Consider the following 54,839-nt stretch of genomic DNA (forward strand, 5'->3'; position numbering starts at 1 on the left):
CGGAGCAGGCTTTCTACATGGTCGGTGGTATCGAAGAAGCTATCGAAAAGGCTAAGACTCTGCAGTAATGCAGTTTCAGCATAGGAGCCAGCAATGGTAATGACTGTTCATTGTGATGTCGTCAGCGCCGAAGAGTCGATCTTCTCCGGCCTCGTCGAAATCGCGGTGTTCCCCGGCGAAGCCGGGGAGCTTGGCATCCTGCCGAAGCACACCCCGCTTCTGACCCGTATCAAGCCTGGTACCATTCGTTTGAAGGTGCCGGCTCAGGACGAGTTCGAACTGGTGTATGTCTCCGGTGGCATGCTGGAAGTCCAGCCTGATATGGTTACCGTTTTGGCGGATACCGCCATCCGGGCCCATGATCTGGACGAAGCCAAGGCCATGGAAGCCAAGAAGCGTGCCGAAGAGGCTTTGGCAAACCGCCAAGCCGAAATGGATTACGCTGCCGCTGAAGCAGAACTGGCGCAGGCAATTGCCCAGTTGCAGACAATTCAGCGTTTGCGCAAGCATACTCACTGAGTGTCGTGATACGAAAAAAAGGCAACCTTGGGGTTGCCTTTTTTTCGTTATCTGTTTGTATGCCCCTTTGGGAAAACCCTTGCCGACTCAGAGTCGCTCTATCCGTTTTTCCAGGCGTGCCAAGTCATCCCTGAGGGTGCTGACTTTTTCAGTGAATTCACGGACTTCTTCTGCATCGAGAAGATGTCCGGCTTCGTTTACTGCATAGTCGCGGGTATTCGCCCAAGTGCGCTTGGCCGCCTCGCGTAACTGCAATTGAATTGATGTCAAGGCGCGTCCAATACGTCGGGCGGGAACATCGCCAATAAGTTTCGCAATTTCCCCTTCGATGTCCAATTCGAGATTCCGGAAAACAAAACTCAGATCTTCAGCAAAGTCGACATTGCCTTCGATGCGGGTCGAAGAAAAAATGGTTTCCGGTTGGCTAATGAGGCGCAAGGGGGCATCGCTGCCAAGAGTAATGCTGACCGCTGGAGGGGGCTCGTTTCCCACTCCCGCTGCCAGCATTCCTCCCTCGCCGATCTGGACACGAAATTGCACGTTGCCAATGGCAATCAAGCACTGCTTTCCGGCATGTTTGGCCAAGCGTTCGCCAGCCCAACTTTGTTTGGCGATTAAACGGTTGAGCAATGGGAGCAGCAAGTGGAGAAGCATAAGTAGACAGTCTGGCAGGGTGCTGATTAAAACTTGTATCCACGGTGCAAAGCAACAACTCCAAGTGCGAGATTGAAGTACTCAACCTGCTCTAGACCGGCGTTTTCCATCATTGTTTTTAGCTCTTCTTGGCTGGGGTGGACGCGAATCGATTCGGAGAGGTAGCGATAGCTATCCGAATCCCCGGTAACCAGCTGGCCTACCCGGGGAATCACCTGAAAAGAGTAGAAGTCATAAGCCGGGGCCAAAGGCGCCCAGACTTTGGAAAACTCCAGAACCAGCAAACGGCCACCAGGTCGCAACACTCTTCGCATTTCAGCCAAGGCCGCATCCTTGTGGGTCATGTTTCGCAAACCGAAAGCAACGGTAACACAGTCAAACCAGTCGTCAGGAAACGGTAGCTTTTCAGCATCACATTGCGCTACTGGCAAGACATGGCCTTTATCGAGCAAGCGGTCACGCCCACGAGTGAGCATTGCGTTATTGATGTCGGTGAGCCAAACCTGACCGCTTTTACCCACGCGCTTGGAAAATGCCAGCGACAAGTCACCGGTTCCACCGGCAACGTCAAGTACGCGTGAGCCTTCACGCACGCCGCTACGTTGAATCGTGAAGGCTTTCCAGTAACGATGCAGCCCCCCCGACATCAGATCATTCATCAGGTCGTAGCGATTGGCAACCGAGTCGAAGACATCGGCAACCCGTCTTGCCTTTTCATGTTCCGGAACTGTTTCGTAGCCGAAATGGGTGGATTCGTTTTTCATGGCTTAATGGTGTTGACCGCAACCGCTGCTGGTTGGTGGCTGCGTGGTAGTGTCGATATCGCGCGACAAGCCCGCCTTGTCGAGCTGTGTCAAATACTCTTCCCACAATTCGGAATGGTGAACCGCGAGATTGTGTAGTAGGTCCCAAGAATAAAGACCGCTGTCGTGCCCATCGGAGTAAACAAGGCGAAGTGCGTAGGTGCCTACTGGCTCAATTCGCTCGATCAGGACTTGCCGTTTGCCCGTTTGCAGGATTTCCTGCCCGGGTCCGTGACCGCGAGCTTCCGCAGAAGGCGTAAAAACGCGCAAAAACTCAAAATCGAGGCGGTAGGAAAGGCCGCCAGGGTATTCCAACTCAAGTTGGCGCGACTTTTGGTGCAAAGTAATCGCACAAGGGATTGGCGTGTTGGCGTCGATGCCGGCCATGACTATCTCCTGAACAGGGGCGCTAGTTTAGCGTACTCGCGCAGATTGAACAGTGAGATTAGGCAAGGCAATCAGTCAAATGTTCAGATCTGCTGGCTCAGTCCCGACCTCTACGGGGGGAAATCAATAGTGTGCGGACATTCAGCAACGTCTCCATCACGACCTGCCTTGCGTCGATCACGCTGGTTGCATTCTTGACGTGGAATAGATCCGTTTGTCCATCGGTATAACGAACTGCTGCTGCATATACCCTTGGGCTGACGGGCTGTTTGGGGTTATCTCCACCCTCGTTCGGTCCATGTGGGCCTGATCCTGACTGGCGACGGACTCTTGGCATGATATTCCTCTTGAACACGATAGCTTCTATCGTAATCAATTAACGATGACGAAGGAATATATAGAAAGTAATAAAATCAATGATTTTCTCAAGTAGATGCAAGAGGGTATGCAGTTACTTTGAGTTTGTTTCGGTCGGCTGTTTCAATTTAAGCATTGAGCCTGCTTGCGGAACCTTCTGGTTAGGAATAGTGTTCATGCTGAAGAAGTTGCCGCAATAAAATCAAAATGGCGGTAAGCGACATCGATTGGTTAAAGGGGGCGGTATGTCTAAACTGATTCGCGGACTGGCGTCCGCAACCATCTTGTTCAGCGCGGGTTACGCGGGGGCTCAAGGCGACTTTTCAACATGGAGCGATCCTGCTGCAAAGGCGCAGGTTGAGGCCGGGCCAAAAACTCCTGCAATTAAAACTGTCACCAACTTTTCCCAAGCCTTGCGATGCATGGACGAACTGTTCATGGCCTACGGCAAGAACGGCATTGTCGTGACCTCCACCGGTATTCCTGACGAAACCGGCAAAGTCAGGACTGGTACGAAGGAAATGCTGATTACGGCTTTGGCGAAGATGACGGTCAAGAGCAATGCCTTCGAATTCATTGACTTTCATAGTGTGGGTGACGATCTTGGTCAGCTGTTCGCGCGCAAGGGCGATGCCGCGATGAAAGTACCGGATTATTACATCCGCGGCTCGATTACCCAGATGGATGACAATACGATACGGAAGAATCAGGGTTTTGGTTTTGCTGCGGCATTTTTTGATTTTGGTGCATCAAAGGATGTTTCCTATGATGTCATCTCGATGGATATGAGCGTCGGTGATGCCGCATCCCGGAAAATTCTTGCGCAGACAAGCACTGCGAACACAATGGTGATTGTTAAGAGTGGCAAGTCTGCCGAGGCGGGCGGCAAGCTCGGAAAAATCGGGTTTTCCTTCAACCTCGATTTCAGTCGGTCGGAAGGCTTGGGTGCAACGACGCGTGCGTTGTTGGAGTTGGGATTAATTGAGACCCTCGGTAAGTTCACCCAGGTTCCTTATTGGCGCTGTCTTGATGCTGACGTGACCAACCCGGTTATCCGTGAGCAGGCATTGGAGACATACGAAACGTTGAAGGAAAGTGAGCGAATCATGTTTGTCCAGCGCAAGCTTGGGGGAACGATGAATCGCTACAGAGGGCCACTTGACGGGAAAATGAATGAAACCCTCAAGGAGGCCATCCTTGAATACCAGGCTCAGGCTGGCCTCACGGCAGATGGTCGAGTTAACTTTGAGTTGTACGCGAGTTTGCTTGACGATGTGCAGAATGCCCTTGCGGCGGCGCCAACAACACCTCCGGCCCGTCAGGCTGGTATGCCCGCGGTTGTACCGTCTGCCCCTTCGCCGGCACCACAAGTGAGTGCGCCTGTCAGCAGTGTTCCATTCAAGGTTAATTTGGAGAGCGACCGGGGAACTCGTCCTAGTTACAAGCTGGGAGAGTTTCTTAATATGTCGGTGTCGTTAACCGGCGATGGGGCTGTGTATTGTTATTACGAGGATGTCAGCCGCCAGGTAGCGCGAATTTTTCCGAACCAGTTTTTCGGTAGTCCAGTGCTTCGCTCGGGAAGTCTCATCCGTTTGCCGTCCGGAGGATTCAAGATCCGCTTCGACCAGCCAGGGCGTGAACGTGTAGCTTGTTTGGGCGCCGACCGTGAAGTCGTGGTTCCGCAAGCATTTAAAGGGACTCGAGACTTGAGTCCTTTGCCGGTCCGCTCTCTGGACGAAGTGGTCAATGCCTATCGGCAAAGCAATCCGGCTTTGGTGGCGAGTTATCTGGACATTAACGTGACTCGCTGACAAGCCGCCCTTGGGGGAGGGAGAAATGGCGAAAAATGTGTTTTGCCGGGGTTTTCTGGTAATTGCGACTTGCTTGCTGGTGTCTGTGGCCGATGCCAGTGACCGTCTTGGCGAGCCTTTTTTCCTGGCCGAATTGATTGTCGGCCAGGAAAAGCCCGCTCCAGCAAAGCCATCCGGGGCACGTTCCCAGCGGGAGCAGGCTGGCGCATATGCCAGGGACTCTGCAGGTGTGCCCATCGTTATTGATGATGAGGAGGCCGGTTTCTTGTCTCCGCGAGGGGGGGCACCTGCTGAAGAACGGGCTTACGAGGGGCGCTCCAAGGCGAGAAACTATCAGCAAGGAGGGGGGAGCCTCCCAATTGTGGCCTCTCCCGCAGATTCGGTATCTGCAACCAGCGACATGCGTGGGCGGGCGAAGGCTTACACTGGGACAGGCAATGTTCGCGATATCGATCTCAGCAATGTAGGCCGCGATGGTATCCCAATCGTTCCCTGCCAAGAGGTGGATAACGTTTCCGGTCGTATCGGTGACGATAGCGCATCGGGAGCAATTGTTTATCTGGTGCGCCAAGGCAAGCAGATCAAGGTTCGTTGCAAATAATGTTCGCCTGATGTCAACCCTGGGTTTTCCCTTGGCGTTAGTACTACTATAGTGAAGTCGAAACTGACGCGCTCTGATTGACGAGGCTTCTTTGCAATGAAAACTAGAAACTACATATTCGGTTTCGCAACCGTAGTGATATGTTTATTGGCCCATGCGCAAGGCTCCGTCGATGTTACTGCTGGAGGGGTGCGGGTACAGGTTGGCACAGGTAGTGTTGCAAGCAGTGCAGCAGGTGATTTGGGTGCAGATGTTGAAATGGACGGAGTCGCCGTAATTAACGGGAGCGTCTATATTGACGGCCAGAAAATTCCGCGTGGTAAGACGTCTTACGTTTCGAAAAAAACAGGCAAGGCTTATCGCATCCAATGGGGGAGTGACGGCAATGTGGCTGTTGAACAAAAATAGCAACCGGCACTGTAGTTTTGCATTGAGTGTGTTGCTTGTCGGTTTCCTCGAAACGGCGTATGGAGAGATCGTGATTGATTACTCTTCTGTGTCGCCGCCGGCCGGAGGTCCTGTCAGGAGAATGCCAGGCATAGTGGTTTATCCTGGATATCCGCAAACAGAAACCGGGTATCAGATTCAAAGGAGCCACGCATGGCGTTTGAATCGGCAAGGCGATCCACGGAGCGGTTCGCTGCTGGTGTATCCGCCGATGGCTGGTGCAGTTGGGATGCCCGGATCGCAGCGACAGCAGGATGTAAGAACCAACTTGTCGCGGGCGCATGCTTACCGTCTTGATTACTACAAGCGTTAAAAGAACAGGGGAAGAAAATGGGGGCTAGGTCGAACATGCCGGGGGGGCGCCATAGCTGGCTGGCAGTTTGTTTGCTGTTGTTATGGAACTCTGCTTGGTCGCTGGATTTCTTTTCCGGTGATTTTCAGCAAATACTCCGTTCGCGTACCGAAAACCTGACCGTTTGGCAATATGCGGACAATCCCAATATTTACGTATTCGATTTTCCGGGATTGACCTATCAGGGGCGGAGCTTCAACCGTGTTACCCAGTTCACTGAGCAACAATTCAACGAACCTTATCCCAAAGTGTTGAATGATGCTGAGTTGAGTCGGCATGTAGAGGCTGCCCGTCGGACCCAGGCCGATTTTGCATTCGGCCATGACGTCCTGGTTTCGGAGTTGGTGCAGTTTTTCAACTACGCCTTGCGTGACAAGGTGGAACTGAACGCGGACGAGTTGGCGATTCGCGATTTTCTGGTCGAGCAGGGAATGATCCGGATGTGGCGTGGCTTCTATCAAGGGCTGCGACCGAATGTCGTGATTCTGTCGGTGCCTCAGGTGCAAAGTCGCAAAGCCAATGAGCCGATGATTTCGGAGGATGCCCGCTTCGCAATTCTCCTGCATGAGATGGCGCATGGCGAATACTATTCGAATAGTCATTACGCCAAATATTGTCAGAGGTTCTGGTATGAGACCCTCAGTGAGGAACAGCGTGAGCATTTCAAGCGATTCCTGGCAGGTTTTAACTATGCGGTCCAGAACGAGGAACTTGTCATCAACGAGATGCAGGCCTATCTGATGTTTACGCCGGATCCAAAATCGTTCAGTGCGCGTAAGTTGGGGGTTAGCGATGCGGAACTGCAAGCAATCCGCGATGCATTCCGCAAGGGGCGCCCGCCGACCCGTTTGCCACTCACTTTGTCCGGGAGCGCACAGTGAAAATAAATCTCTTGATACTTTTTTCCTTGTGCTTGGGTGCTATGCCATCGTATGCGCAAACCAGCCAGCGGACTCGGGTTCAGGGTAATACTGAAATTACGGCCTCGACCAATAATATGACAGCGGTTGCAACTGGTGAAAATACAGTGGCCAAAAATCGGGTTGGCGTGATTCAGGGCGATGTCAAAAGCAATACGCGCATTAGTGTTTCGGCAGCAAATGTAACGACTATTGCCGGTGGACGTAATAAAAAGGCATGTACCAATATTGGAGGGATTGTCAGCAATGAGTGCAAATAAGCGTATTTTGGGGCTGTGGTTTGCGTTGGTGCTTGTGCCTTTCGGCGCACATGCTGTTCAAGGATTGGGCGCCTCTGGCCAGACCAAAGTTAATAACGCCATGGCGAAGCGTTGGTCCGAGCAACAAAAAGGCCAGAACACTCCAACTCAGGAAAAACGCGTCGTCAATGTGGGTAGCCGTCGCAACAATGATTGCAATGTGAATGTCGGTACCGCACAAGCTGGGCAAGGCGGCCGTCAGCCGAAGGACATCGTCGTGACGACGAAAGAAGTGATCAACGTTTGTAGGTAAGAAAAGCCATGTTTAGCCAGAAAAAATGGAAAGTTGCCCAGTCTTGTATCGCCATTGCGCTGCTGTTTGGAGCAGTGGCTGCGAATGCCTCAACCGAAGAAGAAAAACTCAAGGAACTTGAGAGGGCAATGAATGCTCCGTCCGAGCCAGGGATGGCCAAGCCAAAGCCACGGACCCGTGCAATTGTCTTTGATAATCAGCCGGGGGGGATGGAGGCTGCTGCTCCGTCGGCAACTGCTGCAGCGGCTCCGGTGGCCCGAGATTGCTACGGTTTGCCACCTGATGTGCGCTCGACTGGTGTTGATTTTCCGATTCAGTTCAATGTTGGCAGTGCGGTCATTTCTCCAGCCTCCGAGAGCACGCTTAATCTGATTGCCAAATCGCTGGCGCTGAATGAGCGCTGCATTATCGTTGAAGGGCATACCGATGCCAGTGGTAACTATGATCGGAATTTGCAGCTTTCCCGTGAACGGGCCGAGTCGGTGATCAATTTCCTGACTTCACGAAGTGGCATCGATCGCAAGCGCTTGGTCCCGGTTGGCAAGGGCTCTAGTGATCCGCTCAAAAACCTGGATTCTCGCGATTCGAAGAATCGGCGTGTTGTTTTCAAGGTGGTGACCGGTTGATTTCGGCCGCGATCCACTTCTACCAGTAGTACCCATTCAACTGTTACAGGAGACTTATTCCATGCGTCTGATTTCTATGATGATCGCTGCTGCCGTTGTTGCTTCCCCGGTTTTTGCCCAACAGGCTCAGCGTTCTTCCAATCCGCAGGGTGTCCAGATTCAAGGTAACACCAACATCGCTGCCGAAAACAAGAACGTTGCTGCAGTTGCGGTTGGCGAAGGTAACGAAGCCAAGAACACCACCGGTGCGATCAAGGGTGGTACCCAGATTCAGGGTAATACCAACATCAAGGCTTCGCAAAAGAACGCAGTGGCTGTTGCTGTCGGCAAGAACAATTCTGCAGCAAACGAAGCTGGCGTGATTGGCGGCAAGTAATCGGCTTGCCCCTGCTGTTGAATTAAATTTCGAATCAAAACAAGGAGATATACAATGCGCATGCAAATCGCTATCGCTGCTCTGGCTACCGCCGTGATTTCTACCGCCGCATTCGGCCAGGCTTCCCAAGCCAGCCCGAAGGGTGCCATGTCCTCGCCGAACGCACAGGGCGTTCAGATTCAGGGCAATACCAACATTACTGCTGAGAACAAGAACGTTGCTGCTGTTGCAGTTGGCGAAGGTAACACCGCCAAGAACACCACCGGTGCAATCAAGGGCGGCACCCAGATCCAGGGCAACACCAACATCAAGGCTTCGCAAAAGAACGCTACCGCAGTTGCCGTTGGTAAGAACAATACCGCCGCCAACGAGGCTGGCGTGATCGGCGGCAAGTAATTCGCTGTCCGTAGCTTGGCGGCTAACGCCAAAGCAGGTAAAAATCAGGGCTGCCGGGTTTTCCCGGCAGCCCTTTTTTTCTGATGAGCCCGAACCATGAGCGAACCCTTGTATCTTGCCAAATCGGCCAGCGGTTATCCCGCCTTGTTGCCACGCATGGCCAATCGTCACGGCCTGGTTACCGGTGCCACCGGTACCGGCAAAACGGTGACCCTGCAAGCTTTGGCTGAGCGCTTGTCGTATGCCGGAATCCCGGTTTTCATGGCCGACGTGAAAGGTGATCTTTCCGGGATTGGTGCGGCTGGTGAACTGACTCCTCGCCTGCAGCAGCGAATCTGCGAACTTGGTCTTGAGGGCTTTCAGCCATTTGCCAATCCGGTCGCCTGCTGGGATGTATTTGGCGCACAAGGGGTGCCGGTACGGGCCACCATCTCGGATTTGGGACCTTTGCTGCTGGCCCGTCTGCTCGGATTGAATGAAACTCAGACCGGTGTCCTGCAATTGGTCTTCCGCATCGCCGATGATGAGGGCTTGCTGCTACTCGATCTCAAGGATTTGCGGGCGATCGTGCAGCATGTCGGCGACCATGCTAAGGATTACAAAACTGAATACGGGAATGTGTCGACGGCCTCTATCGGAGCCATTCAGCGCGGTCTATTGACGTTGGAGGAGCAAGGGGGGGATTGCTTCTTTGGCGAGCCGATGCTTGATATTCATGACCTGATGCAATGCGATGCCAACGGACGCGGTGTCGTCAACATTCTGGCTGCAGAAAAACTGATCCATACGCCGGCGCTGTATTCGACGTTCCTGCTCTGGTTGCTTGCCGAATTGTTTGAACAATTGCCGGAAGCCGGTGATCTCGACAAGCCCAAGCTGGTTTTCTTTTTCGATGAAGCCCATCTGTTGTTTGCAGATGCGCCGCAGGCGCTGATCGACAAAGTCGAGCAGGTGGTGCGGTTGATCCGTTCGAAGGGGGTTGGGGTCTTTTTCGTGACGCAAAATCCGCTGGATGTGCCGGAGAAGATTCTTGGGCAACTGGGTAACCGGGTGCAACATGCCTTGCGTGCGTTCACCCCGCGTGATCAGAAAGCAGTCCAGTCTGCGGCTCAAACGATGCGTGCCAATCCTGCATTTGATGCAGCCAAGGCGATAACTGAGCTGGGGGTGGGCGAAGCGCTGATTTCCTGTCTCGATGAACAGGGGCGCCCCAATGTGGTGGAGCGTGGCCTGATTTTTCCGCCGGCATCGCGATTGGGGCCGCTGACTACGGATGAGCGGCTGGGATTGATTCACGGCTCGCCGTTGCAAGAGCGATACGGGCAGGCGATTGATCGCGAGTCGGCTTACGAGATTCTCAAGGGGCAGCCGGCTACGGTGCCGGCCGGTGTCTCGCCGCGTCCTGGTGCGATTCCGGCGCCGGCAGCTCCGGCAGGGCGCTCAGCCGGCTATCGAACCACGTCCGCAACTGCTCCGGCCCAACATCCGGTCGAAGCTCCGGCTGGAGCGGAGAGCGGCGGTGGTTTGCTGGGGGGGCTGGGCGAGTTGCTTGGCGGCAGTACCGGGCCGCGCGGCGGTCGTCGTGAAGGGGTGCTGGAAGCAGCTGCCAAAAGCGCCGTACGTGGTATTGCCGGAACGGTTGGGCGGGAATTGGGGAAACAGATTCTGCGCGGAGTGCTGGGTTCTATCCTCGGCGGGCGCCGTTAACGCCGCCTTGAGCGTAATACGGGGGATGGCGCCAAGCCTGCTTTGGCGTCGGCTTCTCTGGCAAGGCAAAAACCGGTTTTTCACGGTCGACCGTGGCATATGGCCAATTTCTCAGGCATCTGCGGTACCAAGGCCGCGTATCAAACCCGGTTGCATCCGGTAGGCCGGGTTATCTATCCGCGATAGCGCCAGCAGCAATGCATCGATGGCTTTCGGGCGGACAAAGCCGGTCCGCCAGGCAAGTGCAATGCGGCGAGCAGGGGATGGACCGATAAACGGGATCACGCTGAGCAGCTCATTGCTGTAAGGATGGGTAAGTGCTCCCTCGGGCAGGACCGAGATTCCCAGACCAGAGGCAACCATGCTGCGAATGGTGCCGATCGAGTGCCCCAGGCGGACGCCGCTCTCCGGGCTGCTGACCTGCGGGCAGGCTCCAAGAACCTGGTCGCGAAAACAGTTGCCGGCCTTCAGCAGCAGCACTTCTGCCCCGGTCACTTCTTCCGGACTCATGCTGGTGCGTTGCTCCCAAGGGTGGCCGCGTGGCACGATAATCTTGAAATCTTCATCGTAAATCGCGCGGGTAACCACCCCATTCTGCTCAAACGGCAACGCAATCACCAAAACATCCAGCTCGTTGTCGTTCAGCATTTCCGCCAGGTTGGCGGTCATGTTTTCTTCGATTGCCAGTGGCATGGCCGGCGCAACGGGCCGCAACGCACAGATCAATTGCGGCAACAAGTAAGGGGCAATAGTGTGGATGATGCCCAGGCGCAGCGGCCCGGCCAGTTGATCACGCCCGTAGTGCGCCAGCTGACGCACCTTGTCGGCCTCCAGCAGTGCCTGGCGGGCTTGTTCGACGATGCGGGTGCCAACATCGGTGGGGCTGACAAAGCCCTTCCCGCGTTCAAACAACAGCACCCCAAGCTCATCTTCAAGGCGTGCGATGGCGACGCTGAGCGTCGGCTGGCTGACTGAGCAACGTTCAGCCGCACGGCTGAAACTGCCTTCCTGGGCCAAGGCAATGATGTAACGGAATTCGGTCAAGGTCATGGCCGCATTCTATCAATAGTAAAAACCCCTTGGTTTATAGGGAAAAGCTATGTGATTGATAGCTAAAGCTCATGTAAATCATTGACTTAAGTCAATATGAACTGGGCGGCTGTGCCGACAATGTGCGGGCCGTTGCATTTTATTCACAGGGAGATTTCCATGAATGCCCGCATTTTTTCCTTATCCTTCGCTTTGTTAGCACTGCCGATGGCAGCGAGTCATGCTGCCGAACCGATTCAGCCAATCAAGTCAGCCCAGGTGGCTAATCCTGCCTTGGTCGAGCTGGGCAAAAAACTGTATTTTGACCCCCGTCTGTCGAAATCCGGCTTCATTTCCTGCAATTCCTGTCACAACCTGTCGATGGGCGGAACCGACAATATCAAAACTTCGATCGGTCATAACTGGCAGGAAGGGCCGATCAACGCTCCGACAGTGCTTAATTCCAGTCTGAATCTGGCGCAATTCTGGGATGGCAGGGCGGCCGATCTCAAGGAGCAGGCTGGTGGCCCGATTGCCAACCCGGGCGAGATGGCTTTTACCCATTCGCTGGCGATTAATGTCCTGCAGTCGATTCCCGGCTATGTGGCGGAATTCCGGAAGGCTTTTGGTAACGATCAGATTGATATCGACAAGGTCACCAAGGCGATTGCCGCTTTCGAGGAGACTCTGGTGACCCCCGATTCGCGCTTTGATCAATGGCTCAAGGGGAACAAGAAAGCCTTGAGCAAGAATGAGCTGGAAGGCTACCAGCTGTTCAAGTCCAGCGGTTGTGTGGCTTGCCACAACGGTCCGGCCGTTGGCGGCAATTCCTTCCAGAAAATGGGGGTGGTCGAGCCTTACAAGGCATCCAGCCCGGCAGAAGGGCGTTCTGCCGTGACCGGCAAGGATGCCGACCGTTTCAACTTCAAGGTGCCCACCTTGCGCAATGTTGAACTGACCTACCCCTACTTCCACGACGGTGCGGCCAATACATTGCCGGAAGCAGTCGATGTGATGGGGCGATTGCAGCTGGGCAAGAAGTTCACGGCTGAAGAAAATGCCAAGATCGTCGCCTTCCTCAAGACCCTGACCGGAACTCAACCCAATTTCAAGTTGCCGATCCTGCCGCCATCGGCCGATGGCACACCGCGTCCGACACCCTTCGAGCGCAAGTAGGCCAGAGTCCGGTCAGTCGGGAAATCGAGGGGCGTAGTCCCCCTTTTTCCCTTTCTCTAGTTTGATGATCATCAATCTGCCGCTAAACTTGCGCGTTCATAATCTGCCGCGCCATGCTTCTTGAACCCTTCTTCTTCTCCGCCGATGCTCGCTGCTGAACAACTGGCCTGCGTGCGCGGTGAGCGTCGCCTGTTTGCCGATGTCGGATTCCGTCTGGCCGGCGGCGAATTGCTCTATCTGCAGGGCCGCAATGGCGCCGGCAAAACCAGCATGCTACGCATGCTGATCGGCCTGCTGCCGCCTGAGGCTGGCCGGATTTTGTGGCAAGGTCGGGATATTCATGAGCAGATCGATGAATATCGCGCCGAGTTGTGCTATCTCGGCCATTACAACGCGATCAAGGAAGAGCTGACACCGCTGGAAAACTTGTTGCTATCGGCTCGTCTTGCCGATGAGGACCTGTCCGAGGACGACGCACTTGATGCGCTGGAGCAGGTCGGTCTTGCCGGCCGCGAGGACCTGGCCTGCAAATATCTGTCGCAAGGTCAGAAGCGGCGTGTCGCACTGGCTCGACTGGTCAAGGAAAAACGGGCGCTCTGGGTGCTCGACGAACCGTTCGTCGCACTTGACGTGGCAGCGGTTGCCTGGCTCGCCGTGATCATTTCGGCGCATCTGCAGCGGGGCGGGCTGGCCGTCATGACGACCCACCAGCCGGTCGACATTCCCGCCGGTACGGTCCGCGAGTTGCGGCTGGGATGAGGGGGCGGGGATGCTGAAAATCATCACTGCAGTGGTCGGTCGCGATTTGAAGCTGGCGATGCGCCGTCAGGCAGATATCGTTTCGGCCTTGTTCTTTTTCATCATCGTTGTCAGTCTGTTTCCGCTTGGCGTCGGACCTGAGCCGGATCTGCTGCGCAAACTGGCTCCCGGCGTGCTGTGGGTGGCAGCACTACTGGCAACGATGCTGTCGTTGCCGCGCCTGTTTGCCGATGACCATCGCGACGGGACGCTGGAGCAACTGGCGCTGGCACCGCATCCGCTGGGCCTGGCGGTAACCGGCAAGGTTCTCGCCCACTGGCTGGTTTCGGGCCTGCCCCTGGCTTTGCTGGCACCGGTTTTGGGCATCCAGTTCGATTTGTCTACCGATGCATTGCTGGTTCTGACCGGCAGCCTCTTGCTCGGCACCCCGGCGCTGTCCGGGATCGGTGCCATTGGTGCGGCATTAACCCTCGGCCTGCGCGGTGGCGGCATCCTGCTTTCCCTGCTGGTTCTACCTTTGTACATCCCGGTGCTAATATTCGGCGCTGGCGCGGTTGACGCGACGGTGGCCGGACTCGGGGGGGAAGGCCACCTTTCCCTGCTCGCCGCTCTGACTTTTGCCGCTCTCGGCTTTGCCCCCTGGGCATCGGCCGCCGCCTTGAAGATCGCCCTCGAATGAAAGATCGCTTCAATCTCTACCGTTTCGCCTCGCCAGCGACCTTCTATCCGCTCGCCGGTCGGATGATTCCATGGTTTTCGGCGTTGGCCATCCTTTTTGGCCTGGCCGGGCTTTATCTCGGAATGCTGGTCGCGCCGACCGACTTCCAGCAGGGCGAAGGCTACCGGATCATCTTCATCCACGTCCCGGCGTCATGGATGTCGATGTTCATTTACCTGGTAATGGCTTTCTGGGCCGCCATCGGCCTCGCCTTCAACACCCGGTTGTCAGGGATGATGGCGCAGGCCCTGGCGCCCACCGGTGCGCTGATGGCCTTCCTCTCGTTGTGGACCGGGGCGTTGTGGGGCAAGCCGATGTGGGGCACCTGGTGGGTCTGGGATGCTCGTCTGACCTCGGAACTGATCCTGCTCTTCCTCTACATCGGTTACATGGCGCTGGTTGCCGCGATCGACGACCCGCGCCGTGCCGACAAGGCCGGCGGCCTGCTGCTGCTGGTCGGCGTGGTCAACATCCCGATCATCTATTTCTCGGTGCAGTGGTGGAACACCCTGCACCAGGGTTCGAGCGTCAACCTGACCAAGTCGTCGATGGCCGTGACCATGCTCTGGGGCATGCTGCTGATGGCTTTCTGCTTCTGGTCTTACGCAATTGCCGTTGCCCTTGCCCGGGTCCGCAGCATCCTGCTCGAACGCGAACGTCACACCGACTGGGTCAAGGCGGAACTGCTCGGTAGCCGCGACGGAGAACACGCATGATCTACTGGAACAGTTTTGGCGATTTCATCGCCATGGGCGGCTATGGTTTCTACGTCTGGGGTTCGTTCGGTCTGACGGTGGCAATCATGGCGGTCGAGCCGGTGCTGGTCGGCCGCCGGTTGAAAAACACGCAGGCCCGTTTGCGGCGCCAATTGCGTGCCGAATCGAGGAAGGAAACTGCATGAAATCCCGTCACAAGAAACTGGCACTGATCGGCGGCGCGCTGGCGTTGCTCGGCATCATCGCCGCACTGGTGCTCAATGCTCTCAACAGCAATATCGCGCTCTATATTTCGCCGACCGATGTCGCTGCCGGCAAGGCACCGCAGGACAAGCTGTTCCGTATCGGCGGGATGGTCAAGGAAGGCAGCGTCAGCCGCCAGGCCGACGGCGTGACCGTGGCCTTCATCGTCACCGATACCGAGAAGGACATCACGGTTAACTACAAAGGCATCCTTCCCGATTTGTTCAAGGAGGGCAAGGGCGTGGTTGCCCAGGGGCGCCTGACTGCGGATGGCAGTTTCAGTGCGACCGAGGTGCTCGCCAAGCATGATGAAAACTACATGCCGCCGGAGGCTGCCAAGGCGGTTAACGACGCGCATACCCGCGCGGCCGAGAAAAAGGCGGCGGACGGCACTACCAAGCCGGCCAACTGACGTGGCTGCTGCCGCAGCAGTTTCCTGTTTCTGATTCTGGTCGCCGTCTGTCGGCGGCGACCTCACCGAAAGCTGTGCATCGATGATTCCCGAACTAGGCCATTTCGCCCTCATCCTCGCCGCGCTGGTGGCTGTCATTTTCGGCAGCCTGAGCCTGCTCGGCGCCCATCGCAATCAGCAGGCCTGGATTGCGCTGGCGCGTCCCGGAGCCAACTTGCTGGCGTTGCTGGTGACCTTTTCTTTCGCCTGCCTGACTCAGGCTTTCGTGGTCAACGATTTCTCGGTGGTTTATGTCGCACAGCACTCCAATTCGCTGTTGCCTATCGAATACCGCGTCGCCGGCGTCTGGGGCGGTCATGAAGGCTCGCTGCTGTTGTGGATCCTGATGCTGACTTGGTGGGCCTTCGGCGTCGCGCAGTTTTCCCGCCAGTTACCGGATGCGATGGTTGCTCGCGTGCTGGGTACGTTGGGGCTGGTCGGTTTCGGTTTCCTGCTGTTCATTTTGTTTACCTCAAATCCGTTCGAGCGACTGCTGCCGGGTGCAGCCGAAGGCCGCGACCTGAATCCACTGTTGCAGGACCCCGGCCTGGTAATCCACCCCCCGTTGCTTTACATGGGCTATGTCGGCTTCTCGGTGGCCTATGCCTTTGCCGTCGCCGCTCTGCTTTCCGGTGAATTGGATGCCGCCTGGGCACGCTGGTCGCGGCCCTGGACGACGGCGGCCTGGGTTTTCCTGACGCTCGGGATTGCAATGGGTTCGTGGTGGGCGTATTACGAACTCGGCTGGGGCGGCTGGTGGTTCTGGGATCCGGTCGAAAATGCCTCGTTCATGCCCTGGCTGCTCGGTACCGCGCTGATGCATTCGTTGGCGGTCACCGAAAAGCGTGGCAGCTTCAAGAACTGGACCGTCTTGCTGGCAATTTCTGCCTTCTCGCTGTCGCTGCTTGGTACCTTCCTGGTTCGATCCGGGGTGCTGACCTCGGTGCACGCCTTTGCCACCGATCCGCGTCGCGGCATTTTCATCCTGATCTTCCTGGTTGCAGTGATCGGCCTGTCGCTGACGCTATTTGCCTGGCGCGCACCGAAGGTCGGACTGGGTGGCCGCTTCGGCTTGGTTTCGCGCGAATCGATGCTGCTTGCCAACAACGTGCTGCTGGTCGTGGCTTGCGCCACCGTCTTGCTCGGTACCCTCTACCCGTTGCTGATCGATGCTTTGGGGGTGGGCAAGATTTCCGTCGGCCCACCTTATTTCAACGCTGTCTTCGTGCCGGTCATGACGCCGATCCTGTTTCTGGTCGGGGTTGGTCCCTTCGCTCGCTGGAAGGCTGCGTCCTTGCCGGAGTTGCTGCGAATCGGTCGCTGGGCTTTGGCTTGCGGAGTGATTGTTGCGGTTGCAGTGCCACTGGTCTATGGCCAGTGGAAGGCGATGACCGCCCTCGGCCTGTTCTTTGCTGCGTGGATCGTCGTCACCGCGCTGCAGAATTTTGCCGAGCGAGTGCGTCACACCCGTGGCGAGCGCAGTATCGTTGCTGCCGCAGTGGCCCAGCCGAAGAGCTTCATCGGCATGCATCTGGCGCATATCGGCGTCGCCGTCTTCGTCGTCGGCGTGACCATGGTGATGAGCTTCGAGCAGGAGAAGGACGTCAAGATGGCGGCTGGTGAACAGGTGACCGTGGCCGGCTACAGCTTCCGCTTCAACGGCGTGCGTCAGGTTCAGGGCCCGAACTATGTAGCCATGCAGGGTGACTTCGATCTCACGGTCGACGGTCGTTTTGTCCGGAAAATGAACCCGGAGAAGCGCAACTACCATTCATCGGCGATGCCGATGACCGAGGCCGCAATCGATGCCGGCCTGCTGCGCGACGTTTATGTCTCGCTCGGCGAACCGATTGACCGTGACCAGCCGGAAGGGGAGTGGGCGGTGCGGGTCTATTACAAGCCGTTTGTCGACTGGATTTGGGGCGGTTGCGTGCTGATGTCGCTGGGTGGCTTGCTGGCAATGCTTGACCGTCGCTATCGCGTCAAGTCGCGCCGTTCCGATATATCCGCTGCCGCCACCGCAGGAGTGCAAAAAGCATGAATCGTTATTACTGGATCATCGGCGCCTTTGCCGCCCTCGTCGTCCTGCTTGCCGTCGGGCTCAATCTGAACCCGCGCGATGTGCCGTCGCCGCTGGTCGGCAAGCCGGCCCCGGTGTTCAAGCTGGCAGTCCTTGCTGAGCCCGAGAAGACCCTTGGCCCTGAGGATTTTCGTGGCAAGGTCTGGCTACTCAATGTCTGGGCCTCTTGGTGCGTTTCCTGCCGCCAGGAACACCCGGTGCTGGTCGAGTTTTCGAAGAAGGTCGATGTGCCGCTGATCGGCCTCAACTACAAGGAAGTGCGCGGCGACGGCAACTTCGACATGAACAAGATGCCGGCTGATGAAGAGAAGAAGCTGGCGCTGCAGCGGGCCAACAAGTGGCTCTCCGAACATGGCGATCCGTACCGGCTGACGGTGATGGACCTCGACGGCCGCGTCGGCATCGACTACGGCGTCTACGGCGTGCCGGAAACCTACGTGATCGACAAGGCCGGGGTGATCCGGATGAAGCATACCGGCCCGATCACGCCCGACGTGCTGGCCAAGAAGATCATGCCCCTGCTCGCGGAGTTGAATCAATGAAGCGCGTGCTGACTGCCCTGGCTCTGGTTTTTTGCCTGTTTTCGGCGTGGACCGTGAACGCGGCCGACGCCGCGACCGAGGCCGCGCTGGCTGCTGATCCGGTGGCCGAAAAACGCCTGCAGGAACTGTCGGCCGAGTTGCGCTGCCTGGTCTGCCAGAATCAGAACATCGCCGATTCCAACGCCGAACTGGCGCAGGATTTGCGCCGCGAAATCCGCAGCATGATCAAGGACGGCAAGAGCAACGGCGAAATCATCGACTTCATGGTCACCCGCTACGGCGATTTCGTGCTCTACCGGCCACCGGTCAAGGCCAGCACGCTGCTGCTCTGGGGGGGGCCGCTGGTGCTGCTGATCGGCGGCCTGCTGGCGCTGCGCAATTATCTGCGCCGGCGCAGCCTCCGCCTGGCCGATGAAAAGCCGCTGTCGCCCGAGGAAATCCGCCGCGCCGAAGCGCTGCTCAAGGATATTGAACCGAAATGACCCAATTCGCCATTTTCGCGGCGCTGCTGCTTGCCGTCGTTTTTGCCTTCCTGCTGCCGCCGCTGTGGCTGGGGCTGCGTCGCCAGGGTGCGGCCGATCGCAAGGCCGCCAATCTCGCGATCTTCCGCGACCAGTTGGCCGAACTCGAACGCGAGCAAGCTGAAGGCACGCTGGCTGAGGCCGATTACCAGCAGGCGCGTGGCGAGTTGCAAAAACGTTTGCTTGAGGAAGTCGACCGTAGCAATGACGAAGAACTGCCGGCCAGTCACGCACCCACCCGCAAGACGGCGATTGCTTTGCTGCTGAGCTTGCCTCTGCTGGCGCTGGCCGGTTACGCGCTACTCGGCAATCCGCGCGGTCTCGACCCGGCCCAGACCATGGCGCAGCCCAAGATGTCGCCGGAGCAGATCAACGCGATGGTCGAAAAACTGGCCGCCAAGGTCGCTGCCAACCCCGATGACATGCAGGGCTGGCTGATGCTGGCACGCTCTTACAAAGTGCTTGGCCGCTACGAAGAGGCGATCAAGGCCTACGCCCGGGCCGAGAAGGAAATCGCCAAAGACCCCGACCTGCTTGCAAGCTACGCCGAAACCATGGCCATGGCTGGTGGTGATCAGGGCTTGCAGGGCAAGCCGACGCAACTGATTCAACAGGCATTGAAACTCGATCCCAAGCACGGTCACAGCCTGTTCCTGGCGGGCGCTTCGGCGATGGAGCGTGGCGATCGCAAGGCCGCGATCGGCTACTGGGAAGCGTTGCTGCCGCAAGTCGAGCCGGGCTCGGAAATCGACCAGATGCTGCGTAGCGGCATCGACAAGATGAAGGCTGTACAGTAAGCATGGTTGATCTGGCGCGGCGCGGCTTCTTTCGCGGTCGACCGCGCCCGCAGGCCCAAATTCGTCCGCCCTGGGCTCTCGCCGAGGCAGCTTTTATCGATGCCTGTACGCGTTGCGATGACTGCCGGCAGGCGTGCCCGCAAGGTATCGTCGTTAGCGGCGACGGCGGCTATCCGACGCTGCATTTCACCGCCGAATGCACTTTTTGTAGCGATTGCGCTCGCGCCTGCCGCAGCGGCGCCCTGCACCGTGACGAGGGCTGTCCGCCTTGGGGCCTGCGGGCCCAGATCGGCCAGGCCTGCCTGCCGCAGCAGGGCATTGAATGCCGGATTTGCGGTGAACATTGCGACGCGCGGGCGATTCGTTTTCCCCCTCGCCTCGGCGGTGCCGCGCTGCCGCAACTTGACCCCGCAGTCTGCACCGGTTGCGGAGCTTGTGTCGCACCTTGCCCGGTCAATGCCATTACTTTCGATGCGGCAATGCGCTGACGTCGCTTGCCGGAATATGCTTTAATGCAAAAAACCGCCTGGAGACCCCCAAGATGAGCCAAGAAAAATTCCGTCTGGTCACCCGCAGCGACTTCGACGGCCTGGTCTGCGCCGTGCTGCTGAATGAACTCAACCTGATCGACGACATCAAGTTCGTGCATCCGAAAGACATGCAGGACGGCAAGATTGAGATCACCGACCGCGACATCACCACCAACCTGCCTTACGTTGCCGCCGCGCATCTCGCCTTCGACCACCATTTGTCGGAAACCTTGCGCAATACCGGCGAGCGGAATAACCACATCATTGATCCGGAGGCACCTTCGGCAGCCCGCGTGGTTTATGACTACTACGGCGGCAAGAAGGCTTTCCCTAGCATCGCCGACGACATGATGGAAGCCGTGGACAAGGGCGACGCTGCGCAATTCTCGCGTGACGAAATCCTCAATCCGACCGGCTGGCCGCTGCTCAACTACCTGATGGATGCCCGCACCGGCCTCGGCCGCTTCCGCGAATTCCGGATCAGCAACTACGCGCTGATGATGGATTTGATCAAATACTGTCGCGATCACAACATCGAACAGATCCTCGCCTTGCCGGACGTCAAGGAGCGTGTCGACCTTTACTTCGAACATGAGGCCAAGGCCAAGGAACAGATTCAACGCTGCACCAAGGTGTACAAGAATCTTGCCGTGCTCGACCTGCGCGAAGAGGAAACGATCTGGGCGACCAATCGTTTCATGATCTACGCCATGTTCCCGGAAACCAACATCTCGATTCACGTGATGTGGGGCCTGCAACAGCAGAACACCGTATTTGCCACCGGCAAATCGATTCTCGATCGCAGCAGCCGGACCAATGTTGGCGAACTGATGCTGCAATACGGCGGCGGTGGCCATCATGCGGCCGGGACCTGCCAGGTCGCCAACGATCAGGCGGAGGCTACTCTGCAAGCCCTGATCGCCAAGATCAACGCCGACGGCTGAAGCCGTCGTAGCAATGCCCAGGCGGAGTTCCGGAGTAATCCGGCTCCGCTTTTTTATCGTCTGGCCGCTTTCGGTCAGAGAGCCAGCGGATAATATTCAGCTGTTTTTCGCTTGCTGGAGCCAGCATGTCTGTTGTTCTGGTCAATCCTTTCACGCCCGCCGGACTGCCTCCCGCAGTTGCCCCCTTCGCTCAGCCTGAGCTTGCAGTGGCGCATTGGCGGGAGCGCGGCAATGATCCTGCGCAACTCCAGCTGCTGGTTGCCCAATGCGATGCACTGCTGGCCGCGCGCCCATCTCCACGTCAGTTGCAGGCATGGATTGATACCTTGTGGCCGATTGCCTTGGGCACCGCTGAGGCAGCAGCGGCCCGCTATGTGCGCAAGCCCTTGCCGCTGGCCGACCAGGAGTTGCAGCTATTCCGCCTCAGCCGACGGCTGTGGTTGGGATTGGCCTTGTTGTGCCGCCAGCTGGCCGAGAGTTCGCCCGAGCAGGCGCCGCTTGCGCTGCAGCGGGCCGGTAACGCGCTACGCCTGGCCGTGTATGCGCATGTCCAGGCTGGGCATGCCGTTCCGTCCGCTCTCGATGAGCACTTGTTCGCTCTCCTGGCGGTGGCGCATGCGGGCGGGGGTTTGGCGCTGGCCATGACGGATCCATTGTTGCCGACACTTGGTGCCGCCAGCGTCGGTGGCTATCTGGCCTGGGCTTTCCTGTGGCGCCTGGTCGAGCCCCAGCGTTTCAGCGTTCTGCAACTGAATGTGCTTGAACGGGTTTTTGCGCGCTGGCGTGAGTTGGCGAAATGGCAGGATGGCCGCGGCAACGATCCCAAGGCGCGGGCACTTGACCTCAGCCGCTTTTCCGGGCGTCCTGAGGGGGTGGGAGGCGTTCCGCACTGGCTGGATGTGCGCAGCATTGCCCGGAAGCTGCGGCAGCGCAGTGACGGTTTGCGGGCCGGGGAAACGCCGGAGACCCTTAAGCTGGGCCGCGAATTGTCAGCGGCGGCCTGCTTGCGGTTGCTGCGCGAGGTCGAACTGGCATTGGCCGGTATTCGTCCGGCAGGTAGTGGCCTGGAGGGGGAGGTCGCGCTGGTTTTCGGTGCAGAGCATATCTATGCCCTGCTTTCCGACCAGTATCTCAATCCGCAAAAAGTCAGTCTTGAAGCTTCCCGTCTGGCGCACCAGCGGTTAGGCGTGTTCGGTTTTGACCGGGTATCGCAACTGTCGCATGCCGTCAGCCGCCTTGAGGTGCCCGGCGAATTGTGGCAAGCCCGTGATCCCTATCTGGTCCGCTTGCCCGGTCAGACCCCGGTGCGCCATATGGCGGCTACCCTGGTCGCTTGCCGGGTTGCCGGGCAGCTCCGACTGGGATGTCTGCAGGGAATCGAAATGTGCGATGACGGCAGCTTGCAGGCCAGCTTGCACTGGTTCTCCGGTCAGCCACGGGCCGGGGTCTTGGCGCGTCAGCCTCAGGATGCGCGGGCACCGCGTCTGGCAGCTTTCCTGCTGGACGATGTGGAGTCTCGCCAACTCATCCTGCCGGCTGCTTACAGTCTTCGTCCCGGTCAGCCGGTGGTGTTCGAAGGAGTGCCGCCACAGTCGTTCCTGCCCAGTGAAACGCTGGAGCGCGGCCACGATTTTGTTCGCTACGGCCTGCGTCCGGACGCAGGCTAGATCGCAGTCCTTTCGGCGGTGATGCCGGGCTGCATCGCATTCGGTGCAACTGTTCGCTGATTCGGGATGACCCGGGCTTGGCGACCGGCCGAACAGATCGTGCGCCATCCGAATATTTGCCGGTCGATTCCAGTCGGTTAAACAGAACTGTGCGGGAATCAATGAAAGTGAGTAAACGCTAGCTCATTTTCATGACCGCGCTGTCATGTCATTCAGCTCATCAATTTGAACTAGATAACTTTTTATGGTTAACCCGCCTTGTTTTTTGTCATATCACGATATACACTTGGTCATATGACTTAAGTCATATGCCTCTAGGCAAGCAGGATACCCCAATTGATCCATCATCGTGGAGAAGAGAAATGACCACCGTTAAGACCATTGAAAAGATTGACGCTCGCGAAATCCGTCGCAAGCTTGGCCTGAACCAGCAACAGTTCTGGTCCCAGCTGGGCGTGACCCAGAGCGGCGGCTCCCGTTATGAAAGCGGTCGCAACATGCCCAAGCCTGTGCGCGAGTTGCTGCGCCTGGTGCACGTCGAACAGATCGACATCAAGAACGTCAAGCGCGAAGACCTCGAAGTGGTTGAATACCTCAAGTCGCAAGATCCGGAGATGTTCAAGACGCTGAAGAAGGCTGCCCGCGCACACGCCAAGAAGGCTGCTGCCTGATCGTTGGGTAGCGGATCGCCGCAGCCGGGGATTTTTGCCCGTAGCGGCAGTCGACCGTGAAAACGGGCCTAGGGGGAAACCACGACCCTGAGGCCCGTTTCTTTTTTGATGCGGCGCGCAAATGCGTCGAGTTGTTCCCCTGCAAGCGCTGATAGCCGGCTTGCTGCTGCTTGCAGGGATGGGCGCGCCAGGCCATAGAGATGGACGCCGGCAAGACTTCCTGCGAGTGGGCGCAACAGGGTGCAATAGGCCTCCTCGGCTGTTGCGTCGGGAGGGTTGCCGTCGAGTGCAAACCAGCAGGTTTGCACCCAGGTTGGCGCCAATCGGGCACAGGTGGCAAGGTGGCTGGCCATTTTGTCCGGATCCAACGGGCTGCCATTGATCAGGCTGGCGGAAGCTGCTTCCGCTCGGTCCAGCTTGAACCAGACTTCTCCTCCCCATTCGCCGAGTTGGCGAATTCCCTGTTGGACTGCGGGGCGATGCAGCAGGCTGCCGTTGCTGATCAGGCGCAGTAGCAGGCGGTTACGTAGTGAATGCCGCTCCAGTATGTCGATCACCGTTGCGACTGCCTGCGCAAATTCCGGTGCGCTGGTCGGTTCGCCGTTGCCGGAAAAGGCGACATCGACCAGGCGACGGGCCGACTCGGGGACCTCTCTGGACATGAAATTGCCGTGCAAAGCATCGTTCAGGAATGTGTCCAGTTCGTGGCGCAGTAAATCCAGATCAAGCGGCGGCGGGCCGCCACGGCTGAGATTCTCGACCTGGCAGTAGAGGCAGGCCCAATTGCAGGCATTGTTCGGGTTGAGGTTGATGCCGACCGAGACGCCGCCCGCGCGGCGGGAGATCACCGGGTAAACATAGCGGAGGCCGGCGCTGTCGCGGCGGTGGTTGTCGGTGCTGAGCATGGCGCCATTGTATAATTCAAGGCCAGCCACCGCCCCGGAATTTCCATGCTGATCACGCGCCGCCTCGAATTCGATGCCGGTCACCGCATCCCTGACCATAAAAGCCAGTGCCGCCATCTGCACGGCCACCGCTATGTCATCGAAATCACCTTGTCCGGTCAGGTCATCGACAAGGCTGGTGATGCCGCCAACGGCATGGTGATGGATTTTTCCCAGGTCAAGGCATTGGCGAAGGAACATCTGGTCGATGAATGGGACCATGCTTTCCTGGCCTATGCCGGCGATACGGCGATTGTCGATTTTCTCAACTCGCTGCCAGATCATAAGACGGTGATTCTGGATCGGGTGCCGACGGCAGAAAATCTGGTGCGGATTGCGTTCGAGAAACTCGATGCAGTCTATCGCGATACCTATGGCAATCACCTGCAATTGCGGCAGGTCAGGTTGTACGAGACTCCCAACTGCTGGGCCGACGCTTTTCGCGACGGCCTGAACTGAAGCACAGGCCTGACACAGCGCCATGGGCCGACGCACGGCGCTGATCCTGACTGGCGGAGGGGCGCGGGCCGCCTATCAGGCGGGTGTGCTGGCGGCGATTGCCAAATTGGCGGGCAAGCGAGCTCGTAATCCGTTTCCGATCATTTGTGGGACTTCTGCCGGAGCGATCAACGCGGCGGGGCTGGCCTGTGCGGCAGAAAATTTCATTGGCGCGGTGGCTATGCTCAACCGGGTCTGGGGCAATATGCGGGCCGGCGATATTTATCGTGCCGATGCACCGGGGATCGCACTGGCCGGCTACCGCTGGCTGTCGGCGCTGGCTGTCGGCTGGTTGACGCATCGGGCTCCGCAATCGCTGCTCGACAATACTCCCTTGCGCTACCTGCTCGCGCGGCACATGGATTTTTCCGGTATCGAGCGGGCAATCGCCGGTGGCCATCTGCACGCTCTGAGCATTACCGCCTCGGGCTACGATAGTGGCGAGAGCATCAGTTTCTTTCAAGCCCGTCCGGAGGTACCTGACTGGCATCGGGCTCAGCGCATCGGTACGCGAACCGAAATCGGGCTGCACCATTTACTGGCTTCCAGTGCCATCCCTTTCTTCTTTCCGGCGGTCCGCATCCATCGTGAGTATTTTGGTGACGGTTCGATGCGGCAACTTGCACCGATCTCGCCGGCCATTCATTTGGGGGCCGAAAAGGTCTTGGTAATTGGTGCCGGCCGGCGCCGCGAAGCGCTACCTCGGGAAAAAAGCGAAGGCTATCCGTCGCTTGCTCAGATTGCCGGACATGCTTTGTCGAGCATCTTTCTCGATAGCCTGGCAGTCGATATCGAGCGCATGGAGCGGATCAACCGGACGGTCGAAGCAATTCCGACGGAGGTCAGGGAGCGAGCCGGTATCAAGCTCAAGCAACTCGACACCTTGGTGATTTCGCCCTCACAACGACTGGATTTGATGGCCGCTGAACACGCGGCGGCCTTGCCTTGGCCGGTGCGAGCCTTGCTTACCGGAGTGGGGGCAATGAACCGGCGGGGCGGGGCGCTGACCAGTTACCTGTTGTTTGAAAAAGCTTATACCCGGTGCCTGATCGAGCTGGGTTATGCCGATACATTGGCCCAGGCAGGTGCCGTGGGCGATTTTCTGGATTTATGAATGTCCGATTTTTTCAGTGAGCCGGCGATCGAATTGGTGACGGGGCAAACCCCGCGCTTTACCTTGATCTGGCTGCATGGCCTGGGGGCTGATGGTAGTGATTTTGTTCCGGTCGTGTCCGAACTGGGGGTGTCGGCAGAGTGGCCGGGGCGCTTTGTTTTTCCTCATGCCCCATGGCGCCGGGTAACCTGCAATGGTGGCTATGAAATGCGGGCCTGGTACGACATCTTGAGTCTGCGGCCAGCGGCGCGCGAGATCAACGAAGAGCATCTGCAGGCCGCGTGCGGTGCCGTGCAGGGTTTGATTGAAAGGGAGTTGGTGCGAGGCATCCCGCCGGAACGGGTTTTTCTCGCCGGTTTTTCGCAAGGAGGCGCGGTGGCTTACGCCACCGGGTTGCCCGCTCCATGGCGCCTGGGGGGCGTGATTGCGTTGTCTACTTATGTTGCCAATGAATCAGCCCTGAAGGGGCGTTGCCGTAACGACATTGCCTTGTTTGCCGCACATGGTGCCGATGACGATGTGGTAGCTCCGGTACTGGGGCGGCGAGCTTTTGCGATGGCCGTCGAGGAGGGGGTCGGCGATGCCGAATGGCATGATTACCCACTGGCGCATCAGGTATCTTTGGAGGAGGTACGCGCGATTGGCGACTGGCTGGAGCGCCAACTATCGGCAGTGCAAGCATGATGCCGGTAGTGGATATGTAGTGGCGGGGGCTGTGAGATTCGAACTCACGGACGCCTTCCGACGTCGGCAGTTTTCAAGACTGCTGGTTTAAACCGCTCACCCAAACCCCCGCGGCTGCGCCATTGCGCAGGGCGCGAATGATAGCACAAGCTGACGCCTGCGCTATCATTGACGTTTATTGGCGGGCTGGATATAAAGCCCCCATTGTTGTTCGACCCTAGGCCGGGGTCGTTTGCCATCCAGAGTTAGGAAAGCAGGAAGCCGTGGCGTATACCAATCAGGATTTTGTACTCGGGCTGTATCGCGATTTGCTGTACCGGACGCCGTCGGCCGAAGAGCTCAATTATTACTCCGCGCGCCTCGATAACACCTACTTTACCCGCCCTCAGGTTGCCAACATGTTTTTCAGCGCACCTGAATATAAAGGCCAGATCGAGAGCGTTGCCCGTTTGTACTGGGCGAGCTATGACCGGGCTCCGGATTACGAAGGGCTGCTGTTCTGGAACAGCATCTTGCGCAATGGTGCCGGGCTTTCCGATATTGCCACTATTTTTTCCTATTCCCCGGAATTTGCTGCGCGTTATGGCGCAAACACCAGCAATGAGGATTTTGTCGGAGTGCTTTATCAAAATGCGCTCGGACGTTCTCCTGACGAAGCTGGCGCCAAATATTGGAGCAATGTGCTTGGGGCGGGTGCCAGTCGGGGGCAGGTGCTGAACGCCTTTGCCCAATCGCAGGAGTTGAGCGGCAAGCTGGCATTGAAAACCAAAGCGGTTGCAGCCTATGCCACCCTGAGCCAGCGTAGTCCGACCAGTACCGAGTTGGCCAGTTTGCCGAGCGGAATTGAGGATTTGTTGTTGAAAGCGGCAGCGACTGCTGGTTCGCTCCTGTCCTGGGGGGGCGACGGATTCCAGGAAAGTGCCACGAATGACGGTAGCCTGGCCGCCAGTTTGAGCATCAAGCTCTCCGGCGACACCTTCAAGGGCTTGGCCGGGGCCAAACTCGGGACGGTGGCAAATACGCCGAAGGGGCTGACGGCAGCCCTGGTCAAGGTCAGCGACACCGAGGCCAAATTGAGTTTTACTGGCAAAGCCACTACCCACGATGCTGCCAGTAGCATCGCCAACCTCTCGGTGACGTTTACGAGTGCTGACTTTACCAGCGGCAAGGTGCCGGTTGGCGCCAGCCGGAGCGACCTGAAAGTCGACTTCACCGACATGCTGTTGTACATCAATGGCAGCACCCTGTCTTCGATCATCAAACCGAACTTGACCCTGACAGTCGATCTGTCTGCCGATACGCTGAAGCTCGGCAGTACCAATGTGATCCCCTTGGGCGGGACGATGTCCTCGGTCGTCAATGTCGATTTCAGTGCGATACCGGTCCCCGCCGCGACCACTTCCACGACTTCTTCCAGTACCGCCACCGCGCAATTGATTGTTTTCAAGGGGGGGAGTGAAGCCAATTCGTATCTTGCCTCGCCGCTTGGCGACAACATCACTGGTGGTGGTGGCAACGATATTCTGACCTTGGGTGCCGGGATTGATACCGTGGTTCTACCTTCGGCACCGGGTAGCGGGGTAGTTGAAATTCGCGATTTCAAGCCCGGTAAAGGTGGGGATATTCTCAAGCTGAGCGGCTTTCTGGTCAGCACCAAGACCGCCAATCTCGGGGTCATCGACACCAATCAGGCTGTGCCGGCAACCCCCAAGGCTTGGGCGAATGGTGACGTGCTCTTGACCATCGGTTCCAGCGCTTTGACTGCAACCGATATCGCGGCTTTGTTTGGGACTCAATTGGCACTGCCAACCACTGCCCGCAAGGCAGTGGTTCTGAGTGCCGATGTGACCGGGAATACCCAGATCTGGTACCTGACCAATCCCTCCGGTGCCGATGTGGCCACGATCAGTGCTGCCGAAGTAGTGCTGGTGGGCAATCTGGTCGGGGTTAACAACCTTGAACTGGCCGGGCTTGCTGCCAACAACTTCCTGTAAGGGAGCGGTACTTAGCGCGAGGTTTCGGGGCTGATTTGGTAGCTGAGCAGCCGGTAGCTTTCCCGGTCTCCACCCGAGTTGAAAACCTTGGGGATTTCCTTGTCGATCCTGACGACGCGGCCAACTTCGGGGGCGTACCAGGCGGTGAGCAGCAAGCGCATGCTGTACGTCGCTCCGGCGCTGACGGCTGAGCTGCCGACGCCCTTGTAACTGCAATCGACGCGGACCGGGGTGGCCAGGAACGATCCGGCGGGGACCTTGATCGTTTCCCGCTCGCCAATTTTCGCGCTGCCGGTGCATTGGGTACCGGCAAAGCTGAAATCGCCGCTATGCAGTTGCCCTGTACGTAGTTCGTTGCTGTTTCCGAGGAACGGGTTCAATTCACTGATCAGGACTTCGGGAGTCGAAGGACTGCGGAAAACGTGAATGCTGTTTGCCGTCTGCCCGGATACGCGGCGTTGGGCAATTTTCTGTCCATTGCTGCTCAGCGTTTCGTCGATTTCGTCGGCGAGCACCGCACTGACAGTCGTTTCGTATTTGCCGATTGCCGCATTTCGGTACAAGTCGAATATTTCGTATTCCCAGCGTGCGCCGACGGCGGGCCGGGCTGGCTGGGTTGGGTGCTGGGCCGGGGCAGCCTGTTGCAGTGGCGGCAGAGGTTGAGGAGTTGCCGCCACACCTCGATACTGGCGCAGTCTGGCTTGTGCCAGTTTGGCAAAACGTCCCTCCGGAAATTGTTCGAGATAAAGTTCGTAATCGGTTGCCTGCGGGCTATTCTTGATGCTGTCCCAGAAGCTCAGATCGATGGCAGTCGGATCGACCGGTTGGGCATAGCCGGAAGGGCGGCTTGCGCTGGCGGGGGCTGGACGGCTGGGGCGGAGAAAAAAGTCGCCGTCGAGCGAGCCGTAACGCCAGGGTTCCTGTTGTCCCTGTGTTGATTTCTTGACCCGTTGCTGGATGCGGCGCAGCAGTTGTTCGATCTCGATCCCGTCGGCTTCGCGGATTTCATGCAACAAGGCTTCGGTATAAGGGCTATGGCGGCCTTCGCCGTCAAGCGCAACGTTGCCATGCTTGGTGGCAAAGGAAATCAGCGTGCCGCTGGCTTCCACCGGCGCTGCCAGGCCCCGCGAAGCGCCGCGACTGAAGCTGCGGGCCAGCGGGTTGTCGCGGCAGGCATCGAAGAACACCAGTTTGACGCGCGCATTGCCCATGTCGTCGATGATGTCGTCGAGTTTGACCAGATCGCGTTTCAGATCACGCTCGTTTTGCGGACTGGCGTCGACCGGGACCAGATAATTGAAGCCATTGACCTGGACGCCGTGCCCGGCATAGAACAGCGCGACTACCGCCGCCTGGTCGGACTGGCTGCTGAGCTGGCGCAGCAGGCGGTCGATCTCGGCTTTGCTGGCATCGGTGTGGAGATGGACGGTGAATCCCTGGCGGCGCATGGCTTCGGCAATCGCCACCGCATCGTTTTTCGGATTGGCCAGAGCCCCCGAGCGGTAGGCGCTATTCCCGATGACCAGTGCGATGCGCGCACCCTCGGCGGCATGTAGCGAGGGGCCGGCAAGAGTGAGCAGGAACAGGAGGAAGCCGAGTAAGCGCCGGAGTGGGGGCATGCCGATAGTCGTCTGTCGTCAAACCGTCAATGATAAACAATGCCGGGCCGGATGCCGACTGCTTTGGCCCCGATTTCAGTCGCGCAGCTCGCGCCCGGTCAGCTTGATGAACACGTCTTCCAGGTTGGAGGCGCGGTGCACGTAGCGCAGGCCGTCGGCATCGGCGAGGCGGGCCAGCAGCGGGCGCGGGTCGTGGCAGTAAAAGAAGGCGGTTTCGCCGGAGACTTCGACGCGCTCGGCCAGCTGCCGCTGGTTTTCGACGAATTCCGGCAGTCGACCGTGGAATTCGTCGAAAACCTCGATCACCTGCGGCTCGATGTGCCGGGCGATCAACTCGCGCGGGCTGCCTTCGGCAATCTTGCGGCCGTGGTCGATCACGATCAGCGTGTCGGCCAGGCGCTCGGCTTCGTCCATGAAATGCGTGGTCAGGATTAGCGTCTTGCCGGCGGCCTTCAGCTGTTTCAGGCGCTCCCAGATCAGGTGCCGGGCTTGCGGGTCGAGGCCGGTGGTCGGCTCGTCGAGGAAGACGATGTCGGGGTCGTTGATCAGCGCGCGGGCCAGCGTCAAGCGCCGCTTCATGCCGCCGGAGAGGCTGGCGATGCGTGCATCGGCCTTGTTGCCGAGGCTGGCGAAATCGAGCAGGGCCGGGATGCGGGCGCGGATTTCGTGGTCGGCGAGGCCGAAATAGCGGCCGAAGACGAGCAGGTTCTCGGCGCAGGTGAAATCGGGGTCGAGATTGTCGAACTGCGGGACCACTCCGACCCGGGCACGGGCTGCCTGCGCCGCCGCCGGAATCGGCTGGCCGGCGAGTTCGATGCGGCCGCTGTCGGGGGCGGTCAGGCCGAGACAGAGGCGCAGCGTGGTGGTCTTGCCGGCGCCGTTCGGGCCGAGCAGGCCGAAGCAGCTGCCGGCAGCGACGGCGAACGACAGGCCAGCGACCACTGGCTCGCCGCCGTAGCTTTTCTTCAGTTCGCTGACCTGCAGCGCCATGCCGGCTGCCGCGCTCAATGGCGCCAGGCGCGGCTGATGATGTCGCGGATCTGGTGCAGGCGGCGATGGAAGAAATGGTCGGCGCCGGGGACAACCACCACCGGCAGATCGAGCGGCTGCGCCCAGGCAAAGACGTTGCTCAGTGGCACCAGGGTGTCGTCGGAGCCGTGGATCACGATGGTGTCGTGCGGCACGGCCTCGGTGTCGTAGTGGCGGGTGCTCTCGACGTAGCCGGCGGCAGTGCCGACCAGCACCAGCCGTTGCGCCGGGTGGCCGGCTTCCTGCAGGCGCTTGGCGACGCGGGTCTGGCAATAGGCGCCGAACGAGAAACCGGCGAGCACCACCGGGATGTCGCCACAGCGGCGCTTGGCTTCTTCGAGGACGATCAGCAGGTCATCGGTTTCGCCACGGCCTTCGTCATGCACGCCTTCGGTCTCGCCGACGCCACGGAAGTTGGGGCGGAAGGCGGCGTAACCGAGGCCGACGAAGGTGCGCGCCAGGGTATAGGCAACCTTGTTGGTGTTGGCGCCACCACCCAGCGGGTGCGGGTGCGCGATCAGCGCGATGCCGCGCGGCGCGTCGGGGCGCTCCATGATCACGTCGATCTGGCCGGCGGGGCCGGCGATCAGGAATTTTTCTTCCGGGGCTTTCATCGTGGGGCTCAGATCTTCAGGCGTTCGACGACGCGGTTGTTGAGCAGGTCTTCCTGGATGATTTCGTCGAGGTCTTCGTTATCGACGAAGGAATACCAGGTCTCTTCCGGGTACACCACCAGCACCGGGCCGTTGTCGCAGCGGCCGAGGCAGCCCGCCTTGTTGATGCGTACGGCGCCGGGGCCGTTCTGCTTGAGCGCCCCGATGCGGTCTTTGGCGTAGGCAAAAGCGGCCGAACCACCGGTGTTATGGCAGCACTGCTCGCCGGCTTCGCGTTGGTTGGTGCAGATGAAAACGTGTTTGCGGAAGTAGCTCATGGGGTTTCCTGGCAGACGTTGAACGGCGGGATTATACGCCGCGCCGCCGGGCGTCATTGCTTACGGTCGACGACCGGTCAGCAGCAAAAAGGGGAGCGTCAGGAAAGGCCAGAGGCTGGCAACGATACGGGTCAGACCATTGAAGTTGAGAAAATGGCCCTGTTGCCAGACGGCCAATGCGGCCTGCGAATAGGGATTGGGTGGGGCCAGATTGACCAGCACGCAACCGGCCATCAGTGCTAGCCCCGCGAGCATCAGGCGGGCAGCGGCCGGCAGTGCCAGGGCAATGGCCAGGACCAGACCGGCAACCGGAAGGCCAAGGCGGACGCCCGGCGTCAGCCAGCTCAAGGCTTCGGCTGGGCTGATCAGGATGGCTGCCGCGAGGCTGCGGATCAGCAGGCCGAGCAACAGAAACAGTGGTACGACCAAATAGGCGGCAGCCAGCCGGGCACACAACTGGCGCACCAGCAGGCCAACCGCGACGGCGTTGAAGGCAACGATGCTGGCTTCGATCAGGACGAAGCTTTCGGCAGCAAAGGGCATGGCGGTGCTCAGTCCCAGCATCTGGCGCAAGTCGCCGGCGCCAAAGAGCAAAATCTCCGGCGAGAGCGGCAGCAGCAGCCACAGGCCGAGCAGGGTCAGACCGAGTTCGGCGTGGGCAACCGGGGCCAGCAGCTTTTGCTCGAAGGCGAGCAGGCGGGCCAGTACGCGCGGTCCGAGATAGACTGCGAGCAAGGCGCCGAGCAGGCCGCCCAGGCTGTTGCAGGCGAGGTCGAGGCTGGACGGGACGCGCGAAGGCAACCAGGTTTGGACAGCTTCGAGACTACCGCTGAGCAGTATCCCGAACAATGTCGCCAGTAATGGTGCGGTGTAGCGCCAGCGTAGCGTGGATAGTCCGAGGGTCAGGAAGAAGCCGAGGGGCAGGTAAACCGCGACGTTGGCCGCCAGGTCGAAAGCGGTCCAGTAGCGCGGCCAGCCGCCTTCGAGGAAGGCCAGCGGCGAAATCCCGGTGCTGCGCCAGCCGGCGAACGGGTGGAGGCTGGCATAAACGATCAGTGCGCACCAGACTAGCGCCGAGTAGCGGGCGAGGCGCAGCGGGCCGCGGGAATTCATCTGGCCTTACGGGTGCGGCGGCACATGGTGGGTTTCGGCGGCGGCGCGATGGTGCAGCGCATCGTGGATGTTCTCGACCGGTGTCGGCCGTCCGACCCATTGCGGCAGCAGCGACCCGGCAAACATCCCGATGAAGGAAACGCCGAGCCCGATCAATTGCGGCGGAACCAGGCTTTCTTCACCAATCAGGACTTCAACCAGCAACCATGAACAAAGGCCGCCGATGATCGCCGCCAGCGCGCCCTGAGTGGTTGCGCGCGCCCAGTAGGCACCGATTACCAGCGGAACGAAGGCACCGGCCAGGGTGATTTTGTAGGCATTTTCGACCATCTTGAAAATGCTGGCGTTGGAGTACAGCGCAAACGCCAGTACCAGCAAGGCGAAACCGACGATCGAGCCGCGCATCACCCAGAGGAAGCGATGGTCGCTGAGGTGCGGCACGAAGCCACGCACGATGTTTTCCGAGAAAGCGACCGAAGGCGCCAGCAGTGTTGCTGACGAACAACTCATCACCGCTGACAGCACCGCGCCGAAGAAGATGGCCTGGGCGAATACCGGCGTCTGTTGCAGCACCAGCAGCGGCAGGATCAGCTGCGAGTCAGTCTGCAGCAGGCCGTTGAACTGCTCGGGGTCGATCAGGGTGGCCGAGTAGGCGATGAACATCGGCACAAAGGCGAAGCAGAAGTAGGTGACGCCGCCGAGCACCGAGCCCCAGATCGCGATTTTTGCGGTGCGTGCCGAGGTTACGCGCTGGAAAACGTCCTGCTGCGGAATCGAACCGAGCATCATGGTCAGCCAAGCACCGAGGAAGGCGACCCATTGCAGCGGGTCGGGCGGCGGAAAGAAATCGAGCTTGCCGGCGGCGTCGGCATGCTCGATCACCGCCATGGCGCCACCGGTCTGGCCGGAGATGAACCAGGCGATGAACAGCATGCCGCCCATGATGATCCCCATCTGCACGAAATCGAGGATCGCGACCGAGAGCATGCCGCCGAAGGTGGTGTAGGTGAGGACGATGGCGGCGCCGAGGAGCATGCCGGCGGTCGGGCTGACCGCGCCATCGGTGACGACGCTGAAGACCAGGCCAAGGGCCTTGATCTGGGCGGCAACCCAGCCGAGGTAGGAAACCACGATGCAGAGCGTGGTCAGCACTTCGACGGTGCGGTTGTAGCGCAGGCGGAAGAAGTCGCCCAGCGTCAGCACGTTCATCTTGTACAGCTTGGTGGCGAAGAAGATGCCGCCGAGAACCAGGCACAGCGAGGAGCCGAAGGGGTCGGCGACCACTCCGCGCAGGCCTTCCTTGACGAAGGTCGCCGATACGCCGAACACTGCTTCGGCGCCGAACCAGGTGGCGAAGACCGTGGCAGTGACGACCGGCAGCGGCAGGTGGCGACCGGCCACCGCGAAATCCTTGGTGCTATGTACGCGCGTTGCGGCAAAGAGGCCGATGCCGATGGAGACGAGCAGGTAAAGGGCGACGAACCAGATCAGCATGGCAGTGCGGAAAACGCCGGCAAGGGGTTGAAAACGCGGGGATTATACGGGGTTTGCCGGGTTCCGCACGGGCTCTCCCGGGTCAGAACGGCGGCGCGCAGGAAAATTCGAGTTTTTCTGCGGTCGACGGGTGAAAAAAGCTGATTTTGCTGGCGTGCAACAGCAGTCGGGGGGCGCGTTCGGCCGCCGGGCCGGCATAGAGCTCATCGCCGAGAATCGGGTGGCCAAGCGCCGCCAGGTGCACCCGCAACTGGTGCGAGCGACCGGTGATCGGCTCCAGTTCGACCCGGGTGCTGTCGCTGGCCGGGTCGCGGGCAAGCACCCTGAAATGTGTCAGCGACGGCTTGCCGAGCGTGAAATCAACCATTTGCCGGGGGCGGTTCGGCCAGTCGCAGATCAGCGGCAGGTCGATACTGCCGCAATCGTCGGCGAGCAGGCCAGCAACCACGGCGATGTAGCGCTTATCCACCAGACGTTCGCGAAACTGCCGCGACAGTTCGCTGTGGGCGGCTTCGCCCCGGGCCAGTATCAGCAGTCCGGAGGTGCCCATGTCCAGGCGGTGTGCGGTCAGTGCATCGGAGTAACCTTGCCGGTGCAGGCGGGTGACCAGACAATCCTGACGTTCCTCGCCGCGCCCGGGCACCGAGAGCAGGCCGGCAGGTTTGTCGACGACCAGCACGGCAGGATCGCAAAAGAGCGGAGCAGTGCCTGTATCCGGGGGCGGCAGATAGGGGGGGGCAATATGAGCCATGGGGCGCGATTCTGCCACAGCCGCTAGCGCAGACCGGCGTCAACGAGGCCAAGGCGCGGGAAATCCCGCGAATTCAGGCGTCGACCGTGAATCTGCAGCGGGATTGCCAACCTGGCAAGCAAACAGCTTGCCAAAAGCTCGTCAGTGCATATACTGTAAATATCAACAGTAATTGATTGGCGGCGTACCTTGGCAGCCGGCGACCGTCTGCAATTTCTGTTCCATCTTCGGCCCCTGTGCCATAATTCCGACAAATTTCCGAGGTGTTCCCATGGACGACAACAAGGCAAAAGCGCTCGCCGCGGCGCTGCAGCAAATCGAGAAGCAGTTTGGCAAGGGCTCCATCATGAAGATGGGCGATGCCGAAATCGACGAGGGTATCCAGGTCGTGTCGACCGGTTCGCTCGGCCTTGATATTGCGCTTGGCGTCGGTGGTTTGCCGCGTGGCCGGGTGGTCGAGATTTACGGCCCGGAATCCTCGGGCAAAACCACGCTGTGTCTGCAAGTGGTTGCCGAAATGCAGAAGCTGGGTGGCGTGGCGGCGTTCATCGACGCCGAACACGCGCTGGATCCGCAGTATGCGCAAAAGCTCGGTGTTAATGTTGGTGACCTGCTGATTTCGCAGCCTGATACTGGCGAACAGGCGCTGGAAATTGCCGACATGCTGGTGCGTTCGGGTTCGGTAGATATCATCATCGTTGACTCGGTTGCTGCGCTTACGCCGCGCGCCGAAATCGAAGGCGAGATGGGCGACCAGATGGTCGGCCTGCACGCCCGCCTGATGTCGCAGGCACTGCGCAAACTGACCGCCAACATCAAGAAGACCAACACCTTGGTCATCTTCATCAACCAGATCCGGATGAAGATCGGGGTCATGTTCGGTTCGCCGGAAACCACCACCGGCGGCAACGCACTCAAGTTCTATGCCTCGGTACGGATGGACATCCGCCGCATCGGCGGGATCAAGAAGGGCGACGAAGTGATTGGCAACGAAACCAAGGTCAAGATCGTCAAGAACAAGGTGTCGCCACCGTTCCGCGAAGCCATTTTCGACATCCTCTACGGCGAGGGGATTTCCCGCGAGGGTGAAATCATCGAAATGGGTGTCGCCCACAAGCTGATCGACAAGTCCGGTGCCTGGTATTCGTACAAGGGTGAAAAGATTGGCCAGGGCAAGGACAACGCCCGCGAATTCCTGCGCGCCCATCCGGAAATCGCTCAGGAAGTCGAGGCGCAGATTCGCGAAGCGGCCAGCGTCACCGTGATCAAACCGAGCAAGTCGGCACCGGCCGATGCCTGATCTGCGTGTGCGCGCCCTGCAGTTGCTGACCCGGCGCGAATACAGCCGGGCAGCACTGAAAGCGAAACTCGCTGCGCACGCCGAATCGGAAGAAGAACTGAACGCCGTGCTCGACTCGCTGCAAGCCGAACGACTGCTCTCCGACCAGCGCTATGCGGCGGAGCGGGTAGCTGCCCGTGGCGCGCGCTATGGCAACGCCAGGTTGCGCCAGGAGTTGCGCCAGCAAGGCATCGGCGATGATGAAATTGCCGCTGCCCTGCCCGAGGCCGGCGACGAAGGCGCGCGTTGTCGCCAGGTCTGGCAACGCAAGTTCACCCACCTGCCGGATAGCCCCGCAGAACGGGCCAGGCAACAGCGCTTTCTGCACTATCGTGGCTTTTCGTCAGCGGCGATCCGCTGCGTCCTGCGCGGAGATGATGAATCATGAGCAGCACCCTCGCCCGCCTGTCGGCACACAACCTGAAGAAACGCTACAAGGCCCGCACCGTGGTCGAGGATGTGTCGTTCAATGTCGGCGCCGGCGAGGTGGTCGGTCTGCTGGGGCCCAACGGTGCCGGCAAGACTACCTGTTTCTACATGATCGTTGGCCTTGTCGCCTCGGATGGCGGCGAGGTCTATATCGACGACGAACGCCTGACCCATCTGCCGATGCATCGGCGCGCGCAGCAGGGTTTGTCCTACCTGCCGCAGGAGGCTTCGGTCTTCCGCAAGCTCAACGTCGAGGACAACATCCGGGCGATTCTCGAACTGCTCGACCTGCCCGAGAGCGAGGTCAATGCCCGGCTCGAAAACCTGCTCGGCGAACTGCACATTGGCCATGTTCGCCATGTCAATGCCGCCGCCCTGTCGGGTGGCGAGCGGCGGCGAGTCGAAATTGCCCGGGCGCTGGCGACCAATCCGCGCTTCATCCTGCTCGATGAGCCTTTTGCCGGTGTCGACCCGATTGCCGTGCTGGAGATTCAGAAAATCATCCGTTTCCTCAAAGAGCGCGGGATCGGCGTGCTGATCACCGATCATAATGTGCGCGAAACCTTGGGGATCTGCGATCACGCCTACATCATCAATGCCGGGCACGTGCTCGCCTCTGGACGCCCGGACGAAATCGTCGATAATGAAAGCGTGCGCAAAGTTTATCTCGGCGAGCATTTCCGCCTCTGACGCACCCAGGCCCGGAAACCCGCAGCAACAATGAAGCCCGCCCTCCAGCTCAAACTCTCCCAGCATCTGGCGCTGACGCCGCAACTGCAACAGTCGATCAAACTGCTGCAGCTGTCGACCATCGAGATGCAACAGGAGATTGAGCGTTACCTGCTTGAGAACCCGCTGCTCGAGCGCGACGATGACGTGCCGGAGTCCTTTGCCTCGGCCCAGTCCTTCGACAGCCCCTACCAGCAGGAGGCGAGCCAGTCTGAGACTGCTTCCGAACCGGCTGCGCAGGGCGATGATCGCGATAGCGAGCCCCCGATCACTCCGGCCGATGTCGACGATGACCGCTGGGCCAGCGATGCCGGTACCTATAGCGGTGCCGGGCGTGACGAGGACGACGACAGCGACGCCCAGGATATCCACGCGGCAACGACCAGCCTGCGCGATCATCTCGGCTGGCAGTTGGGGATGACCCAGTTGTCGGAGCGCGACCGCTCGCTGGTCCGTTTCCTGATCGAGGCCCTCGACGACGACGGCTATCTATCAACGCCGCTGGTCGAATTGTGGGAAACCCTGCCGCCGGAATACGAAATCGAGCTCGAAGAACTCGAAATCGCGCTCAAGCACATCCAGAATTTTGACCCGACCGGGATTGGCGCCCGTTCGCCGCAGGAGTGCCTGGCTTTGCAGTTGCGGGCTTTGCCCGTCAGCCGGGAGGGCGAGTTGGCACTGCGGATCGTCGAGCAGCATCTGGAACTGCTGGCCGCCCGTGATTTTGCCAAGCTCAAGCGCCTGACTTCCTCCGACGATGCCGCCCTGAAGGCTGCGCACGCGCTGATCGTCAGCCTGAATCCACGACCCGGTGCGCATTTTGCAGCGCACGATGCGCGCTACATTACGCCCGACGTGATCGTCAAAAAGCTCAAGGGCAAGTGGACGGCTTACATCAACCCCGATGCCTATCCGCGCTTGCGCGTCAATCGTCTCTATGCCGAAATCCTGGCCCAGCAGCGGCGTGGCAATGGCAACCTGACGGGCCAGTTGCAGGAAGCCCGCTGGCTGATCAAGAACGTGCAGCAGCGTTTCGACACCATCCTGCGGGTGTCGCAGGCGATCGTCGAGCGCCAGAAGCAGTTCTTTGAACACGGCGAGGTCGCAATGCGCCCGCTGGTTCTGCGCGAAATCGCCGATATTCTCGATTTGCACGAGTCGACCGTGTCACGCGTCACCAGCCAGAAGTTCATGGCCACCCCGCGCGGCATCTTCGAACTCAAATATTTCTTCGGCAGTCATGTGTCCACCGATACCGGTGGCGCTTGCTCTGCAACTGCCATCCGGGCACTGATCAAGCAATTGATTGGGGCCGAGGATGGCAAAAAGCCCTTGTCGGATAGTCAAATATCCGAAATACTAGGCCAGCAGGGAATCGTTGTAGCCCGACGGACGGTAGCGAAGTACCGTGAGTCGCTCAACATCCCGCCGGTCAATTTACGCAAGACCCTGTAGAGAGAGGAGAAAACATGAATCTGCAGATCAGTGGTCACCACATCGAAGTTACGCCGGCTCTGCGCGAATACGTCGAGAACAAGCTGGACCCCGTGGTTCGTCACTTTGACAAGGTGACGGGCGTGAACGTCGTCCTGTCCGTCGAAAAGCTCAAGCAGAAGGCCGAAGTGACCATGCATGTTCCGGGTAAGGATCTGCATGTCGAAGAAGCCGGCGACGACCTGTACGCCGCCATCGACGCCCTGTTTGACAAGCTGGATCGTCAGGTCCAGAAGCACAAGCAGAAGCTGCAGGATCACCATCGCGGCGAAAAGCCCACCCTGCAAGCTGCCGAATAAGCACTGCCCGGCCGTGCTTCCTTGGGGAGTACGGCCTTTGCTTTATCTTTTCCTATGAATCCCCTGAACACTATCCTGTCTGCCGACCGCGTTGTCCTCGACCTTGAGGCCACCAGCAAAAAGCGGGTCTTCGAGCAGGCGGGCCAGCTTTTCGAAGCGCAACTGGGCATTGCCCGGGCCCAGATTTTCGACAGCCTGTTTGCCCGTGAAAAGCTGGGCTCCACTGGCATCGGCCAGGGCATTGCCATCCCGCACGGCCGGATCAAGGGCCTCAAGCAGGCGGCTGGAGCCTTTTTTCGTCTTGGCACGCCGGTGCCGTTTGATTCGCCCGACGGTCGTCCGGTCAATCTCCTGTTTGTCCTTCTGGTGCCCGAACAGGCCACCGAGGCGCATCTGCAGATTCTTTCCGAACTGGCGCAGCGTTTTGCCGAACGCAGCTTCCGCGATTCACTGAACAGCGCCGAAGACGCCGCTGCCGTGCTGCAGCTTTTCACCGCCTGAGGCCTGCGTGCGCCACATCAGCCTGGTTCAGTTGTACAAGGATAACCGTGAGAAGCTGATGCTCTCCTGGTTGCTGGGTGAGGACAACGATCGCCGGATCGAGATCAAGGAATCGAATAACTACGGCGCCGATGTGGTCGGGCACATCAACATCATTCACCCCGAACGCCTGCAGGTGATGGGGAAAGCCGAATATGACTGGGCTTACCGGATTGGCGAGCGCCGGTTCGGGCAGATGCTCAACGATCTGCTGGCAGCGCAGCCGCCGGCGGTGATTGTTGCCGATGGCCTGAGTCCGCCGGAGATGCTGACCGAGGGTTGTACCCGGACCAACACCCCGCTGCTGTTGACCCCCAAGCATTGCTCCGGGGTGATTGACCTGCTGCGCATCTACCTGTCGGCCCGGCTGGCCGATACGGTCAGTCTGCACGGCGTGTTCATGGACGTGTTCGGCATGGGCGTCCTGATTACCGGCGATTCCGGGGTCGGCAAATCCGAGTTGGCGCTTGAATTGATTTCCCGCGGCCACGGCCTAGTTGCCGACGATGTGGTCGAAATGGGGCGGATTGCGCCGACTACCATTGAGGGCCGCTGTCCCGGCATGTTGCGCGACTTTCTTGAAGTGCGCGGCCTTGGCCTGTTGAATATCCGCACCATCTTCGGCGAGACCGCTTCGCGCCGCAAGATGAAGCTGAAGCTGATTGTCCATTTGCAGAAAACCGCCAATCAGGGTGATGCGCCGCGCTTGCCACTGGATGCGCAAACCCAGGAAGTACTGGGCATTCCGATCCGCAAGGTGGTGATTCCGGTGGCGGCCGGCCGTAACCTGGCGGTGCTGCTTGAGGCGGCAGTGCGTAACACCATCCTGCAATTGCGCGGGATCGACAGCATGCAGGATTTCATGGAACGTCAGCAGCGGATGATGCTTGACGAGGATGCCTGAAAGCCCGATAGTCGGCCCGCGTGTCTATCCATTTGCGATCTTTTTCCGGGAGACCTTGATGAAAAAATCCGTATGCCTGTTGCTGCTTGCCTTTGCTGCCGGTTCTGCGCTGGCGGTCGATGATTGCGAGTCTCGTGCCGCCGAGAAAAAATTGGCCGGCGCAGCCAAAACCAGCTTCTTGAAAAAATGCCAGGCCGACGTCAAGGCCACGCCGGAGTTCGCCGCTTGCGATCAGAAAGCCGGTGAGAAGAAGTTGGCCGGCGCCGCCCGCAGCAGCTTCATGAAGAAATGCGTGCATGATGCCCAGGGCGCTGCCGCCAAGTAAGCCCGCTGTAATCGGTTTTTGAAAAAAGCCCCGGTGGCCAAACAGGCTGCCGGGGCTTTTGCTTGTCCGGAACGGCGGGCGGCTTGCGCGTTCAGTTGGGGCCGTTGGCGGCGGCAAGCGCCGTTGTCAGCGCCGCTGCGAGTGCATCATCGCTTACCTGCGGGCGAACCGCGTTCGGCGTACGCTGCGGCTGGCCCCACACCGGCTCGGGGAAGTGGCGGTCATCCTGCCAGCGGGGAATCACGTGCCAGTGCACATGCGGCACCATGTTGCCGAAGCTGGCAAGGTTGATCTTGTCTGGCGTAAACAGTTCGCGCACCACGCGCTCAACGGCAAACACCGTCTGCATCAGTTGTTGTTGCTGCGTCGGGTCCAGATCGCTCATCTCGCGGACATGCGCCTGCCAGACCACGCGGCAGAAGCCGGGGTAGTCGGGGTCGTTGACGCGGATCACCCGCAGTTGGCTGTTGCGCCACAACAGCGTGCCGCCGTCTTCACGACAGAGCGGGCAGTTTTCGGGGTGGTTCGGGGTGGAGGGGCTCATTGCATACTCCAGAAAGGCCGTGGACAGGCTGAAGGCAGCCTGTCCACGGTCGACGCCAGTCAATGGCGAAAATTACAGCAGCACGCGCTCGATGCCGCCCTGGTTGGCCTTGCCGACATAATCGGCCATCCAGTTGTCGCCGAGCAGATGCTTGGCCATTTCGACCACGATGTAGTCGGCCTGGGTGCCGGCATCGTCGTCATAACGGCTCAGCCCCTGCAAGCAGGCCGGGCAGGAGGTCAGAATCTTGACTTCGCCGGAGAAACCGTCGGCACGCAGCTTCTCGGCACCCTTCTCGATTTCCTGCTGCTTGCGGAATTTCACCTGCGTGGCGATATCCGGACGCGAGTAGGCGAAGGAGCCCGAGTCACCGCAGCAGCGGTCGTTGAGCGGCACCTCCTGGCCCATCAGCGCCTTGGTCACCGCCAGCGGGTTGTAGGCCTTCATCGGCGTGTGGCAAGGGTCGTGGTACATGTAGCGGGTGCCGCTGACGCCGTCGAGCTTGACACCCTTCTCCATCAGGTACTCGTGGATGTCGAGCAGGCGGCAGCCGGGGAAGATCTTCTCGAACTGGTACTTCTGCAGCTGATCCATGCAGGTACCGCAGGAGACGATCACCGTCTTGATGTCGAGGTAGTTGAGCGTATTGGCAACGCGGTGGAAGAGCACGCGGTTGTCGGTGGTGATCTGCTGCCCCTTGTCCTCGTCGCCGGACGAGGTTTGCGGATAGCCGCAGCACAGGTAGCCCGGCGGCAGCACCGTGGTTGCGCCAACTTCGTAGAGCATGGCCTGGGTGGCCAGACCGACTTGCGAGAACAGGCGCTCGGAGCCGCAACCGGGGAAATAGAACACCGCATCGGAGTCGACCGTGGTTTTCTTCGGATTGCGGATCACCGGGATGACCTTGTCGTCTTCGATGTCGAGCAGGCCGCGCGAGGTGCGCTTGGGCAGGTTGCCCGGCATCGGCCGGTTCATGAAGTGGATGATCTGGGTCTTGACCGTCGGCGCCCCAAGCGAGGCTGGCGGCGCCTTGCGCGACTCCTGGACCAGACCGATGGCCTTGGCCGCCTTGTGAGCGAGGCGCTGGGCCTTGAAGCCGAATTCCATCATCCCGGCGCGCATCAGCTTGATCGTCGCCGGGTCTTTGGCAGTGAGGAAGGCCATCGCCGCAGCCGTGCCGGGGCTGAAGCGCTTCTTGTCCTGCTTGCGCAGGAAGTTGCGCATCGCGACCGAAACGTCGCCGAAGTCGATATCGACCGGGCAGGGTTTGACGCAGCGGTGGCAGACCGTGCAATGGTCGGCGACGTCGTTGAATTCGTCGAAGTGCTTGAGCGAAATGCCGCGCCGGGTCTGTTCTTCATAGAGGAAGGCTTCGACCAGCAGCGAGGTGGCGAGAATCTTGTTGCGCGGGCTGTAGAGCAGGTTGGCACGCGGTACGTGGGTCGAGCAGACCGGCTTGCACTTGCCGCAACGCAGGCAATTCTTGACCATCTCCGAGATGGTGCCGATCTCGGACTGCTCCATGATCAGCGACTCGGTACCGAGCAGGCTGAACGACGGCGTATAGGCGTTGCCCATGTCGCCGCCGGGCATCAGCTTGCCCTTGTTGAAGTGGCCTTCCGGATCAACTTTCTGCTTGTAGGCGCGGAAGGGACCGAGTTCTTCTTCCGACAGGAATTCGAGCTTGGTGATGCCGATCCCGTGCTCGCCGGAGATTACCCCGTCGAGGCCTCGGGCCAGATGCATGATGCGGTCCACGGCCTTGTGCGCCGTCTGCAGCATCTCGTAATTGTCGGAGTTGACCGGGATGTTGGTGTGCACGTTGCCGTCGCCGGCATGCATGTGCAGTGCGACGAAGACGCGGCCGCGCAGCACTTCCTTGTGGATCGCCTCGACCCGTTCGAGGATTGGGCGATACAGCGTGCCGTCGAAAATCTTCGACAAGCGGGCCTTGAGTTCCTGCTTCCACGAGGTGCGTACGGAAAAATCCTGCAGGCGGTGGAAGAGGCGGGGATGGGCGGCCTTGTTGCTCAGTTCGCCGGCGACCACGCCGTATTCGGCGAATTGGGCTTCGGCCTCGGCCAGCGGCAGGTCGAGATTTTCCAGCAACCAGGACCAGCGGCGACGGACTGCGGCAACGTAGTCCAGAGCGGCTTGCCGGCGGTCGCCGATCAGCACCTGCTTGTCCACATTGGCGTCGCCTGCGTGCAGCGGCAGGTCGCCGGAGAGGAATTCGCTCAGCGCATCGCACAGCGCCAGCTTGTTCTGCGTCGACAGCTCGATGTTGATCCGCTCAATCCCGTCGCAATATTCGCCCATGCGCGGCAGCGGAATCACCACGTCTTCATTAACCTTGAAGGCGTTGGTGTGACGCGAAATGGCGGCGGTGCGCGAGCGGTCGAGCCAGAATTTCTTGCGGGTTTCGGCGTCGACCGCGATAAAGCCTTCGGCGGCGCGCAGGTTGCACATGCGTACCACTTCCGAAGCGGCTTTCATGACCGCATCTTCATCGTGACCGACGATGTCGCCGATCAGCACCATCTTCGGACGGCCGTGGCGCTTGGCCTTGGTCGCGTAACCGACGGCCTTCACATAACGTTCGTCGAGGTGCTCCAGGCCGGCCAGCTGGACGCCGGCCGCATGCCCGGCACCGCCCGGCTTGAAGTAGTCGGTAATTTCGACGATCGCCGGCACTGCTTCGCGAACCTGGCCGAAGAACTCCAGACAGACAGTCCGCGCCACGGGCGGCATCTTGTGCAGCACCCAGCGTGCGGCAACGATGATGCCGTCGGTGCCTTCCTTCTGCACGCCCGGTACGCCGCCGAGGAACTTGTCAGTGACGTCCTTGCCCAGGCCGACCTTGCGGCAGGCCGCACCCGGCATGGAGAGAATTTCTTCCTTGAGCAGCTTCTTGCCCGACGGGTCGAAGCGTTTCAAGCGGAATTCGACCTTCTCCTGCTCGTGGATCTTGCCGTAGTTGTGGTTGAGGCGTTCGACTTCCAGCCAGTTGCCGTCCGGGTCGACCATCTTCCACCAGGCCAGGTTGTCGAGCGCGGTGCCCCACAACACGGCCTTCTTGCCGCCGGCGTTCATCGCGATGTTGCCGCCGATGCACGAAGCCGAGGCCGAGGTCGGGTCGACCGCAAAGACGCGGCCGGCCAGCGAGGCGGCTTCGGAAACCCGGTCGGTGACGACGCCGGCGCCGGTGCGGATGGTGGCGTAAGCTTCCGTGTGGCCGGGGAGAACGATGTTCTCGACCGGGCTGATGTCGATCAGCTTTTCGGTGTTGATCACCGCCGAATAAGGCGTCAGCGGCACGGCGCCGCCGGTGTAGCCGGTGCCGCCGCCCCGCGGGATGATGGTCAGGCCGGCTTCGATACAGCCGCGCACGAGGTGGCCGATTTCCTCCTCGGTGTCCGGGTAGAGAACGACGAAGGGGTATTCGACGCGCCAGTCGGTGGCATCGGTGACGTGCGAGACGCGGGCCAGGCCGTCGAAGGCGATATTGTCGCGGCGGGTGTGCTTGCCCAGGGCCTTGAGTACCTTGCGGCGCAGGTCCAGGGTTTCGCCGAAGCGGGCGGCAAAACGGTCGACGGCAGCGTGGGCAGCGGCAATCAGTGGCTTGACCCGGGCGGCACGCACCGGATCCTCGCCTTCGCTGTCGGCGCGGCGCTTTTCAACCTCGCGCAGGCGGTGGCGCAAGGCATCAACCAACGCCTCGCGGCGCTCGCGGTTATCGAGCAGGTCGTCTTCCAGGTAGGGGTTGCGCTGAACCACCCAGATGTCGCCGAGCACCTCGTAAAGCATGCGCGCCGAACGGCCGGTGACGCGCTCGCCGCGCAACTCGTCGAGGATCGCCCAATTTTCGGCGCCGAGCAGCCGGATGACGATCTCGCGATCAGAAAACGAAGTGTAGTTGTAGGGGATTTCGCGCAGGCGGGCAGTCATGGGAACAAGCCAGTGTCGGGCAAAGGGTGGATTTTAGCGTATTGCGGCGCAACAACGGCGGCGCATGGGGGCAAATAGACCCGCGCGGCCCGGCAAAGGTTCAGCCTGATAGTGCTTTTAACGCACCGAGGCCGGCACAAACGGCGATCACCGGCAGCACGCCGAGGCCGCGCCATAGCGCCAGCGCCGCGCCGAGCAGCACGGCGAGCGCCAATCCATCGAAGTGCCCGGCCGGCCACAGGGTTTCGCTGGCGAAATACAAGGCCAGATGTGCAATCACCCCGACCACCGCAGCGGTGATCGCGGTCAGCGGCGCCTGCAGCCGCCAGTCGCCACGGGTCGATTCAACCAGCGGCGCGCCGGCGAGGATGAAGATGAAGGACGGCAGGAAGGTGAAGGCGGTGGCGACCAGCCCGCCCAGCAAGGCGCCGGCCAGCACCTGCTCGCTACCCAGTGGCTGGCCGTTCCAGCCGGCGACAAAGCCGACAAAGGCCACCACCATGATCAGCGGTCCCGGCGTGGTCTCGCCCAGCGCCAGGCCGTCGATCATCTGGCTGCCGCTGAGCCAGCCGTAGTGGGCCACCGCCGCCTGCTGCACATAGGGCAGCACGGCATAGGCGCCGCCGAAAGTCAGCAGCGCCGCCTGGGTAAAGAAGCCCGCCAGTTGCGGCAACAGGTGATCGCAGCCAAAGGCTGCGGACAAACCCAGCATCCCGCATAGCCACAGGCCGCCGCCGATGGCGACGACCGCCAGCAGTCGGGAACGGCGAAAGCGGGTATGCGGCGCCTGCCAGGCATCGTCGATCAGCGCCGGCCGTGCGGGTTTTGCCATTTTTTCTGGTTGACCGTGGATATTGCCCAACCAGGCAGGGTGCCAGCGCCCCAGGCCCCAGCCGATGCCGGCAGCGGTCAGCAGCAAGAGCGGAAAAGGCAGGCGGCCGAGCGCCAGGGCGGCGAAGGACGCTGCGGCCAGCAGCCACAGTGCCGGATGCCGCAAGGTTTTGCCGCCGATCCGCCAGGCGGCGTGCAGGACGATCGCGGTGACCGCCGGGCGGATACCGTAAAACACGCCGCCGAGCAGCGCCGTATCGCCGTAAGCCAGATACAGCCAGCTCAGCGCCAGCAGCAGAAGCAGCGAGGGCAGGATGAAGAGCAGGCCGGCGACCACGCCGCCCAGGCTGCGGTGCATCAACCAGCCGAGGTAGGTGGCCAGTTGCTGGGCTTCGGGGCCGGGCAGCAACATGCAGTAATTCAGCGCATGGAGAAAACGCGCCTCCGAAATCCAGCGTTTTTCCTCGACCAGCACCCGGTGCATCAGCGCGATCTGGCCGGCGGGGCCGCCAAAGCTGATGCAGCCAAGCTTGAACCAGAAGCGCAGGGCTTCAGCAAAGGGAACCGGAGACATGCGGGCTGATCGTCGCTACGGGTTACGGGGTAAAGGGTACGGGCGCTGCCGGGGAGTCTAGCTCAGCCAGCTGTCAGACGCTTTGCGCGATCAGCCAGTAGCGGGCGAACTTGCCCAGAGCCATGCACAGCAGGCAGGGCAGCCAGTGCAGGCGCAGCCAGCCGGCGGCGACGCACAAGGCATCGCCGACCAGTGGCAACCATGAGAGCAGCAGCGCCGGGCTCCCCCAGCGGCTGACCCAGGTTTGCTGCGGCAAGGCCTGGCTGCGTTGCGGCAGCAGCCGGCCGCACCACCAGGACGTCATGCCGCCAGCCGTATTGCCGAGCGTGGCGAGCAGCAGGGCTGGCCAGAGCTGCTCGGGATAGTGCTGCAGATAGGCCCAGAGCAGGGCCTCTGAACCGCCGGGCAATACGGTCGACGCCAGAAAACTGGCAAAAACCAGCCCGCCCAGGCCGTATTCCGGGCCGATCTCCCAGCCGCCGATCACGTACGCAGCGAACTGGCGCCTTGTTCCAGCGCCTGTGCCACGCTTTCAAGGGCGCGCACCTCGCCGAGCAGGGCATGGGCCTGGCGCGAATTGTCGTCGGCTGCCGCCGCCACCTGTTCGACGCTGTGGGCGATGGCCTGGCTGGTCGATTGCTGCTGCTGGATCGCGGTGGCGATTTCATGCGAGGCCTCGACCGAGCGCTGGCCGGCATCGGCAATCGCCTCCAGTGCGCCTTCGGCTGCCGCTGCCAGACGGGCCGCTTCGCGGGCCTGGTCGGCAATCTGCTTGGCAGCTTCGGCGGCGCGATGGGTTCCTGCCGAGGTGGCGGCAACCGTCTGCGCGATCTGGTTGGTGAACTGTGTCGACTTCTCCGCCAGCTTGCGCACTTCGTCGGCTACTACCGCAAAACCGCGTCCAGCCTCGCCGGCCCGCGCCGCTTCGATCGCGGCATTGAGCGCCAGCAGGTTGGTCTGGTCGGCGAGTTCGGAAATCGACCCGGCCATCCCGGCGATCTGTTCGGCGTTGCGTGCCAGTTCGTCCATCAAGGCTTCGGCGCTGGCAGTTTCGCTGGCGATCTTGCGCATTTCGGCTGATACGGCAGTGGCCGAAGCGCTGCCTTGGCGGGCGAGTTCCAGGGTTTCGCGGGTGGCTTCGGCCGAGTTGCGGGTCTGGTCGCCGGTATGGCCGATACTGGTGGTCAATTGCTCGACCGCAGCGGCCAGATCGCTGGCCGAAGAGGACTGGTTTTCGGCCGCGTGCGATACGTCGCGAGCCGCCTGCTCAAGCGACTTGGCCGATGCAAAGGCGTTGCGCGACGAGGCGGAAATGTCGCGGATCAACTTGCCGATATGTTCGCGGGCGACATTCGCCTCGCTGGCGATGATCCCGATTTCGCAATCCGCCGCCGGAATCGGCTGCGAAAAGTCGCCGGCACCGAGGCGACGCATGCCTTCGACCACCGGCTGGACGCCGGCCAGGCCCCGGCTGACGGCAAACCAGCCGGCCAGCGCGCAGAGTACCGCGCCGAACAGGCAGGCGAGTCCGAGTTGCAGGCGCATTGCCGCCGCATTCTTGTTGTATTCGTCGAGCCAGGTACCGCCGACCACGGTCCAGCCCCAACTGGGCGAACGTTTGAAGACCACGATTTTTTCTCGTTCGCGGCCGCTGCCGTCGTCGTACGGGTAAATCAGCGTACCGTCGTCACGCTTGGCCATTTCGGCCACCAGCATCGGCATCGGACCCTTGACCTCCTTGGCGCTCTGGCCTTCCAGCTTGGGGTGCAAGGTGAAGAAACTGTCTTCCTGGTTGGCTTCGATCTTGATTGCGAAGGGATAGCCGCTGTCGCCGAACTTCATCTTCTTCAGCGTTTCCTTGAGCCGCGCCATGTCTTCATTGACATCGCTGCGTACCGACCAGGCACCGAGCACCTTGCCCTGCGCATCGACGATCGGCAGGAAGGCGCTGACAAAGAACTTGCCGCTGCGCTGCACCACGCCCGACCACTCCTTGCCCTTGCGCACGGTTTCCGATTCGGGGGCATTGGCGGCAATCGGCTTGCCGACCATGCTCTTGCCTTCCTTGTCCTTGAGCAGGGTGGCAACCCGGACCATTTCGCCCTTGTCGTTGAACAGCAGTAGCGCCGGCTCGGCGATCAGGATCTGCTTCCACTGCTGCAACAGTTTTTCGTTGCCGTTGATCGCTTCGCCGCCGACGCGATAGACCGGAAAGCCGAAGGCATCCTGTTCGCCGTTGGCTTCAGCCGCCTTCAGCTTGTCGCCCAGCAGGGTCTTGAGGATGCCGAGGCGCTTGAGGCCGTGCGCCTCGTGCGAACGAAAGGTGACTTCGAGCAGGTCGACCACCGCCGAAACCTGGCCCTTGGCCGCTTCTTCGGCGCTCAGGCGCTCGGCCCGGCTGAAGGTGTACAAGGAAAAGACAGCGACTGCCGCAAAAGCCAGTACGCAGGCAAAAGTAAGAATAATGGCAACTCGATTGGCCAATTTCTGTGTTTTCATATTTTTATCCCCCCGTAATCACGGAAGCGTCAATTCTGTGCCGATTTCCCCCCTTGAGCAATGGATGGCGCAGACAAAGCAGCGGCGAAACTGCTAGATTTCGTCCTTTGTCTTTCGCCCGCTCTCAGAAAATGCACGCCGCTCCCGACTATCTCGAAAAAGTTCTCAACGCCCAGGTCTACGACGTTGCCATCGAAACGCCGCTGGAACTGGCCGGTAACCTGTCCGGGCGGGTGCATAACAAGATCTGGCTCAAGCGCGACGACCTGCAGCCGGTGTTCTCGTTCAAGCTGCGCGGTGCCTACAACAAGCTCGCCAGCCTCTCGGCTGAAAAGCTCAAGCGTGGGGTGATCTGCGCCTCGGCCGGCAACCATGCCCAGGGCGTGGCACTGTCGGCCAACAAGATCGGCTGCCGGGCGGTGATCGTGATGCCGGAAACCACGCCGCAGATCAAGATCGACGCCGTCCGCCGCCGGGGCGGCGAAGTGGTGCTCGCCGGTTCGTCCTATGACGACGCCTACGCCAAGGCGCTGGAGCTGGAAAAGAGCGAGAAACTGACCTTCGTCCATCCTTTCGACGACCCGGAAGTGATCGCCGGCCAGGGCACGGTGGCGATGGAAATCCTGCGCCAGCACAAGCGCCAGGATGGGGCGATTCACGCCATCTTCTGCGCCATCGGCGGTGGCGGGCTGGCGGCCGGGGTCGCCGCCTACATCAAGCGCCTGCGTCCGGAAATCAAGGTGATCGGGGTTGAAACCTACGACGCCGATGCCATGCGCCAGTCGCTGGCTGCCGGCAAGCGCGTGCGCCTGGAGCAGGTCGGGCTGTTTGCCGACGGCACGGCAGTGAAAATGGTCGGCGAGGAAACCTTCCGCGTCTGCCAGCAATATCTTGACGAAGTCATTCTGGTCGATACTGACGCGATCTGTGCCGCGATCAAGGACGTGTTCGAGGATACCCGCTCGATTCTCGAACCCTCGGGGGCGCTGGCCGTCGCCGGGGCCAAGGAATACGCCCGCCAGCACAAGCTCAAGGACAAAAACCTGATCGCCGTGACCTCCGGCGCCAACATGAACTTCGACCGCCTGCGCTTCGTCGCCGAGCGCGCCGAGGTCGGTGAGCAGCGCGAGGCGGTGCTGGCGGTGACGCTGCCGGAGAAGCCCGGCGCCTACAAGAAATTCCTGTCGCTGATCGGGCATCGCAACATTACCGAGTTCAATTACCGCTACCACACCGCCCGCGAAGCGCATGTCTTCGTCGGCCTCCAGGTCGCCGACCGCAAGGAGTCGATCAAGGTGGTCGACAGCCTGCAGAAGCACGGCTATCCGACGCTTGACCTGACCGACGACGAAATCGCCAAGAACCACCTGCGCCACATGGTCGGTGGCCACGCACCGGCCGTCAGCGAAGGCGGCCTGCGCGAACTGCTCTACCGCTTCGAGTTCCCGGAGCGTCCCGGCGCGCTGATGAATTTCCTGACCCAGATGAGCGCCGGCTGGAACATCAGCCTCTTCCATTACCGCAACCACGGCGCCGACTACGGCCGCGTGCTGGTCGGGATGCAGGTGCCGGAGGCTGAGATGGACGCCTTCCGCGCCTTCCTGCAGAAGCTTGGCTACGCGCACTGGGACGAAACCGCGAATCCGGCTTACCGGCTGTTTCTTGGCTAATTGCTGGCGGTTATAACCAACTGCCGATTCGGTCTTTCTTCCTGCTCGCCGCTTGCGTAGAGTCGGCGGCCACAACTCACGGAGACTCGTTTCATGAATATCGCCAACAACGTCGCCGAACTGGTCGGCAATACCCCGCTGGTCAAGCTCAACCGTCTCAGCGCCGACTGCGTTGCGACCGTGGTCGCCAAGCTGGAATTCTTCAATCCCGGCAGCAGCGTCAAGGATCGCATCGCCGCCGCGATGCTCGATGCCGCGCAGGCGGCTGGCAAGATCGGCCCGGACACTGTGGTTCTGGAGCCGACTTCGGGCAATACCGGGATCGGTCTGGCGATGGTCTGCGCCGCGCGCGGCATCAAGTGCGCCTTCACCATGCCCGAGACGATGAGCCGCGAGCGCAAGCTGCTGCTCAAGGCCTACGGCGCCGAGCTGATCCTGACCCCGGGCCCGGAAGGCATGGGCGGTGCGATTGCCAAGGCCAAGGCGCTGGCCGAATCCGACCCCAAATATTTTGTGCCGCAGCAGTTTGAAAACCCGGCCAACCCGGAAGTGCACCGTAAAACTACCGCCGAGGAAATCTGGCGCGACACCGACGGTCAGGTCGACATCTTCGTTGCCGGCGTCGGCACTGGCGGCACCGTCACCGGCGTTGGCGAAACGCTGAAGGCGAAGAAACCCGGCGTGCAGGTGGTTGCGGTCGAACCCGACGCGTCGCCGGTACTCTCCGGCGGCCAGAAGGGGCCGCACCCGATTCAGGGCATCGGCGCCGGCTTCGTTCCCGGCGTGCTCAATACCGGCGTCTATGACGAAGTTGTCCGCGTCAAGAACGACGATGCTTTCGTCACCGCCCGCCGCATGGCCGCCGAGGAAGGCCTGCTGGTCGGCATCTCCTCCGGCGCTGCGACCTGGGCCGCGCTGCAACTGGCCAAGCGCCCCGAAAACGCCGGCAAGCTGATCGTGGTCGTGATCCCGTCCTGCGGCGAGCGCTACCTGTCGACCGCCTTGTTCCAGGACCTCGAAATCTGAGCCTCGCCACCATGTCTGCCAGCCCCTTCGATCAGCCCATCGATCGCCACGGCAGCGATTCGCTGAAGTGGGGCAAGTACGCAGGCCGCGACGTGCTGCCGTTGTGGGTGGCCGACATGGACTTTGCCGCGCCGCCGGCGGTGCTTGCCGCGCTGCAGCGGCGGATCGAGCATGGCGTCTTCGGCTACGGCGGCGCCACCCCGGCCCTGGTCGAGGCGGTGCAGGCGCATCTGCTGCGCGAATACGGCTGGGCGATCGAGCCCGACTGGCTGGTCTGGCTGCCCGGCCTGGTCAGCGCCCTCAACGTCGCCTGCCGTACGGTCGAGGGCGCGGTGCTCACCGCCGCCCCGGTCTATCCGCCCTTTTTGTCGGCCCCCAAACTGTCGGGGCGGCCGCTGCAATGGTTTGACCTTGGCTACGCGGAGGGCGGGAGCGGCAACGGCTGGCACTGGGACAAAAATGCCCGTGATGCGGCGTTGACCGTGGACACCGAGCTTTTCTTGCTCTGCCACCCGCACAACCCGGTCGGCCGCTGCTGGCACCGCGACGAATTGCTCGACTTGGCCGAATTCGCCATCGCCAACGACCTGATCGTCTGCTCCGACGAAATCCACTGCGGCCTGATCCTCGACCCCGATCAACGCCACATCCCGCTGGCCACGCTCGGCCCCGAAATCGCCCGGCGCACGATTACGCTGATGGCGCCGTCGAAAACCTTCAACATCCCCGGCCTCGGTGCCGCCTTCGCGGTGATCCCCGACGCCGCGCTGCGCCGCCGCTTCGTCCGCGCCGGGCAAGGCATCGTGCCGCACGTCAATGTCCTCGGCCTGGCCGCGACCGAAGCCGCCTACCGCGACTGCGATGACTGGCATGGCGAACTGATCGCCTACCTGCGCGGCAACCGCGATGCAGTGCAAGCCGCCGTCGCGGCGCTGCCCGGCGTGTCGATGCCGCCGGTCGAAGCCACCTATCTGGCCCTGGTCGACGTGCGCGAACTCGGCCTCAGGCAGCCGGCGCAGCATTTCGAACAACACGGCCTCGGCCTCTCCGACGGCGCCGATTTCGGCGCGCCGGGCTGGCTGCGGCTCAACTTCGGCTGCCCGCGCAGTACGCTGGACCAAGCCCTGCGCCGCTTTGCCGCCGCCTGCGCCAGCCCGGAGCAATTGCCGTGAGCGCCTACGAACTGAGCCTGTGGCTGAGCGGTGCCGCCTTCATCGTGCAAACCCTGGTCGCCGGCCTCGGCATCGAGATCGTCCTCCGCCGCGACGCCGCGCCGCCCGTCCGCCGCATCGCGCTCGCCGCCGCCGTCGCTGCACTGCTGCTCTCGCTGACCCAGGGCTACGCGCTGGAACTGGCCTTAAGGACGGGCATCTACGACCTGCGCACCGCCGGGCTGCACTGCGTGGTGGCCTTGCTGCAACTCTGGGTAGGGCGGGGTTTATTGCGGCTGGGGCGCTGAAAACTCGCCGTTTTCACGGTCGACGTCTGGAATTTGGGGTTTTTTCGGGTTGACCGTGGACGCTAGGCGGATTGGCGGCTTGGTGCCAAATGCGCTGAGGGCCTTCGGGTGAGTCACGGCCATCGTTCTGGCTGACTGAATCTTTTTTGGATTGGGGCTGGTTTCCGCCGTTTGACCGGCGGGCGTACTTTTCTTGTCTTGCCAAGAAAAGTAGCCAAAAGAAGGCGCGCCCACTGCGGCGCCCGGCTGCGCCGGGTGCTCTGCGCTGCTCGGGCGCAACGGGGGGCTGCGGAACTCGGCCCTGCGGGCCTCAAACAGTCCTCGCCCTTGATCCCGTTGCCCCCTGCGCTGCTCGACGCCGCAGAGGGCAGGGGAAAACCGTCTCGGTTTTACGGTCGACGCAGAAAATGGGCGGTTTTGCAGGTCCGGTGAAAACCATGGTCTATCCCCTGTTCTGTTCTATGGATACGGCCACGTCACACCATCAAGCCACGTTTCAAGATTGGCTTGGCCAAACTGTTGACCTGAAGTTGAGGGGGTGGAGTAAGTAATATCTGCCGCAGCTAATGGAACAACTCCGATATCTGTAGTTGGGTTGTAGCCAGTTGAGCTATTCGCGTCGACTGAAAATTTCTTGATCGTGCGGCCGCTAGCAACGATTTCGCGAGCAAACGTTCGAAGTAGCATCAATGCAGGAACAACGTGA

Annotated in this window: 61 protein-coding genes and 1 tRNA gene (2 of these 62 only partly in view); 43 read left to right on the top strand and 19 right to left on the bottom strand. The window is 60.4% G+C overall.

Features of this window, described 5'->3' with window-relative positions; translation table 11 throughout:
- Both atpD and VX159_RS00270 read left to right on the top strand, forming a co-directional pair.
- Window positions 1–68: the final stretch of a F0F1 ATP synthase subunit beta gene (gene atpD, locus VX159_RS00265; protein ID WP_371323999.1), read on the top strand. It extends 1,336 nt beyond the left edge of the window; 68 of the gene's 1,404 nt are visible here — the last part of the coding sequence; its start codon lies beyond the left edge, outside the window; the stop codon is at window positions 66–68.
- Window positions 69–93: 25 nt separating this feature from the next.
- Window positions 94–519 (top strand): F0F1 ATP synthase subunit epsilon, encoded by a 426-nt coding sequence (locus VX159_RS00270; protein WP_371324000.1) that lies wholly within the window; start codon window positions 94–96, stop codon window positions 517–519.
- A gap of 87 nt (window positions 520–606) precedes the next feature.
- Here VX159_RS00270 and VX159_RS00275 read toward each other — a convergent pair whose 3' ends face one another.
- From VX159_RS00275 to VX159_RS00285, 3 genes are read right to left on the bottom strand one after another with little or no spacing between them, the layout of a single operon-like run.
- The gene (locus tag VX159_RS00275) at window positions 607–1,161 is read right to left on the bottom strand and encodes an SCP2 domain-containing protein (RefSeq protein ID WP_371324001.1); all 555 of its coding nucleotides are present in this window, start codon (window positions 1,159–1,161) and stop codon (window positions 607–609) included.
- A gap of 38 nt (window positions 1,162–1,199) precedes the next feature.
- A complete protein-coding gene (gene ubiE / locus VX159_RS00280) occupies window positions 1,200–1,937 on the bottom strand; it encodes a bifunctional demethylmenaquinone methyltransferase/2-methoxy-6-polyprenyl-1,4-benzoquinol methylase UbiE (RefSeq protein WP_371324002.1) in 738 nt (245 codons plus the stop codon).
- A gap of 3 nt (window positions 1,938–1,940) precedes the next feature.
- A complete protein-coding gene (locus VX159_RS00285; protein WP_371324003.1) occupies window positions 1,941–2,363 on the bottom strand; it encodes a gamma-butyrobetaine hydroxylase-like domain-containing protein in 423 nt (140 codons plus the stop codon).
- A gap of 602 nt (window positions 2,364–2,965) precedes the next feature.
- On the opposite strand from VX159_RS00285, the gene VX159_RS00290 reads away from it, so the two are divergent.
- From VX159_RS00290 to VX159_RS00340, 11 genes are all read left to right on the top strand, one after another.
- Entirely contained in the window at window positions 2,966–4,531 is a 1,566-nt protein-coding gene (locus tag VX159_RS00290; protein WP_371324004.1) for a DUF4384 domain-containing protein, read from the top strand.
- A gap of 25 nt (window positions 4,532–4,556) precedes the next feature.
- A complete protein-coding gene (locus VX159_RS00295) occupies window positions 4,557–5,132 on the top strand; it encodes a hypothetical protein (protein WP_371324005.1) in 576 nt (191 codons plus the stop codon).
- 96 nt (window positions 5,133–5,228) lie between these two features.
- On the top strand, window positions 5,229–5,540 hold the full coding sequence (locus tag VX159_RS00300) for a hypothetical protein (protein WP_371324006.1): 312 nt from the start codon (window positions 5,229–5,231) through the stop codon (window positions 5,538–5,540).
- Window positions 5,518–5,892, top strand: coding sequence for a hypothetical protein (locus VX159_RS00305; protein ID WP_371324007.1), 375 nt, complete (start codon window positions 5,518–5,520; stop codon window positions 5,890–5,892). Before VX159_RS00300 ends, VX159_RS00305 begins: the two co-directional genes overlap by 23 nt.
- A gap of 17 nt (window positions 5,893–5,909) precedes the next feature.
- Window positions 5,910–6,812, top strand: a complete 903-nt coding sequence (locus VX159_RS00310) for a hypothetical protein (protein ID WP_371324008.1) — start codon at window positions 5,910–5,912, stop codon at window positions 6,810–6,812.
- Window positions 6,809–7,111: a hypothetical protein gene (locus VX159_RS00315; protein ID WP_371324009.1), complete on the top strand. Its 303-nt coding sequence runs from the start codon at window positions 6,809–6,811 to the stop codon at window positions 7,109–7,111. Before VX159_RS00310 ends, VX159_RS00315 begins: the two co-directional genes overlap by 4 nt.
- Complete coding sequence (locus VX159_RS00320; RefSeq protein ID WP_371324010.1) at window positions 7,098–7,403, top strand: hypothetical protein; 306 nt, start codon at window positions 7,098–7,100, stop codon at window positions 7,401–7,403. Before VX159_RS00315 ends, VX159_RS00320 begins: the two co-directional genes overlap by 14 nt.
- An 8-nt stretch (window positions 7,404–7,411) precedes the next feature.
- Complete coding sequence (locus VX159_RS00325; RefSeq protein ID WP_371324011.1) at window positions 7,412–8,029, top strand: OmpA family protein; 618 nt, start codon at window positions 7,412–7,414, stop codon at window positions 8,027–8,029.
- Window positions 8,030–8,090: 61 nt separating this feature from the next.
- The gene (locus VX159_RS00330) at window positions 8,091–8,405 is read left to right on the top strand and encodes a hypothetical protein (protein ID WP_371324012.1); all 315 of its coding nucleotides are present in this window, start codon (window positions 8,091–8,093) and stop codon (window positions 8,403–8,405) included.
- Window positions 8,406–8,459: 54 nt separating this feature from the next.
- Window positions 8,460–8,801, top strand: a complete 342-nt coding sequence (locus VX159_RS00335; RefSeq protein ID WP_371324013.1) for a hypothetical protein — start codon at window positions 8,460–8,462, stop codon at window positions 8,799–8,801.
- Between the two features lie 96 nt (window positions 8,802–8,897).
- A complete protein-coding gene (locus VX159_RS00340) occupies window positions 8,898–10,508 on the top strand; it encodes a helicase HerA-like domain-containing protein (RefSeq protein ID WP_371324014.1) in 1,611 nt (536 codons plus the stop codon).
- Between the two features lie 111 nt (window positions 10,509–10,619).
- Here VX159_RS00340 and VX159_RS00345 read toward each other — a convergent pair whose 3' ends face one another.
- Window positions 10,620–11,558: a LysR substrate-binding domain-containing protein gene (locus VX159_RS00345; RefSeq protein WP_371324015.1), complete on the bottom strand. Its 939-nt coding sequence runs from the start codon at window positions 11,556–11,558 to the stop codon at window positions 10,620–10,622.
- 207 nt (window positions 11,559–11,765) lie between these two features.
- Here VX159_RS00345 and VX159_RS00350 point away from each other — a divergent pair, with 207 nt between their 5' ends.
- The 14 genes from VX159_RS00350 (at window position 11,766) to VX159_RS00415 (ending at window position 23,352) form a co-directional block, all read left to right on the top strand.
- On the top strand, window positions 11,766–12,713 hold the full coding sequence (locus tag VX159_RS00350) for a cytochrome-c peroxidase (protein ID WP_371325545.1): 948 nt from the start codon (window positions 11,766–11,768) through the stop codon (window positions 12,711–12,713).
- A gap of 144 nt (window positions 12,714–12,857) precedes the next feature.
- On the top strand, window positions 12,858–13,472 hold the full coding sequence (gene ccmA / locus VX159_RS00355; protein WP_371325546.1) for a cytochrome c biogenesis heme-transporting ATPase CcmA: 615 nt from the start codon (window positions 12,858–12,860) through the stop codon (window positions 13,470–13,472).
- A 10-nt stretch (window positions 13,473–13,482) separates the two neighbouring features.
- Complete coding sequence (gene ccmB / locus VX159_RS00360) at window positions 13,483–14,151, top strand: heme exporter protein CcmB (RefSeq protein WP_371324016.1); 669 nt, start codon at window positions 13,483–13,485, stop codon at window positions 14,149–14,151.
- A complete protein-coding gene (gene ccmC, locus VX159_RS00365) occupies window positions 14,148–14,906 on the top strand; it encodes a heme ABC transporter permease CcmC (protein ID WP_371324017.1) in 759 nt (252 codons plus the stop codon). Before ccmB ends, ccmC begins: the two co-directional genes overlap by 4 nt.
- A complete protein-coding gene (gene ccmD, locus VX159_RS00370; protein ID WP_371324018.1) occupies window positions 14,903–15,091 on the top strand; it encodes a heme exporter protein CcmD in 189 nt (62 codons plus the stop codon). The genes ccmC and ccmD overlap by 4 nt, the downstream gene beginning before the upstream one ends.
- The gene (gene ccmE / locus VX159_RS00375; RefSeq protein WP_371324019.1) at window positions 15,088–15,561 is read left to right on the top strand and encodes a cytochrome c maturation protein CcmE; all 474 of its coding nucleotides are present in this window, start codon (window positions 15,088–15,090) and stop codon (window positions 15,559–15,561) included. Before ccmD ends, ccmE begins: the two co-directional genes overlap by 4 nt.
- An 82-nt stretch (window positions 15,562–15,643) precedes the next feature.
- On the top strand, window positions 15,644–17,641 hold the full coding sequence (locus VX159_RS00380) for a heme lyase CcmF/NrfE family subunit (protein ID WP_371324020.1): 1,998 nt from the start codon (window positions 15,644–15,646) through the stop codon (window positions 17,639–17,641).
- Window positions 17,638–18,222 (top strand): DsbE family thiol:disulfide interchange protein, encoded by a 585-nt coding sequence (locus VX159_RS00385; protein WP_371324021.1) that lies wholly within the window; start codon window positions 17,638–17,640, stop codon window positions 18,220–18,222. The genes VX159_RS00380 and VX159_RS00385 overlap by 4 nt, the downstream gene beginning before the upstream one ends.
- Window positions 18,219–18,704 carry a cytochrome c-type biogenesis protein gene (locus VX159_RS00390; RefSeq protein WP_371324022.1) on the top strand — a complete coding sequence of 162 codons (486 nt, stop codon included), beginning with the start codon at window positions 18,219–18,221 and terminating at the stop codon, window positions 18,702–18,704. The genes VX159_RS00385 and VX159_RS00390 overlap by 4 nt, the downstream gene beginning before the upstream one ends.
- On the top strand, window positions 18,701–19,540 hold the full coding sequence (gene ccmI / locus VX159_RS00395) for a c-type cytochrome biogenesis protein CcmI (protein ID WP_371324023.1): 840 nt from the start codon (window positions 18,701–18,703) through the stop codon (window positions 19,538–19,540). Before VX159_RS00390 ends, ccmI begins: the two co-directional genes overlap by 4 nt.
- A 2-nt stretch (window positions 19,541–19,542) precedes the next feature.
- A complete protein-coding gene (gene napF / locus VX159_RS00400; protein ID WP_371324024.1) occupies window positions 19,543–20,028 on the top strand; it encodes a ferredoxin-type protein NapF in 486 nt (161 codons plus the stop codon).
- A 53-nt stretch (window positions 20,029–20,081) separates the two neighbouring features.
- The gene (locus VX159_RS00405) at window positions 20,082–21,014 is read left to right on the top strand and encodes an exopolyphosphatase (RefSeq protein WP_371324025.1); all 933 of its coding nucleotides are present in this window, start codon (window positions 20,082–20,084) and stop codon (window positions 21,012–21,014) included.
- Between the two features lie 125 nt (window positions 21,015–21,139).
- A complete protein-coding gene (locus VX159_RS00410) occupies window positions 21,140–22,681 on the top strand; it encodes a hypothetical protein (protein WP_371324026.1) in 1,542 nt (513 codons plus the stop codon).
- A gap of 362 nt (window positions 22,682–23,043) precedes the next feature.
- Window positions 23,044–23,352 (top strand): helix-turn-helix domain-containing protein, encoded by a 309-nt coding sequence (locus VX159_RS00415; protein WP_371324027.1) that lies wholly within the window; start codon window positions 23,044–23,046, stop codon window positions 23,350–23,352.
- A 68-nt stretch (window positions 23,353–23,420) separates the two neighbouring features.
- Here the strand turns inward: VX159_RS00415 and VX159_RS00420 are convergent, their stop codons facing one another.
- A complete protein-coding gene (locus tag VX159_RS00420) occupies window positions 23,421–24,257 on the bottom strand; it encodes a radical SAM protein (RefSeq protein ID WP_371325547.1) in 837 nt (278 codons plus the stop codon).
- A gap of 45 nt (window positions 24,258–24,302) precedes the next feature.
- Here VX159_RS00420 and queD point away from each other — a divergent pair, with 45 nt between their 5' ends.
- From queD to VX159_RS00435, 3 genes are read left to right on the top strand one after another with little or no spacing between them, the layout of a single operon-like run.
- The gene (gene queD, locus VX159_RS00425) at window positions 24,303–24,755 is read left to right on the top strand and encodes a 6-carboxytetrahydropterin synthase QueD (RefSeq protein WP_371324028.1); all 453 of its coding nucleotides are present in this window, start codon (window positions 24,303–24,305) and stop codon (window positions 24,753–24,755) included.
- Window positions 24,756–24,777: 22 nt separating this feature from the next.
- The gene (locus VX159_RS00430) at window positions 24,778–25,908 is read left to right on the top strand and encodes a patatin-like phospholipase family protein (protein ID WP_371324029.1); all 1,131 of its coding nucleotides are present in this window, start codon (window positions 24,778–24,780) and stop codon (window positions 25,906–25,908) included.
- Window positions 25,909–26,592, top strand: a complete 684-nt coding sequence (locus VX159_RS00435) for an alpha/beta hydrolase (RefSeq protein WP_371324030.1) — start codon at window positions 25,909–25,911, stop codon at window positions 26,590–26,592.
- Between the two features lie 20 nt (window positions 26,593–26,612).
- Here the strand turns inward: VX159_RS00435 and VX159_RS00440 are convergent.
- Window positions 26,613–26,702: transfer RNA gene (locus VX159_RS00440), tRNA-Ser, on the bottom strand.
- Window positions 26,703–26,855: 153 nt separating this feature from the next.
- On the opposite strand from VX159_RS00440, the gene VX159_RS00445 reads away from it, so the two are divergent.
- Window positions 26,856–28,586: a DUF4214 domain-containing protein gene (locus VX159_RS00445; protein ID WP_371324031.1), complete on the top strand. Its 1,731-nt coding sequence runs from the start codon at window positions 26,856–26,858 to the stop codon at window positions 28,584–28,586.
- An 11-nt stretch (window positions 28,587–28,597) separates the two neighbouring features.
- Here the strand turns inward: VX159_RS00445 and VX159_RS00450 are convergent, their stop codons facing one another.
- The 7 genes from VX159_RS00450 to VX159_RS00480 all read right to left on the bottom strand — a co-directional run bounded on the left by VX159_RS00450 (window position 28,598) and on the right by VX159_RS00480 (window position 35,523).
- Window positions 28,598–30,205, bottom strand: coding sequence for a caspase family protein (locus tag VX159_RS00450; RefSeq protein ID WP_371324032.1), 1,608 nt, complete (start codon window positions 30,203–30,205; stop codon window positions 28,598–28,600).
- 75 nt (window positions 30,206–30,280) lie between these two features.
- Window positions 30,281–31,195, bottom strand: coding sequence for an ATP-binding cassette domain-containing protein (locus tag VX159_RS00455; protein ID WP_371324033.1), 915 nt, complete (start codon window positions 31,193–31,195; stop codon window positions 30,281–30,283).
- A 14-nt stretch (window positions 31,196–31,209) separates the two neighbouring features.
- Window positions 31,210–31,848 (bottom strand): alpha/beta hydrolase, encoded by a 639-nt coding sequence (locus VX159_RS00460; RefSeq protein ID WP_371324034.1) that lies wholly within the window; start codon window positions 31,846–31,848, stop codon window positions 31,210–31,212.
- 8 nt (window positions 31,849–31,856) lie between these two features.
- Window positions 31,857–32,165, bottom strand: a complete 309-nt coding sequence (locus tag VX159_RS00465; protein ID WP_371324035.1) for a ferredoxin — start codon at window positions 32,163–32,165, stop codon at window positions 31,857–31,859.
- Window positions 32,166–32,225: 60 nt separating this feature from the next.
- On the bottom strand, window positions 32,226–33,278 hold the full coding sequence (locus VX159_RS00470) for a VanZ family protein (RefSeq protein ID WP_371324036.1): 1,053 nt from the start codon (window positions 33,276–33,278) through the stop codon (window positions 32,226–32,228).
- Between the two features lie 6 nt (window positions 33,279–33,284).
- On the bottom strand, window positions 33,285–34,772 hold the full coding sequence (locus VX159_RS00475; protein WP_371324037.1) for a sodium:solute symporter family protein: 1,488 nt from the start codon (window positions 34,770–34,772) through the stop codon (window positions 33,285–33,287).
- 82 nt (window positions 34,773–34,854) lie between these two features.
- Window positions 34,855–35,523, bottom strand: coding sequence for an RluA family pseudouridine synthase (locus VX159_RS00480; RefSeq protein WP_371324038.1), 669 nt, complete (start codon window positions 35,521–35,523; stop codon window positions 34,855–34,857).
- A 271-nt stretch (window positions 35,524–35,794) separates the two neighbouring features.
- Here VX159_RS00480 and recA point away from each other — a divergent pair, with 271 nt between their 5' ends.
- From recA to VX159_RS00520, 8 genes are read left to right on the top strand one after another with little or no spacing between them, the layout of a single operon-like run.
- Window positions 35,795–36,823, top strand: a complete 1,029-nt coding sequence (gene recA / locus VX159_RS00485; RefSeq protein WP_371324039.1) for a recombinase RecA — start codon at window positions 35,795–35,797, stop codon at window positions 36,821–36,823.
- The gene (gene recX, locus VX159_RS00490; RefSeq protein ID WP_371324040.1) at window positions 36,816–37,250 is read left to right on the top strand and encodes a recombination regulator RecX; all 435 of its coding nucleotides are present in this window, start codon (window positions 36,816–36,818) and stop codon (window positions 37,248–37,250) included. The genes recA and recX overlap by 8 nt, the downstream gene beginning before the upstream one ends.
- Window positions 37,247–37,981: an LPS export ABC transporter ATP-binding protein gene (gene lptB, locus VX159_RS00495; protein ID WP_371324041.1), complete on the top strand. Its 735-nt coding sequence runs from the start codon at window positions 37,247–37,249 to the stop codon at window positions 37,979–37,981. The genes recX and lptB overlap by 4 nt, the downstream gene beginning before the upstream one ends.
- 30 nt (window positions 37,982–38,011) lie before the next feature.
- Window positions 38,012–39,475 carry an RNA polymerase factor sigma-54 gene (locus VX159_RS00500; protein WP_371324042.1) on the top strand — a complete coding sequence of 488 codons (1,464 nt, stop codon included), beginning with the start codon at window positions 38,012–38,014 and terminating at the stop codon, window positions 39,473–39,475.
- Between the two features lie 14 nt (window positions 39,476–39,489).
- Window positions 39,490–39,813, top strand: a complete 324-nt coding sequence (hpf, locus tag VX159_RS00505; RefSeq protein WP_371324043.1) for a ribosome hibernation-promoting factor, HPF/YfiA family — start codon at window positions 39,490–39,492, stop codon at window positions 39,811–39,813.
- Between the two features lie 54 nt (window positions 39,814–39,867).
- Window positions 39,868–40,314 (top strand): PTS IIA-like nitrogen regulatory protein PtsN, encoded by a 447-nt coding sequence (ptsN, locus tag VX159_RS00510; RefSeq protein WP_371324044.1) that lies wholly within the window; start codon window positions 39,868–39,870, stop codon window positions 40,312–40,314.
- Window positions 40,315–40,321: 7 nt separating this feature from the next.
- Window positions 40,322–41,257, top strand: a complete 936-nt coding sequence (gene hprK, locus VX159_RS00515) for an HPr(Ser) kinase/phosphatase (RefSeq protein ID WP_371324045.1) — start codon at window positions 40,322–40,324, stop codon at window positions 41,255–41,257.
- A 58-nt stretch (window positions 41,258–41,315) separates the two neighbouring features.
- Complete coding sequence (locus tag VX159_RS00520) at window positions 41,316–41,582, top strand: PsiF family protein (RefSeq protein WP_371324046.1); 267 nt, start codon at window positions 41,316–41,318, stop codon at window positions 41,580–41,582.
- A gap of 91 nt (window positions 41,583–41,673) precedes the next feature.
- Here VX159_RS00520 and VX159_RS00525 read toward each other — a convergent pair whose 3' ends face one another.
- From VX159_RS00525 to VX159_RS00545, 5 genes are all read right to left on the bottom strand, one after another.
- The gene (locus VX159_RS00525; protein ID WP_371324047.1) at window positions 41,674–42,126 is read right to left on the bottom strand and encodes an HIT family protein; all 453 of its coding nucleotides are present in this window, start codon (window positions 42,124–42,126) and stop codon (window positions 41,674–41,676) included.
- Window positions 42,127–42,198: 72 nt separating this feature from the next.
- The gene (locus VX159_RS00530) at window positions 42,199–46,074 is read right to left on the bottom strand and encodes a DUF3683 domain-containing protein (RefSeq protein WP_371324048.1); all 3,876 of its coding nucleotides are present in this window, start codon (window positions 46,072–46,074) and stop codon (window positions 42,199–42,201) included.
- A gap of 100 nt (window positions 46,075–46,174) precedes the next feature.
- On the bottom strand, window positions 46,175–47,479 hold the full coding sequence (chrA, locus tag VX159_RS00535; protein ID WP_371324049.1) for a chromate efflux transporter: 1,305 nt from the start codon (window positions 47,477–47,479) through the stop codon (window positions 46,175–46,177).
- Window positions 47,480–47,552: 73 nt separating this feature from the next.
- The gene (locus VX159_RS00540) at window positions 47,553–47,966 is read right to left on the bottom strand and encodes a YqaA family protein (protein ID WP_371324050.1); all 414 of its coding nucleotides are present in this window, start codon (window positions 47,964–47,966) and stop codon (window positions 47,553–47,555) included.
- Window positions 47,963–49,978 (bottom strand): Cache 3/Cache 2 fusion domain-containing protein, encoded by a 2,016-nt coding sequence (locus VX159_RS00545; protein WP_371324051.1) that lies wholly within the window; start codon window positions 49,976–49,978, stop codon window positions 47,963–47,965. Before VX159_RS00545 ends, VX159_RS00540 begins: the two co-directional genes overlap by 4 nt.
- Window positions 49,979–50,109: 131 nt before the next feature.
- On the opposite strand from VX159_RS00545, the gene ilvA reads away from it, so the two are divergent.
- The 4 genes from ilvA to VX159_RS00565 all read left to right on the top strand — a co-directional run bounded on the left by ilvA (window position 50,110) and on the right by VX159_RS00565 (window position 54,133).
- Window positions 50,110–51,648, top strand: a complete 1,539-nt coding sequence (ilvA, locus tag VX159_RS00550) for a threonine ammonia-lyase, biosynthetic (RefSeq protein WP_371324052.1) — start codon at window positions 50,110–50,112, stop codon at window positions 51,646–51,648.
- A 93-nt stretch (window positions 51,649–51,741) separates the two neighbouring features.
- On the top strand, window positions 51,742–52,674 hold the full coding sequence (cysK, locus tag VX159_RS00555; protein WP_371324053.1) for a cysteine synthase A: 933 nt from the start codon (window positions 51,742–51,744) through the stop codon (window positions 52,672–52,674).
- Window positions 52,675–52,685: 11 nt separating this feature from the next.
- Window positions 52,686–53,846: a MalY/PatB family protein gene (locus VX159_RS00560; protein WP_371324054.1), complete on the top strand. Its 1,161-nt coding sequence runs from the start codon at window positions 52,686–52,688 to the stop codon at window positions 53,844–53,846.
- On the top strand, window positions 53,843–54,133 hold the full coding sequence (locus VX159_RS00565; protein ID WP_371324055.1) for a hypothetical protein: 291 nt from the start codon (window positions 53,843–53,845) through the stop codon (window positions 54,131–54,133). The genes VX159_RS00560 and VX159_RS00565 overlap by 4 nt, the downstream gene beginning before the upstream one ends.
- Window positions 54,134–54,592: 459 nt before the next feature.
- Here the strand turns inward: VX159_RS00565 and VX159_RS00570 are convergent, their stop codons facing one another.
- Window positions 54,593–54,839, bottom strand: partial view of a hypothetical protein gene (locus VX159_RS00570; RefSeq protein ID WP_371324056.1) — the 3' portion only. Its footprint extends 158 nt past the window's final position; the window shows 247 of its 405 coding nt (coding positions 159–405); its start codon lies beyond the right edge, outside the window; the stop codon is at window positions 54,593–54,595.

Source organism: Dechloromonas sp. ZY10, assembly GCF_041378895.1.
Classification (GTDB): domain Bacteria; phylum Pseudomonadota; class Gammaproteobacteria; order Burkholderiales; family Rhodocyclaceae; genus Azonexus; species Azonexus aquae.

Bases quoted from the DNA above. Each gene is read 5' to 3' on its own strand.
- VX159_RS00270 (WP_371324000.1), top strand. From the start codon at position 94: ATGGTAATGACTGTTCATTGTGATGTCGTCAGCGCCGAAGAGTCGATC.
- ubiE (WP_371324002.1), bottom strand. From the start codon at position 1,937: ATGAAAAACGAATCCACCCATTTCGGCTACGAAACAGTTCCGGAACAT.
- VX159_RS00285 (WP_371324003.1), bottom strand. From the start codon at position 2,363: ATGGCCGGCATCGACGCCAACACGCCAATCCCTTGTGCGATTACTTTG.
- VX159_RS00290 (WP_371324004.1), top strand. From the start codon at position 2,966: ATGTCTAAACTGATTCGCGGACTGGCGTCCGCAACCATCTTGTTCAGC.
- VX159_RS00295 (WP_371324005.1), top strand. From the start codon at position 4,557: ATGGCGAAAAATGTGTTTTGCCGGGGTTTTCTGGTAATTGCGACTTGC.
- VX159_RS00300 (WP_371324006.1), top strand. From the start codon at position 5,229: ATGAAAACTAGAAACTACATATTCGGTTTCGCAACCGTAGTGATATGT.
- VX159_RS00305 (WP_371324007.1), top strand. From the start codon at position 5,518: ATGTGGCTGTTGAACAAAAATAGCAACCGGCACTGTAGTTTTGCATTG.
- VX159_RS00310 (WP_371324008.1), top strand. From the start codon at position 5,910: ATGGGGGCTAGGTCGAACATGCCGGGGGGGCGCCATAGCTGGCTGGCA.
- VX159_RS00320 (WP_371324010.1), top strand. From the start codon at position 7,098: ATGAGTGCAAATAAGCGTATTTTGGGGCTGTGGTTTGCGTTGGTGCTT.
- VX159_RS00325 (WP_371324011.1), top strand. From the start codon at position 7,412: ATGTTTAGCCAGAAAAAATGGAAAGTTGCCCAGTCTTGTATCGCCATT.
- VX159_RS00330 (WP_371324012.1), top strand. From the start codon at position 8,091: ATGCGTCTGATTTCTATGATGATCGCTGCTGCCGTTGTTGCTTCCCCG.
- VX159_RS00335 (WP_371324013.1), top strand. From the start codon at position 8,460: ATGCGCATGCAAATCGCTATCGCTGCTCTGGCTACCGCCGTGATTTCT.
- VX159_RS00340 (WP_371324014.1), top strand. From the start codon at position 8,898: ATGAGCGAACCCTTGTATCTTGCCAAATCGGCCAGCGGTTATCCCGCC.
- VX159_RS00345 (WP_371324015.1), bottom strand. From the start codon at position 11,558: ATGACCTTGACCGAATTCCGTTACATCATTGCCTTGGCCCAGGAAGGC.
- VX159_RS00350 (WP_371325545.1), top strand. From the start codon at position 11,766: ATGGCAGCGAGTCATGCTGCCGAACCGATTCAGCCAATCAAGTCAGCC.
- ccmA (WP_371325546.1), top strand. From the start codon at position 12,858: ATGCTCGCTGCTGAACAACTGGCCTGCGTGCGCGGTGAGCGTCGCCTG.
- ccmB (WP_371324016.1), top strand. From the start codon at position 13,483: ATGCTGAAAATCATCACTGCAGTGGTCGGTCGCGATTTGAAGCTGGCG.
- ccmC (WP_371324017.1), top strand. From the start codon at position 14,148: ATGAAAGATCGCTTCAATCTCTACCGTTTCGCCTCGCCAGCGACCTTC.
- ccmD (WP_371324018.1), top strand. From the start codon at position 14,903: ATGATCTACTGGAACAGTTTTGGCGATTTCATCGCCATGGGCGGCTAT.
- ccmE (WP_371324019.1), top strand. From the start codon at position 15,088: ATGAAATCCCGTCACAAGAAACTGGCACTGATCGGCGGCGCGCTGGCG.
- VX159_RS00380 (WP_371324020.1), top strand. From the start codon at position 15,644: ATGATTCCCGAACTAGGCCATTTCGCCCTCATCCTCGCCGCGCTGGTG.
- VX159_RS00385 (WP_371324021.1), top strand. From the start codon at position 17,638: ATGAATCGTTATTACTGGATCATCGGCGCCTTTGCCGCCCTCGTCGTC.
- VX159_RS00390 (WP_371324022.1), top strand. From the start codon at position 18,219: ATGAAGCGCGTGCTGACTGCCCTGGCTCTGGTTTTTTGCCTGTTTTCG.
- ccmI (WP_371324023.1), top strand. From the start codon at position 18,701: ATGACCCAATTCGCCATTTTCGCGGCGCTGCTGCTTGCCGTCGTTTTT.
- napF (WP_371324024.1), top strand. From the start codon at position 19,543: ATGGTTGATCTGGCGCGGCGCGGCTTCTTTCGCGGTCGACCGCGCCCG.
- VX159_RS00405 (WP_371324025.1), top strand. From the start codon at position 20,082: ATGAGCCAAGAAAAATTCCGTCTGGTCACCCGCAGCGACTTCGACGGC.
- VX159_RS00410 (WP_371324026.1), top strand. From the start codon at position 21,140: ATGTCTGTTGTTCTGGTCAATCCTTTCACGCCCGCCGGACTGCCTCCC.
- VX159_RS00415 (WP_371324027.1), top strand. From the start codon at position 23,044: ATGACCACCGTTAAGACCATTGAAAAGATTGACGCTCGCGAAATCCGT.
- VX159_RS00420 (WP_371325547.1), bottom strand. From the start codon at position 24,257: ATGCTCAGCACCGACAACCACCGCCGCGACAGCGCCGGCCTCCGCTAT.
- queD (WP_371324028.1), top strand. From the start codon at position 24,303: ATGCTGATCACGCGCCGCCTCGAATTCGATGCCGGTCACCGCATCCCT.
- VX159_RS00430 (WP_371324029.1), top strand. From the start codon at position 24,778: ATGGGCCGACGCACGGCGCTGATCCTGACTGGCGGAGGGGCGCGGGCC.
- VX159_RS00435 (WP_371324030.1), top strand. From the start codon at position 25,909: ATGTCCGATTTTTTCAGTGAGCCGGCGATCGAATTGGTGACGGGGCAA.
- VX159_RS00450 (WP_371324032.1), bottom strand. From the start codon at position 30,205: ATGCCCCCACTCCGGCGCTTACTCGGCTTCCTCCTGTTCCTGCTCACT.
- VX159_RS00455 (WP_371324033.1), bottom strand. From the start codon at position 31,195: ATGGCGCTGCAGGTCAGCGAACTGAAGAAAAGCTACGGCGGCGAGCCA.
- VX159_RS00460 (WP_371324034.1), bottom strand. From the start codon at position 31,848: ATGAAAGCCCCGGAAGAAAAATTCCTGATCGCCGGCCCCGCCGGCCAG.
- VX159_RS00465 (WP_371324035.1), bottom strand. From the start codon at position 32,165: ATGAGCTACTTCCGCAAACACGTTTTCATCTGCACCAACCAACGCGAA.
- VX159_RS00470 (WP_371324036.1), bottom strand. From the start codon at position 33,278: ATGAATTCCCGCGGCCCGCTGCGCCTCGCCCGCTACTCGGCGCTAGTC.
- VX159_RS00475 (WP_371324037.1), bottom strand. From the start codon at position 34,772: ATGCTGATCTGGTTCGTCGCCCTTTACCTGCTCGTCTCCATCGGCATC.
- VX159_RS00480 (WP_371324038.1), bottom strand. From the start codon at position 35,523: ATGGCTCATATTGCCCCCCCCTATCTGCCGCCCCCGGATACAGGCACT.
- recA (WP_371324039.1), top strand. From the start codon at position 35,795: ATGGACGACAACAAGGCAAAAGCGCTCGCCGCGGCGCTGCAGCAAATC.
- recX (WP_371324040.1), top strand. From the start codon at position 36,816: ATGCCTGATCTGCGTGTGCGCGCCCTGCAGTTGCTGACCCGGCGCGAA.
- lptB (WP_371324041.1), top strand. From the start codon at position 37,247: ATGAGCAGCACCCTCGCCCGCCTGTCGGCACACAACCTGAAGAAACGC.
- VX159_RS00500 (WP_371324042.1), top strand. From the start codon at position 38,012: ATGAAGCCCGCCCTCCAGCTCAAACTCTCCCAGCATCTGGCGCTGACG.
- hpf (WP_371324043.1), top strand. From the start codon at position 39,490: ATGAATCTGCAGATCAGTGGTCACCACATCGAAGTTACGCCGGCTCTG.
- ptsN (WP_371324044.1), top strand. From the start codon at position 39,868: ATGAATCCCCTGAACACTATCCTGTCTGCCGACCGCGTTGTCCTCGAC.
- VX159_RS00520 (WP_371324046.1), top strand. From the start codon at position 41,316: ATGAAAAAATCCGTATGCCTGTTGCTGCTTGCCTTTGCTGCCGGTTCT.
- VX159_RS00525 (WP_371324047.1), bottom strand. From the start codon at position 42,126: ATGAGCCCCTCCACCCCGAACCACCCCGAAAACTGCCCGCTCTGTCGT.
- VX159_RS00530 (WP_371324048.1), bottom strand. From the start codon at position 46,074: ATGACTGCCCGCCTGCGCGAAATCCCCTACAACTACACTTCGTTTTCT.
- chrA (WP_371324049.1), bottom strand. From the start codon at position 47,479: ATGTCTCCGGTTCCCTTTGCTGAAGCCCTGCGCTTCTGGTTCAAGCTT.
- VX159_RS00545 (WP_371324051.1), bottom strand. From the start codon at position 49,978: ATGAAAACACAGAAATTGGCCAATCGAGTTGCCATTATTCTTACTTTT.
- ilvA (WP_371324052.1), top strand. From the start codon at position 50,110: ATGCACGCCGCTCCCGACTATCTCGAAAAAGTTCTCAACGCCCAGGTC.
- cysK (WP_371324053.1), top strand. From the start codon at position 51,742: ATGAATATCGCCAACAACGTCGCCGAACTGGTCGGCAATACCCCGCTG.
- VX159_RS00560 (WP_371324054.1), top strand. From the start codon at position 52,686: ATGTCTGCCAGCCCCTTCGATCAGCCCATCGATCGCCACGGCAGCGAT.